This is a genomic window from Tardiphaga sp. 215_C5_N2_1 (assembly GCF_052076055.1).
Lineage (GTDB): Bacteria > Pseudomonadota > Alphaproteobacteria > Rhizobiales > Xanthobacteraceae > Tardiphaga > Tardiphaga robiniae.
This window is the reverse complement of the sequence record NZ_CP197240.1, coordinates 3,577,903-3,635,573: the sequence shown is the minus strand read 5'-3', so window position 1 is coordinate 3,635,573 and position 57,671 is coordinate 3,577,903. Positions and strand designations below refer to the sequence as shown.

Sequence of the window (57,671 nt, the reverse complement as noted above, 5' to 3'; positions counted from 1 at the left end):
CGCCATCCAGTTGACGTTGCCGCGCAGCGTGTTGATTTCGCCGTTATGCGCGACCATGCGGTAGGGATGCGCCAGCGACCAGGTCGGGAAGGTGTTGGTCGAGAAGCGCTGATGCACGAGTGCCAGCGCGCTTTCGAAATCCTCTTCGTGCAGGTCGGCATAGTAGCTGCCGAGCTGGTCGGCGAGGAACATGCCCTTGTAGATGATCGTGCGACACGACATCGAGCACGGATAGTAGCCGGCAAGGCCGCGCTCGCGGCGCTGATAGATAGCCTGCGAGATCGACTTGCGGAGAATGTACAGACGACGTTCGAATTCGTCCTCGTCGGCGATCTTGGCTTTGCCGATGCCGATGAAGACCTGCATGTTGGCAGGCTCGGTCGGCTTCACGCTTTCGCCGAGCGAGGCGTTGTCGGTCGGCACGTCACGCCAGCCGAGCAGCTTCAGGCCTTCGGCCTTGATCTGGTCGCCGATGATGCCCTGAATGACTTTCCGCCACGCGGTATCACGCGGCATGAACAGCGCGCCGATGGCGTATTGGCCAGGCTCCGGCAGGCTGAAGCCGAGTTCCGCCGTCTTGCGGACGAAGAACTTGTGCGGGATCTGCACCAGAATACCGGCGCCGTCGCCAAAGCGCGGATCTGCGCCGGTCGCACCACGGTGCTCGAGGTTGCAGAGGATGCTGATCGCGTCAGACACGATCTGATGCGACTTGCGGCCCTTGATGTTGGCGATGAAGCCGACGCCGCAGGCGTCCTTTTCCTGCGACGGGTCATAGAGGCCCAGCGCCGGCGGACGATAGGTATGCAGTTCCGGTTTGATGGCGGTGTCTTTCACGTTAGCCGATTTGATAGCCGGGGCCGCCGAATGCGTGCCGGTTTCGATCAATTGGCGCTCGTGCTCTGATCCGCTCATCTTCGTCCTCTCAACCCCCGTCGGGGTTCTGCCACCCTTGTCGGCGCACCTTTGACGCTCGCGGAACCCGTTCGGGCTACCGCTCGCGCGTCTTGCGAGCCTCGTTTTCAGAATTCAGACTGGTGGTGCCCATCGTCCCCGGCGGCCACCCCATATCTCGCCTTAAAGGCATTTCGTATCAGCAGGCGTGTTTTTTAGTCGCGACGCCTGCTTATGTTGCAAACCCCGTGCCGGATTTGCCACCAAAAATTGCGACAGTGATGCTGTCCTAACCAGGACTTTGCCAAATTTTTATCTAGCACACAAGCGCGCTTGAGTCCGTCGTCGCATAGCAACAACGCATGCCAAATTGTCCATGTCTCGAAGACACATTCAGCCCGGAGGTGCCGCGTTCCGGTCAAAGGCTGGCCCAAGGGCTGCCGGATTCAGCAGTGAGGTTGCGCAGTGCTCGTTAACGCCTGTGGCAGCGGTGCTGGCAGGCGAGCGAAGCGTGAGGTTCAGGAAGTTGAATACTCTCCGGGCGCGGGGGCGTCGAAGGAGCATGCAATGAAGGTACTTGTGGGATGTCTGGCCTCGGCCGGTCTGTTGCTGGCGAGCGGCGCTGTACAGGCACAGGCGCTGCCGCCGATGCGCGGCGACGTTGCCGCTGTGGCGCAGGTATCCGATGTCGGCGGTCCCTATGCGGCCATGCCGCCCGTGGAATATGCGGAGCCGCGCCCCTATGGCGTGTTGCGCCGCGGTTATGATCTGGCGGTGCTGCCGCTGCGCGAGGTCTATTCGATCCTCCGCGAGGCCGGCTTCTCTGCCCTCGGCATGCCGCAGCAACGCGGCCTCATCTACACGGTTGCGGCGATCGACCTCGACGGCGAGGACGGCCGGTTGGTGATCGATGCGCGCAGCGGACGCATTCTGCGCTTCATTCCGGCCTATCGCATGGGCGACCGGATGAGCGAGGAGATCGACACGCGCTATGGCCCGCAAGGCGCAGTGCCGACCCTGCCGCAATATCGCCGCCCGCCGTTTACGGCCGGAACGGCAACGCCCGCGCCGAAGGTTGCCAGCCGCACGACGAGCGTGCCGCTGCCGAAGCGGCCACCGGTGCGCGCGGTTGCGGCGCCGGCTAAGCCTGTTACGCCAGCCGAGACCAAGCCGGTCACAGTCAAACCACCTGAAACGCCGCCGGCCGCTGCGCCCGTGCAGCAATCGGCCGTAACTGAGCAGAAACCGGCCGAGACGAAGGCGCCGGAAACGACGGGTGCTGCGCCGTCGACCTCTACTGCCTCGAAGCCGGAGGCCGCAGCACCGACGGTTCCGCCTCCCGCGACGGAAGCAAAGCCTACAGAGCCTAGTAAGCCTGCGGACACTCCTCCGCCCGTCCAGGGCATGGAATAGTTAGTGCAGCGCTGCGCACATAATAAAACGCCCCGGATTGCTCCGGGGCGTTTCATTTACAGCTACACTTACTTTACTTCACAAAGTCGCGGTTACGCGGCGACTTTCTCGGCCGAGCCGTCGACCACCTGCGGTGCGCTCACCGCGCTGGTGGAAATCGGAATGCTGCGCGGCTTCTTGGCTTCGGGGATCTCGCGGACAAGGTCCACATGAAGCAGGCCGTTCTCGAGTGAGGCGTTCTTCACCTGCACGAAGTCGGCAAGCTGGAAGGCGCGTTCGAAGGCCCGCGCGGCAATGCCGCGATAGAGCACTTCGGCCTTGCTGCCATTCTCGTTGGCAGCCTTCTCGCCCTTGATCGTCAGCGTGTTTTCCTTCGCGACGATGGCGAGCTCGTTCTGCGCAAAGCCTGAAACGGCAACGCTGATACGGTATTCGTTCTCGCCGGTGCGCTCGATATTGTAGGGCGGATAGCCCGGCGCTGCGTCACCTGTGCTCTGATCGAGCAGATTGAACAGGCGGTCGAAACCGACGGTGGAACGATAAAACGGGGTGAGATCATAGCTACGCATTGGATAGTCCCCCATTGAGCGACTGTTGCAATAACCCGCCCGCCATAGGGGCCGGGCTTTCGTGTCATGCAGCCTAGAGAGGCCTGCATGAAGCTGATATGGGAGGGGGCTGGCGGCTCGCAAGGGGGGCCGAAAGATTCGCGCCGACCTGATCTCCCGCCCTTGAAATCCCGCGTTTTTCGCCTAACCGGTCCCCCGCCATGACGCTCGTCTCCATTCCCGCCAACCCCGTTCCCGAGGGTGCCGTGTCCGGCACCATCAAGACGCCGGACGGCGCTGAGCTACGTTTTGCGCGCTGGGCGCCGACGACCGGGCGCAAGGGCACGGTCTGCGTGTTCAGCGGGCGCGGCGAATATATCGAGAAGTATTTCGAGACCGTGCGCGACCTGCGCGACCGCGGCTTTGCAGTGGCCATGATCGACTGGCGCGGGCAGGGGCATTCGTCGCGGCAGTTGCGCGATAGCCGCAAGGGTTACGTGCGCAGCTTCTCGGATTTCGAGATCGACGTCGAAACTTTCGTGCAGCAGGTGGTGATGCCGGATTGCCCGCCGCCTTACTTCGCGCTGGCGCATTCGATGGGCGGCGCGGTGATGCTGCGTGTGGCGCATTCCGGCAAGCGCTGGTTCGATCGCATGGTGCTGTCGGCGCCGATGATCGATCTGCCGGGCCGTTCGACCTCGCTGCCGGCGCGGTTGTTGTTGCGTGTCATGCGCTGGACCGGGCAGGGCGGCAACTACATTCCCGGCGGCAATGGCGAACTGGTCGGGACCTCGTCATTCCCCAATAACAAGCTGACCAGCGATCCGGTGCGCTATGCGCGCAACGCGGCGATCCTCGAAGAGGATCCGACGCTCGGCATCGGCTCGCCGACGGTGGCCTGGGCCGATACGGCGATCCGTGGGATGCATGGCTTTCGCGAGGCCAGCTATCCCGTGAAGATCCGTCAGCCGATCCTGATGCTGGCGGCCAGCAACGACCAGGTGGTGTCGACGCCGGCCATCGAGGAATTTGCCTATCACCTGCGTGCCGGCTCGCATCTGGTGATCGCCGGCTCCCGTCACGAGATCCTGCAGGAGCAGGATCGCTACCGGCAGCAGTTCTGGGCGGCGTTCGATGCGTTCGTGCCGGGCACGCCTCTGTTCAAGTAACGAAAGCCACTCATGCTCGGTATTCACGGCCTCTGGCTCTTCATCCTCTCCGGCATCCTGCTCAACATCACGCCGGGGCCGGACACGGCCTATATCGTCGGGCGCAGCGTGCAGATGGGCTGGCGTGGCGGTGTCGCGGCGGCGCTGGGGATCAGTGCGGGATGCCTCGTCCATGTGTTCGCCGCGGCGGTCGGATTGTCGGCGCTGCTGGCGGCCTCGTCCTATGCCTTCACAGCGGTGAAATGGATCGGTGCGGCCTATCTGCTTTACACCGGCGTGCAGATGCTGCGTGCGCGGGCATCAACAGTTGCAACGAACGACGCTGCGGAAAAGCCGCTGCTGTCGCTTCGGCAGGTGTTCTGGCAGGGCGCCTTCACCAACGCGCTGAACCCGAAGGTGGCGCTGTTCTTTCTCGCCTTCCTGCCGCAATTCGTCGACGTGGATGCGCCCAGCAAGGCGTTGGCTTTCATCGTACTTGGGCTGATCTTCATCAGCACGGGCACGATCTGGGGGCTCGGCACGGCCATTGTCGCTGCGAAAGCCGCCAGCCGCGTCCGGCAATCCAGTCAGGCAATGGTGTGGATCAACCGCGCCCTCGGCGGCGTCTTCATCTATCTCGGCATCCGCGTGGCGATGCTGGAGACGCGTTAATTACTTCAGAATTTCCCACGTCTCGACGCCGGCCAGATAGACGCCGAGCAGCATCATCGCGATCAGGAACCAGCGGCGGAATTGGTCGGGGTGCATCCGCATACGCACCATCTGGCCGATGAACATGCCGGCAAAGGCCATCACCATGGCAACGAGGCCCGACAGCGCTATGGAGGCATTCAGCAGACCGGCGCTGGAGAGGTTGAAGGCCTGTGCGAGAGTACAGACGGTGAAATAGACACCGAGCGCCTGGATCAGCTCGTCCTTTTCCATGCCAATCGACTGCATGAAGGGCATCGACGGGATCACCTGCACGCCGGTGGCGGCAGCGACGACACCGGTGACAAGGCCGACGACGCCGCCGACCCACCCTTCGTTCTGTTTTGCGACGCTTAGCTGGAATTTCACGAGGCTGATGGCACCATAGATCACCAGCAGGATGCCGAGCACGATGGTGCCGTAGTGCGCATAGGGGCCGGTCATCAGCCCGCCGCTGCTCCAGATACCGAAAGCGGTGCCGAGCATCAGCGGCCACAGCCGGCGGATGATGTCGCGCAAATAGCCGCCGACGAAAGTCTGCCAGATATTGGTGACGATCGCGGGGGCGATGACGATGGCCAGCGCCTGCACCGGCGGCATGGCGACGGCGAGCAGGCCCATCGAAACGGTCGGGAGGCCGAGGCCGATGACCCCTTTGACGAAGCCGGCGAGCGCGAAGACTGCAGCGATCAGAATGAGTGAGGAATCGAACATGATGCAGGCACATTGACCGATCGGCTGCACAGGCACAATCTGGAGGTTACGGAGAAAGCCTTCGTCTTTAACGAAGGCTGGCGCGGAGAACACCATGCATGCCGACCTTGTCGATCTCAGGCTGTTCGTCGCGGTGGCCGAGGCGCGCAGTATCACCGCGGGTGCTGCCGCTGCCAATCTGGCGCTGGCTTCGGCTAGTGCGAGAATCAAGGGGCTGGAGGCGACGATCGGCGTGCCATTGCTGAAACGGGGCCGGCGCGGCGTTACGCTGACGGCGGCTGGCGAGAGCCTGCTCGGCCATGCCCGCATCGTCATGCAGAATGTCGAGACCATGCGCGGCGACATGGCGGCCTATGCCAATGGCATGAAGGCCAGTGTGTCGATGCTGGCCAATACGGTGGGCCTGTCCGAACATCTGCCGAAGGCGCTTGCGAGTTTCCTACGCGAGCACCCCAATGTCAGCCTCGAGGTCGAGGAGCGCGAGAGCGCCGATATCGCCCAGGCGATCGCCGCCGGCATCGCCGATTTCGGCTTCGCTGCCGAGCATACGCTGCCGGACAGTCTGGAACGCTTCACCTTCAACGAAGACCGGCTGATGCTGGTGACGGCGCCGCGCAGCGATCTCGCCGGCCGGCGACATATCGATTTCCATGAGATCATCGACCGCGACTTCATCGGCCTCACCAACGCGACCGCGCTGCAGAACCACATCGGCAAATATGCGGCGAAGCTGGGCGCGCGACTGCGCTACCGAGCGCAGATGCGGGATTTCGATGCGATGTGTCAGATGGCGGCGGCGGGGGTCGGCATTGCGATTGTGCCGGAAGTCGCCGCACGGCGCTGCGCGCGGTCGACGGCGCTGGCGCTGATCCGCATTCGCGATCCCTGGGCGAACCGCAGACTGGCGATCTGCTTTCGCAGCCTGAAGACGTTATCCCGTCCCGCGCAGCAGATGATCGAGCATCTGCGGGCTGCAGCGCGGGCGTAGCAGTGCCCGATCAGGCGTTGAGGATCTTCAGCGCCGCCTCATGCACGCGCGGGTCGCCGGCGGCGACGATGCGGCCACCGTTCTGCGCGGGCTTGCCCTCCCACGTTGTCACCACGCCGCCGGCGCCGGTGATGATCGGGATCAGGGCTGCGATATCGTAGGGCTTCAGCTCGGTCTCGATGACGAGGTCGAGATGACCAGCGGCGAGCATGCAATAGGAATAGCAATCGCCGCCGTAGCGCGTCAGCCGCACGCCTTTTTCGACGTCGTGAAATTTTGCGCGATCGGCGTCGCCCATCAGCCGCGGGCTGGTGGTGAACAGCGTGGCGTCCTTCAGCGATGCGCAGCGGCGCACGGCAAGCTTGCGGGTGGTGTTGTTGGGGCCCTGGTAGCGCGCCGAGCCGCTGTCGCCGCTGAAGCGCTCGCCGATATAGGGCTGGTGCATCATGCCATAGACCGGTGTGCCCCGATGCAGCAGCGCGATCAGCGTGCCCCAGATCGGGAAGCCGGAGATGAAGGATTTGGTGCCGTCGATCGGGTCGAGCACCCAGACATATTCGGCGTCTTCGCGTTCGGTACCGAATTCCTCGCCAACAATGCCGTGCTGGGGGAAGTTGGCCTTGATCAGCCGGCGCATCACCGCTTCGGCAGCGCGGTCGGCTTCCGTGACCGGGTCGAAATCGGTGCTGTTCTTGTTGTCGATACTCAGCGAGGTGCGAAAGAACGGCAGGATGGTCTCGCCCGACGAGGTCGCAAGACGACCAATGAAGGCGTTGAAGTCGATGACCGTCACGGAGAGGTCCTTTGTTGCGGCTGCTGGATGGGGACGTGTCGCTTCCTATACAGCGCAGGGCAACGACTCGCATCTGCGGTGATCGAAATCTCTCTGCGATTCCCCTAAGCCACAGCACTGAATCGGATTGCGATTTCCCTAAGATTCCTGATGTCCGGCATCAGAAATTGGTCAATGAAATGAATATATGATCATTTCTTAAATAGGTCAAAGCTACTGTCATTTCTATATCGCGTTGATTTTGCTTGTAGAAATTATGACGCCTATGCCTGAATGGTGCGATCACCATGCGAAATTTGCATGGAAATTTGCCCGAAAACTCTTGCACTTGGTGCGTCGCGGCTGCATATTGTTGCGGTGCGGTAGCGCTTGCGCTATCGCTGCCCTCCTTGGGCGTTTCCTCCCTAGACTTGGACCGCTTGCTATCGCAAGCGGTCCTTTTTTCTTGTCGGAGGAGTTTTGCATCACGGCGTGCCGACGTGGCTGCCGGCGATTGTCTTTATGTCGCCTGGCCTGTTCGTCGCCTGGCACCCCGACAGCCTCGGGTCCATTGCGACGTCAGTCATCAAGCAAGACTTATTCGGCTGAGAACCTCAAGCCGGTGTCCACGTCGTGGCGGTTACTTCAGCGACCCGTTGATCTCGGTGAACTTGCCGTTGAGGTTGGTGCCGAGGCCGTTGACGACGGCGATGATGGCCAGCGAGATGCCGGCGGCGATTAGCCCGTATTCGATCGCAGTCGCTCCCGATTCGTCCGACCAGAATTTCTTGATCATGTTCTTCATGTTCTCTCCTGCCATTTTACGCGGTTCCAATCCGCGGAACCACGCTGGTGGGGATAACCTAAAGTTGCATTAATCCCGGTGGTAAAACTCTGCCCCATCTCTAAATCCAGCGAAAATTGACAATTTGTCGCACGAAATAAGCGCTGCCGTGACCCGGCGGTCACGGTTCCAAATACCCCACCTGATTGAGTGAAGGTTCGAACCCCGGCGAGCCGTTCGGCCCCAGCCTATTCGGCGGCGGCCTGGAACGGGCCGAGGCTGTCCAGCGGGATCTTCGCCAGCGCATCGGCCAGGACGGTAAAATCGGCAGCAATCTGATCGAAGCGCGCGGTTCGCTCACGGCGGCGTTCGTCCATATAGATCGCCCGGTTCAGCTCGATCTGGATGGCGTGCAGCCCACTGGCCGGGTTGCCGTAATGCTCGGTAATGAAGCCGCCGGCATAGGGCTTGTTACGGCCCAGCGAATAGCCGAGGCCGCCGAATGTGTCTTCGACCACCTCGGCCAGGATAGTGGCGCAGCTGGTGCCATATCGGTCGCCGACGACCACGTCCGGGCGGCGCGGCTCCTCGCGGGAAATTCCGATCGAGGGCATCGAGTGGCAATCCACCAGGATCACCGTGCCGAATGTCTGGTGCGCCTTGTTGATCAGGCGGCGCAGGGCGCGATGGTACGGCTTGTACAACGCCTCGATCCGGGTGAGGGCGTCATCGACGTCCAGCCGCTCGCGGTAGATCTCCTGGCCGTCGCCGACCACCCGGGGAATAGTGCCAAGACCGCCGGCCACCCGCATCGAGCGGGTATTGGCGAAACTAGGCAGGCGGCCGTTGAACATCCGCGGATCGAGCTCATAGGGCTCGCGATTGACGTCCACATAGGAGCGCGGGAAGTGCACCCGGACCACTGGGAAGCCGCGATCGCTCAATCCGGCGATCAATTCGTCCATGAACGAATCTTCCGAGCGGCGCAGTGCCGTTACGTCGATGCGGGAAGCACTGAGGAATTCCGCCGGATAGACCGAGCCGGAATGCGGGGAATTGAAAATGATCGGCGCGCGCCAGTTGGCCGGCTCGACGATCTCGAAGGGAGGCGACAGCTCACCGTCAAACTGGGTCATCGTCGCGCATCGTCCCTGCAGCCGCGTTCTACGGTTTGCCCAGTCTGGCAGAAAACCGGCGCTTTGTGAGGCTGCATTGTCGATAACGGAAACAAGTCTGCCAAGTTAAAAACCTTCCGCAGGCGCGGCGATGGCGAGAAACGCGCTCATTTGTTGTGTTTCACGACGTTCTGGCGCACCATCTTGAGACGCTTATGCACAGTCTGCGCTGATCACCTTCACCCGAAATTTACCAGACCTCGGGCTTAGTGGGCGAACAGGTCCTCTCATTCGGGTTCGACATCCAACCGCCATGCACAAAATCCTTCTCGCAGAAGACGACAACGACATGCGCCGCTTCCTGGTGAAGGCGTTGGAAAACGCCGGTTTTCAGGTGTCGCACCACGATAACGGGATGTCAGCCTATCAGAGACTCCGCGAGGAACCCTTTGAAATGCTTCTAACGGACATCGTGATGCCGGAGATGGACGGGATCGAACTGGCGCGCCGCGCCAGCGAACTCGACCCCGACATCAAGATCATGTTCATCACCGGTTTCGCCGCCGTGGCGCTGAATTCCGACTCGGAAGCGCCGAAAAACGCCAAGGTGCTGTCCAAGCCGGTCCACCTGCGCGAATTGGTCAGCGAAGTGAACAAGATGCTGGCGGCCTGAGGGCAGCCGGCTTTCCTGGATTTCCTTTCTTGGATTTCCTGCAAATCAGGCAAGGATTGGCCCTCAGCCGTCCTTGCTTGTCCGGGTTTGACCCGTTATAGACCCCACACCCGTAACGACCGGTTCTTAGGGCGCGTAGCTCAGCGGGAGAGCACTTCCTTGACATGGAAGGGGTCACAGGTTCGATCCCTGTCGCGCCCACCATCCAAAACTGTCAGCTAATCCTCCGAATACTGCCAGATTGGTGCCTTTTCAGGCGTTCGGAGATGTTTCTTTCCCGAATGCTCCGTCTGGTGACAGTTTTGTTTCGGAACCAGTCGTGTTCACGCCGTGACTCGGCTATAGCTCAATGGTCCAGCACTTTTCGACCGGAAGCTGATGCCAACGAAGACCCGGCCGGTAATCGGCGTGATCGGCAACGCGTATCGCATTGAGAACAGGTTCTCCGTCCAGGCGGTCGGAGAAAACAACCTTCGTGCGGTCGCGGAAGTGGCCAATGCCCTGCCGATGATGTTTGCCGGCACCCCTGACATTACCGATATCGGCCAGGTGCTCGATCTGGTCGATGGCATTCTGCTCACTGGCGCGCGGGCCAATGTCCACCCGACCCGGTTCGGCATGGAAGCCCATGTCCGTCACGAGCCCTATGACAATGGCCGCGATGCAGTGGCTTTGGCCATGATCGAAGCTTGTGTCGCGCGCGGGGTGCCGATCTTCGGTATCTGCCGCGGATTGCAAGAGATGAACGTCGCGTTCGGCGGTTCGCTGCATCCAGAGATCCGCGAAATTCCTGGCCGCATCAATCATCGCATGCCGCGGCTCGAGAGCGGCGAGATCCATCCCGATCCGGCGGTCGTATTTGCCGATCGCCACGACGTGCATCTGACCAGCAACGGCACCTTCGCCAGCCTGCTGGGGCGCGAGACCATCACGGTCAATTCCCTGCATGGTCAGGGCATCGATGTCCCTGGGGAGCGAGTGGTGATCGAGGGTATTGCCGAGGACGGCACGATCGAGGCCATCCGCATTGCCGATGCGCCGAGCTTCGCGCTCGGTGTGCAATGGCACGCCGAATATGATCCGCAGATCAACCCGATCAACCGGACGCTCTTTCAGGCCTTCGGCGAGGCGGTGGCCGCTCGCAGGCAGCGTGGGGCCTTCACGGCTGCGGCCGCGCCGCTATCAGCAGGAATGCGCTGAGCGCGGCTGCGACACAGAGCACAGCACCCGCGACCGTCGCTGCTGCAAAGGCGCTGATCAGCGCCGGCCCCTTTGCTGCCATAACCGATCCGATCAGCGCCGTGACCACAAGACCGCCCGTGCGTGCGACCGCGCTGTTGAGGCCCGATGCAGACCCGGTGTGACGCGCACCGACGGACATCAGCACGGCCGTCGTCAGAGGTGCGACAGCGCCGGCCATGCCGATGGCGATGACGACCATGGCGGGAAAGACGCTGGTCCAGTAGCTGGTGTCGGGACCGATTCGGAGCGCCAGCAGAAAACCCATCGCCACAATCACCGGTCCCAGCGTCAGCATGATCCTAGGGCCGGTTCTGGCTGCGAGCGAGCCAGCAAGCGGTGATGTCAAAGAGATGACAAGCGGCAAGGGCAGCAGCGCGGCACCGGCCTGTGTCGCGGTGTAGCCGGCTGCTTCGATCAGGAGAAAAGGCATCAGGACGAACAGCCCGCCGAGTGCGCCGTACAACAAGAAGGTCAGCAGTGTCAGGCCGACGAAGCTGGCGGACCCGAACAGTGCAAGCGGCATCATCGCGCGTTCGCCTTTGCGGCCTTCGATCCACACAAACACAAGCAAGAGCAGGAGGCCTGCGGCAAGCGCGCCAAGCGTGAAACCCGTCCAATCATGAGACGTAGCTTCGGTCAGACTCCAGGTCGTCAGGCCAAGTCCCGCAGTCGCGAGGATGGCGCCGAGACTATCGAGCGGCTCGTCGCTGTCGTGTCGATCGCGGGGGATGCCTAGCCAGGCAAGCGCCATTGCCGCCAATGCGATCGGCACATTGATGAGAAAGATGAGATGCCAGCTGCCGACGTCGATCAGCCATCCGCCCAACACCGGTCCGAGCGCGCCGGCGGCAGCGCCGCTGGCAGCCCAGATGCCGATAGCGCGGCCCTTGGCTTCGCCGGAAAACGTCTGGCCGAGGATCGCCAGGCTGTTCGGCATCAGCATCGCCGCGCTGACACCCTGCAAAAAACGGGCGGCCAACAGCAAACGCAGGCTGGGCGCCACAGCGCAGGCCAGCGAGGCCAGCGCAAACAGGCCAACGCCCCAGATCAGAAGTCTGCGGCGGCCGAAGCGGTCGCCTGCTGCACCGCCGAGCAAAAGAAGTGCACTGAGCGGCAACAGATAGGCATTGATCACCCATTGCAGGTCGACGGCATCGGCCTGAAAACTCGCTGCAATGGCAGGAAGTCCGACATTCACCACCGATCCGTCGATAAAGGCCAGGCTGGAGGCCAGAATCGTGGTGGCGATTACCAGGCGGGGATGGCTGATATCATCGATCTTTTCCGTGGCGCCGGCGGCGCCTGCGTCACAAAGCGCATGCAGGGCGTTGCTCATGACCGGGTTGTACGGGAACGGGAGTTTAGAACAAACTATTGTCGTCCGATCGGGCAATTCCGTTTTGGCCCCGATTGTGCAAGCATCCCGGGCGGTCGCGCCGGGGCGCTCGGAAAGAGAGTCGTTCGGCGTGAGATCGGACTGTGTTGAGGAGAGGGACTATGAAACGAATTTTTCTGTTGGGGACCATGATCGCCGCGGCGGTCTGCACGACGCAGGCGGGCGCTCAGGAGCTAACCGGCACGCTCAAGAAGATCAAGGACACCGGCGCCATCACCATCGGCTTCCGCGATTCCTCGGTGCCGTTTTCTTATCTCGATGACAACCAGAAGCCCGTCGGTTTCGCCATGGACATCTGCTACAAGATCGTCGATGCGGTGAAGAAGGAGCTGAAGAACGACAAGATCGAGGTCAAGCTCAATCCGGTCACCTCGGCCACCCGTATTCCGCTGATTGCCAACGGCACCGTCGACCTCGAATGCGGCTCGACTACCAACAATGCCGATCGCCAGAAGCAGGTTGCCTTCACCAATACGCACTTCCTGACGGCTAGCCGCTTCGTCTCGAAGAAGGCCGCCAAGCTCGACAAGATCGACGATCTGAAGGGCAAGTCGGTGGTCTCGACCTCCGGCACCACCAACATCAAGCAGCTTACCGAAGCCAATGCCGCGCGTAATCTCGGCATCAACGTCATTCCCGCCAAGGATCACGCCGAGGCATTCCTGATGGTCGAGACCGACCGTGCTGTGGCCTTCGTGATGGATGACATCCTGCTTGCCAGCCTTGCTGCCGGTGCGCGCGATCCGAGCGCCTATGTGATCTCCAAGGACGCGTTCTCGAAAGCTGAGCCCTACGGCATCATGCTCCGCAAGGACGATGCGCCGTTCAAGAAGGTTGTCGATGCGGCCACTGCCGAGCTCTACAAGAGCCCGGAAGGCGCCAAGATCTATGACAAGTGGTTCACGCAGAAGATCCCGCCCAAGGGCCTCAATCTGAACGTTCCGATGGGAGCCGAGCAGAAGAAGGCGTTCGCCAGCCCGTCGGATTCGCCTGATCCTGACGCCTACGCAGCCAACTAACTCTTGCTTACCTCTCCCCGCTTGCGGGGAGAGGTCGTCTTACATGCGCGTAGCGCGTGTAAGACGGGTGAGGGGGAGGCAGCGAGTAAAACACTGGCTCCCCCTCACCCGTCTCGAACGACTCTCGGTCGTTCGATCCACCCTCTGCCTCGCAGGCGGGGCGAGGGAAGAAGCAATGGCCCGGCCATTGCATGGGTTTCTGCCTGAGGTTGCCAGGTTTTCGCGTGGACGGCGCGTGGGGGTGAATGCGTGAACTATAACTGGAATTGGGGAATCTTCTGGGATCAGACGCCTGATGCGACGGGGACCTATTTTGGCTCGCTGATGAGCGGCCTTCAGGTCACGATCCTGCTCGCACTCTGCGCCTGGTTCATCGCGTTCGTGATGGGCTCTCTGATCGGCATCATGCGGACCCTGCCTGCGCGCTGGGCGGTGTTTGTCGGCAATGCCTATATCGAGATGTTCCGCAACATTCCGCTGCTGGTGCAGCTGTTCATCTGGTTCTTCGTCATTCCCGAACTTTTGCCCGGCGATCTCGGCATCTGGATCAAGCAGCTGCGCAACGGGCCGTTCATCGCCGCGATGCTCGGGCTTGGCTTCTATATGTCCTCGCGTGTCGCCGCACAGATCACCGCCGGCATCAATGCACTGCCAAAGGGCCAGCGCATGGCCGGCACGGCCATCGGCCTCACCACCTGGCAGACCTATCGCTACATCCTGCTTCCGCTGGCCTATCGCATCATCTTTCCGCCGCTGACCTCCGAATTTCTCAACACCATCAAGAACACGGCGCCCGCACTCACCATCGGTGTGCTTGAACTGACGGCACGGGCGCGGTCCATGCAGGAATTCTCGTTCCAGGTGTTCGAGGCCTTCTCGGCTGCGGCCGCCATCTACCTCGTTCTCAGCGCCGTCGTGACGATCGGAATGCGCATTCTCGAAAAGCGCCTGGCGATCCCCGGCTTCAACGAGGGGAAATAAGCGATGTTCAGCAATTTCGATTACGACGTCATCTGGCGCAGCCTGCCTTACCTGTTTCAGCAGGGCATGGCGTTCACCCTCACGCTGACGGCCATTGCGACGGTCTTCGGTCTCATCCTCGGCACCTTGATCGCGATGATGCGGCTGTCGTCCAGTGCTGTGCTGTCGGGCTTCGCCGTAAGCTACGTCAATCTGATGCGCTCGCTGCCGCTCGTGCTGGTGATCTTCCTGTTCTACTTCCTGATGCCCTATGTCGGACAGTGGATCATCCGCTCCGATCAGCCGGTACAGGTCGGCGCCTACGCCTCGACTATCGTGACCTTCACGCTGTTCGAGGCTGCCTATTTCTCGGAGATCATGCGTGCCGGCATCCAGTCGGTGCCGCGGGGGCAGGTGATGGCCGGTTATGCCATCGGCCTCAACTATCGCGAGGTGATGCGCCATGTCGTGCTGCCGCAGGCGTTCCGCAACATGCTGCCGGTGATCTTCACGCAGACCATCGTGCTGTTCCAGGACACATCGCTGGTCTACGTGCTGTCGATCACGGATTTCCTGGGCGCCGCGTCCAAGGTTGCGCAGCGCGACGGTCGTCTCACCGAAATGTATCTGTTCGCGGCGCTGGTCTACTTCCTGATCTGCTTCACCGCGTCATTCTTTGTGAAGCGCTTGCAGAAGCGCATCAGCATCATCCGCTAGCCACTTTCGCTTTCAGTCTTTGCCTCCAACTGTCGGTCGCTCATCATGCCCATGATCACCATTGAAAAAGTCAGCAAGTGGTACAACCCGCAGTTCCAGGTGTTGAAGAACTGCACGACGGCCGTTGAGAAAGGCGAGGTGGTCGTCGTCTGCGGTCCCTCGGGATCTGGCAAGTCGACGCTGATCAAGACCGTGAATGCGCTGGAGCCCGTGCAGCAGGGCACCATCATGGTCGATGGACTGAATGTGACGACGATGAAGAAGGACCTGCCGAAGCTGCGCTCACGCGTCGGCATGGTGTTTCAGCACTTCGAACTATTTCCGCATCTGAAGATCGTCGAGAACCTGTGTCTCGGCCAGACCATCGTGCTCGGCCGCTCGGAAGATGCGGCGAAGGCCAAGGCGATGAAGATGCTGGAGCGCGTCGGCCTCACGGCGCATGCGCAAAAATATCCCGGCCAGCTCTCCGGCGGTCAGCAGCAGCGCGTCGCCATTGCGCGCGCACTGGTGATGGATCCGATCTGCATGCTGTTCGACGAACCGACCTCGGCGCTCGATCCCGAAATGATTAATGAAGTGCTCGATGTCATGGTCGAACTCGCCAAGGAAGGCATGACCATGATGGTGGTGACCCACGAAATGGGCTTCGCCAAGAAGGTCGCCAACCGCGTCATCTTCATGGATGCCGGTGAGATCGTCGAAGACGCGCAGAAGGATGACTTTTTCGGTCATCCGCGCAGCGATCGCGCGCAGCACTTCCTGTCGAAGATCCTCGCGCACTGACGCAAGAGCGGGCGCATACAGCATCGCGCAAGTGCCTCAAGTTTATGCAGATTCTTGAATGCTGCATGACGGGGCAATTAACGAATGTGTCAGAAATGGAGTGGTATCCTTCAACCGTGAGGGCGAGGGCCTGTTGGTCCGCTGATTGAACTCCACCGGAGCGATCGGGTCTTTGTCCTCACGGACAATTCCGCGACGCCCCGTTCTCTGCCTCTGCCCAATGCTTCTCTGACCGTCTTCCAACGACCCGAGCCGAGGCTGCGCGAGCCATGCTTGCGCGCGTCCTGACTTGGCCCTTATCCGGAAAGTGCATCGCATGATCAAGATCAACAGTGTCGGCAACAAATTGGGTCTTGCCGGTCTCGTTGGCATCTTGCTCTCGGCGGGCGTTGTCGCAAACCAGATGAGGACCGAGAGCGCGATCTCGGAGGTCAATCGTCTGGCTGATGTGCAGCAGAAAATCGCCGATAGCGCGATGGAGGCCGACGGCCAGATGCGCGCCATGCAGGTGGCCAGTCAAGGCCTGCGTATGGCCATCACGACACCCGAGATTGACAAGAACGCGGCCGAGATCAGGGCCGCCAAGGCTGCGCAGGACCGCATCATCGATGCCGCGTCCGCCCTGGCGACCAGGCAGGAATACAAGGACAATTTCGCGAAGATTAAATCGCTGACGTCAACCTATCTCGCCGCTGCCGACGAGATCGTCGGTCTGCAGAAGAAACTGCTCGAGCTCTATCGCAACCGCAACGTCGCCGTGATCGACTGGAACCGGCATCTCGACCAGCTGCGCCTCACCACTGCCGTGACCGAGGCGACGAACTGGCCTGAAGTCGATGGACAGCTCAAGATCGCGGACAATGCCATCAACGCTGTGCAGGCAGCCGCATGGCGTTATGCGTCGATGAATGAAGTCACGCAGAAGGGCCAGATCATCACCAAGGCCAAGATCCTCACCGATGCGCTGGCCAAGGCCAGCGTGTTCGAAGACAGCGAGCTCGTGCAGGGCGGCCTGATCCAGCTCGGCACCGACATGAAGAAATTCATGACGGCCACCGATGAAGCGATCGGCAGTAACGACCAGAAGACCGATATCGTCCGCACCAAGATCACGCCCGCCGCTGCGGCGGCATCTCAACTGGTCGCGCAATCGGTCTCGTCGGCCAAGGCTGCGGTTGGAGAGGCGCGGGCGCAGGCCGCCGAGGAAATGGCACGCTCCGGCCAGGTTAATCTCGCGCTCGGCCTCGCGGTCGTGCTGGTGCTGATCTGCACCATGGTGTTCTCCTTTGTCGGCGTTGCCCGGCCGATGACGCGCCTGAACGGCGCCATGGGCAAGATGGCGGCCGGCGATCTCGATGTCTTGATCCCCGGCGCCAAGCGCGGCGACGAAATCGGCGATATCGCCAAGACAGTTACGGTCATTCGTGCAAATGCCGAACAGAAGGCGCGCGATGAGGCTGCGGCGCGCCTCGACCAGGACAGTCTGGTTGCGGCGTCGCGCAAGCGCGAAATGGTCGAGCTCGCCGGGACGTTCGAACGCGCCGTCGGCAATATCGTCGACAATGTCTCCTCGGCGTCGAACAGACTCGAGGAGTCCGCGGGCGCGCTGACGGCAACGGCTGAACAGGCCAAGGAGCTGACCGCTGCAGTCGTTGCTGCGTCGGACGAAGCATCCACCAATGTTCAGGCGGTTGCGTCGTCGACCGAAGAGATGTCGTCATCGGTCAACGAGATCAGCCGGCAGGTGCAAGAGTCGGCTGACATCGCCAACTCGGCCGTGGCGCAGGCGCGCAAGACCAATGAGCGTGTGGCCGAGCTGGCCAAGGCTGCGGCCCGGATCGGCGATGTCGTCGAGCTTATCAATACCATTGCCGGCCAGACCAACCTGCTGGCGCTCAACGCCACCATCGAAGCGGCGCGCGCCGGCGATGCGGGCCGCGGCTTTGCGGTGGTTGCGTCCGAGGTGAAGGCGCTGGCCGAACAGACCGCCAAGGCGACGGGCGACATCAGCCACCAGATCAACGGCATCCAGGCGGCGACCCAGGAATCCGTCGGCGCCATCAAGGAGATCGGTGACACCATCGGCCGCATGTCCGAGATCGCCTCGACCATCGCCTCTGCTGTCGAGCAGCAGGGCGCGGCAACCCAGGAAATCTCGCGCAATGTTCAGCAGGCCGCGCAGGGCACGATGCAGGTGACGTCGAACATCACCGACGTACAGCGCGGCGCCAGCGCGACCGGATCAGCTTCGACGCAGGTGCTGTCGGCGGCGCAGTCGCTGTCCGGCGAAAGCGCACGGCTCAAGCTCGAAGTCGGCAAGTTCCTGGACTCCGTCCGGGCCGCATAAATTCATGCTTCTCCCATGATGGGGGAAGCAGCAACGAAGACGGCGCCTGTCGCCGAAGCCAGATCAGATCCCACCTAGGAAGCCAATGATGTCGCTGCTTAATCTCCGTATCCGCGGTCGCCTCTATGGTGGTTTCGGCGCGCTGGTCCTGTTTGGTCTCGCCAGTTCGGGATTTGCCGTCTGGCAGATGACGGAAGTTGGAACGCAGGTCGACTCCCTGAACATTCTTTCGGCCAACACGATCCGGGCCTCGGAGATCGCCTCCGAACTGCACGCGATCCGCGGTGCCGTGTTGCGCTATTCGTTCGATCAGGATGAAGCGGCGCTTGCGGATGCCGACAAGCGTCTCGCCGGCGTCACCGCCAGCCTGGACACGGTGATCAAGACCAGTCGTTCGGAAGAGCGCCGCGCCGCCTACCGCACCATCGAGAAGGACGTCGCCGACGTGAAGGCGCAGCGCCAGGCGCTTGGCGAGGCCATCAAGCAGATGGTCGCCGGCCGGGAAGTGCTGCAGGAAGCCGGCGACAAGCTGTCATCTAGCCTGCGCAAGCTGGTGATCAGCACGCGCAACACCATGTATGGCCAGGGTTCGACCAAGCTCGAATCCGACACGCTGATGGTGCAGATTGCGAATTGGCGCTTCTTCGTCAGCCGCGACGAGAAACATATCGAATCTTTCAAGGATCATGTCCGCATCGCGGAGCAGCAGATCGGCGAAATGGAGAAGATGCAGATGCCGCCGACGCTCAGCGCGTTGTTCGGCACCATCCGCAGCAACCTGAAGAGCTACGCCGCCCAGTTCGAGAAGGCTGCCGCCAGCCTGCAGACGGCAGACGGCATCTTCAACAAGTCGATCAGCCCGACCGTCGTGAAAGCGATCGGCAAGGTCGAGACCATCAAATCCGACATCCAGCAGGTTCAGTCGCAGACCGTCGCCGCAACCAGCAATCGCATGTCGACGACGAGTATGCTGCAGCAGATCGTGGCCGGCGTCGCCACTGTGGTCGGTCTCGCAATCGCCTTCTTGATCGCGCGTGGCATCATCGGTCCGTTGTCGGGCTTGACTGCGGGCATGAAGCGCCTCGCGGACGGCGATTTCAGCGTGGTGCTGCCGGGTCTCGCCCGCAAGGACGAAGTCGGCGACATGGCGCGTGCGGTCGAGACATTCAAGGTGCGGGCCGAGGAAAAGGCGCGCGCCGAGGCCGAAGCCAAGCTGACGCAGGACCAGCAGGCAGCGATTCAGCGCCGCCGGGACATGATCCGTCTCGCGGACGATTTCGAGGGCGCCGTCGGCAGCATCGTCGAGAACGTGTCATCGGCCTCGAGCCAGCTCGAAGAATCGGCGGGCGGACTGACTGCGACCGCCGAGCAATCCCGCCAGCTCACCGCCATCGTGGCCGCAGCCTCCGACGAAGCGTCGACCAATGTGCAGGCGGTGGCGTCATCCACCGAGGAGATGTCGTCCTCGGTCAACGAGATCAGCCGTCAGGTTCAGGAGTCGGCCAATATCGCCAACTCCGCGGTGGCACAGGCCCGCAAGACCAATGATCGCGTGGCTGAGCTTGCCAAGGCCGCCGCGCGGATCGGCGATGTTGTCGAGCTGATCAACACGATTGCCGGCCAGACCAATCTGCTGGCGCTCAATGCCACCATTGAAGCGGCGCGCGCCGGCGATGCCGGTCGCGGCTTCGCGGTCGTTGCATCGGAAGTAAAGGCGCTCGCCGAACAGACGGCCAGGGCAACCGGCGACATCAGTCACCAGATCTCCGGCATCCAGGCCGCGACCGAAGAGTCGGTCGGCGCCATCAAGGAAATCGGCGACACCATCGGCCGCATGTCGGAGATCGCGTCGACCATCGCATCTGCCGTCGAGCAGCAGGGCGCGGCGACGCAGGAGATTTCGCGCAACGTTCAACAGGCGGCGCAAGGTACAATGCAGGTGAGCTCGAACATTCTGGATGTGCAGCGTGGCGCGAGCAACACGGGTTCTGCGTCGTCGCAAGTCTTGTCCGCTGCGCAATCGCTGTCCGGCGAAAGCGCGCGGTTGAAGCGCGAAGTCGGCAAGTTTCTGGACTCCGTTCGCGCGGCATAGGACAAAACGTCACACGATCACGCGCTTTCGCCTGACGAGTAAGATACAACTAGCAAACAGCCTGGATGCGTCATCGCATCCGGGCTGTTTGTTTTGGTGAGTCAAACGATGACACGCGCGACAAAAAAGTCATTCCACTTTAAAGCGTTTGCGCGGCTGAAATTAACCCGAAGTTCTCGCAACCTGACGATGATCGGATTCGAGATTGCCTCTTGCGTTGTGGGCGCGATTCGCGACGTGCAAGGTCGGCTATCAGTGGTTCTCCCAAGAAGGGCACGTCGCATGTCGCTATTCAATCTCCGCATCCGTGGCAGGCTGTATGGGGGCTTCGGTGCGCTCGTCTTGTTCGGGTTGGGCATGGCAGGTTTCGCCGTGTGGAAACTCACGGAAATTCGCGACGACGTCTCGGCGACGAATGCCCAGTCCGCCAATGCGATGCGCTCGATGGAGATTTCGGCGGAACTCCAGGCACTTCGCCGCGCGATGCTGCGCTACACGTTCGATCAGGACGAGGCGTCATTCGCTGAAGCCGAAAAGCTGCTGACTCAGGTCGGTGGTGTGCTGGAAGAGACGATCAAGGCGAGCTCGGAGGAGCGTCGCGGGGTCTATCGCGAGGTCGAAAAGACGATCAATGATTTGAAGAGCAAGCGAGTCGATCTCGGTAACACCGTCAAGGAGATGCTCGCCAGCCGCAAGGCGCTGCTTGCTGAGGGTGAAAAGCTTCAGGCCGATTTGAAGAAGCTCGTGCTCGCGACGCGTAGCTCGCCATTCGCACAAGGGTCGACCACCCTGCAATCCGAAACTCTGTTGGTTCAGATGGCGAACTGGCGGTTCTTTGCAGGTCGCGACCAGGACAATGTGACGTTGTTTGCCAACAGCGTGAAGAACGCGCAGCAACAGATCGCGGAGATGGAAAAATTTGATATGGCACCGAGTCTTTCAGCGCTGTTCGAATCGATCAAGAAAGGCCTGGTCAGCTATTCCAGCGGGTTCGATAAGGCGTCGGCCAGTCTGCTGAAGATGGATCAGCTCTATTACAATACGATCACGCCGATGGTGGTCAGCGCCATCCGCAAGACCGACGGCATCAAGGCCGCGATCCAGCAGGAGGTCGTGAGCGCGACGACAGCCAATGAGCAGCGCATTTCCGGCACGATCACGCTGCAGCAGATCGTGGCCGGCGCGGCGACCATCACCGGTCTGTTGATTGCGTTCCTGATCGCGCGCGGAATCATCCGTCCGCTGTCCGGCCTGACGGCGGGTATGAAGCAGCTCGCTGAGGGCAATTTCGGCGTGCTGCTGCCGGGGCTCGGCCGCAAGGACGAGGTCGGCGACATGGCGCAGGCTGTCGAGACCTTTAAGGTCAAGGCGGAAGAGAAAGCCCAGGCGGAAGCCGAGGCACGGATCACGCAGGATCAGGCGGCGGCCTTGCAACGCAAGCAGGACATGATCCGGCTCGCCGACGATTTCGAAGGTACGGTCGGTGAAATAGTCGAGGCGGTGTCGTCCGCGTCGACCGAATTGGAAGCCTCGGCCAGCACGCTGACGTCGACAGCGGATCGGTCGCAGCAGCTCACCACGGTCGTCGCGACGGCGTCGGAAGAAGCTTCCACCAACGTGCAGTCGGTGGCGTCCGCCACTGAGGAAATGGCGTCGTCCATCACCGAGATCGGCCGTCAGGTCCAGGAATCCGCGCGTATTGCCAATGAGGCCGTGGACCAGGCTCAGAAGACCAATGATCGCGTCGGCGAACTGTCAAAAGCTGCCGGCCGCATTGGCGCGGTGGTCGAGCTGATCAACACCATTGCGGGGCAGACTAACCTGCTGGCGCTCAATGCCACCATCGAGGCGGCACGTGCCGGCGATGCTGGCCGCGGCTTCGCAGTGGTCGCGTCCGAGGTGAAGGCGCTCGCCGAGCAGACCGCCAAGGCCACCGGCGAGATCAGCCAGCAGATCGCGAGCATCCAGACTGCGACCGATGATTCCGTCTCGGCGATCCGCGAGATCGGCACGACCATCGGCAAGATGTCGGAGATCGCGTCCACGATCGCTTCGGCTGTTGAAGAGCAGGGCGCGGCGACGCAGGAGATCTCCCGCAACGTGCAGCAGGCTGCGCAGGGTACGATGCAGGTCTCGTCCAACATCACCGACGTGCAGCGCGGCGCGAGCGAGACCGGCGGTGCGTCGTCTCAGGTGCTGTCCGCAGCGCAGTCGCTCTCGTCAGACAGCAGCCGTCTGAAGACTGAAGTCAGCCGCTTCCTGAACTCGGTTCGAGCGGCCTGAGTTCTCCAACATCGCAATTCACCGGCTTGAGTAACGGTGCGTTCTCCGCGCACTGCCATTCAAGCTGCTATACGCTCCGAGAGAACTCTGGGTCTCGAAATATCCCGTGCAGGGCATCGCATGATGAGATTGCAATTTTAGATCGTTAATTCAGAACCTCTGATGCCTGAACTCGAACTCCATCACTGTCTGAAAAGTCCGAATTGCTCGACGACCATTGCGGTGCCGGCTCAATTTGAGTGATTGCATCATCGGCGCGTTAACGTTTGTGTCAGAAGCGCGGTGGTAGGTTCCTGCCCATGAGCAGGTGATTTGATCGATCATCGAACGTATCGCCCGCTCATATGAGCCGATGACGCTTCTCGTTCAGGATCGGCTCACGCCAAGCTTCGCGTGCCCGTCGGATTGCCGCCGGGCTGCGCCAAAAATGACAACCGCTTAGCATTCGACCATTTCACGCGACGCCGGACTCCGTCCGGCGAAGGACGACCCGACTCATTTTTCTGCCACTTCATTCCCAGGGACTGTCATGGCCTTCATCCAGAATCTGCGCATCGGCACCAAGCTCGCGATTGCGTCCGGGCTCGGCATTATTCTCCTCGGTGTCATGATCTATATGCAGACGATGGGAAGCGCAGGCGTTCGCCAGTCATATCAGACGGCCGGCGTCTATCAGGGTATTGCGCAGAACGCTGCCGAGGCCAAGGCCTCGTTTCGCGGCATGCAGATCGGCGTGCGTGACTTCCTCGGGGCAACGAAAGTGGCCGATGTCCAGAAGGCCGCCGACTATTTCACGGCGCGTACTACCGCTGGCCTTAAATTTTCGGCTCAGATGCTCAAGCTTGCGACCGCACCGGACGAGCGCGAGCGCATCGGCAAATTCCTCGACATGATGACGACCCTCGGTAAGGGCGGCGACAAGATCGGTGTAATCCGCACAGATATCTTGAATCTGCAGGCGACGCGCAACGAAGCTGGCGAATTGTCTGCGGATGCCTCCGCGCGCATCACCACACTGGGCGCGGAGATCGTGAAGCTCCGCACCGACGTGCTGCTACCCATGAGTGCAGAACTCGACAAGCTGGCCGATACGATCGTCAATCTGGCTAAGGAGAAGGTCGAGCAGCAGACGAGCGCTGCGGCGAACGAGGCCGCTGCGACCGAGCGGGACTCGCTAATTCTCGGTGGTGTGGTCGCCCTGATGCTGATCGGAACCTGCGTGTTCTCGGTGTTCACCATCGGGCGTCCGATGCGCGCGCTGAGCCGTTCAATGGAAGAACTCGCCGAGGGCAATTTCGGCGAGGTGTTGCCGGGCTTGGGCCGCAAGGACGAGATCGGCGCCGTCGCTGGCGCCGTGGAGAAGTTCAAGGTCAAGGCACAGGAGCGCGCCCGCGCCGAAGCCGACGCTCAAAAGCAGCAGGAGCAGATCGCCGCCGAGCAGCGCAAGCGCGAGATGATCGCGCTGGCGAACGATTTTGAGAGTGCGGTCGGCGAGATCGTCGAAACAGTGTCGTCGGCATCGACCGAACTCGAAGCGTCGGCGGGCACGCTGACGTCGTCTGCCGAGCGTTCGCAGCATTTGACCACCATGGTGGCGGCCGCTTCGGAAGAGGCTTCGACGAACGTCCAATCCGTGGCATCGGCGACCGAGGAAATGGCGTCATCGGTGAACGAGATCAGCCGCCAGGTTCAGGAATCTGCGCGTATCGCCAGCGAGGCCGTACAGCAGGCCCAGAAGACCAACGACCGTGTCGGCGAGCTATCCAAGGCAGCCAGCCGTATCGGCGACGTGGTCGAGCTGATCAATAGCATCGCGGGGCAGACCAACCTTCTGGCGCTCAATGCGACCATCGAAGCCGCCCGCGCCGGTGAAGCGGGCCGCGGCTTCGCCGTGGTGGCGGCCGAGGTGAAGACGCTCGCAGAGCAGACCGCCAAGGCGACCGGCGAGATCAGCATGCAGATCGGCAGCATCCAGTCCGCCACGGACGAATCGGTCAGTGCCATCCGCGAGATCGGCGTCACCATCGGCCGGATGTCGGAAATTTCGTCCACGATTGCTTCGGCCGTCGAAGAGCAGGGTGCCGCCACCCAGGAGATTTCCCGCAACGTGCAGCAAGCCGCGCATGGCACCCAGCAGGTCTCGTCCAACATTACGGATGTGCAGCGCGGCGCCAGCGAGACCGGATCGGCCTCGTCGCAGGTTCTTTCGGCAGCACAGTCGCTGTCGTCGGACGGCGCGCGGCTAAAGGTCGAAGTCGCGCGGTTCCTCAACTCTGTTCGCGCGGCCTAGGCCATGCGGGATCAGAACTGATCATTCTATCGAGCGATAACAGGACGTCCAGCCATGCTCTCGAACATCTCTATCAAAGCCAAGATCACCATCGTTATCGCTTTTCTGTTAATCGCAATGACGGGGATGGGGGCGCTTGCTGTCAGCAAGATACAGACGATTAACGCCAATGCGTCGGACATTCAGAAAAACTGGCTTCCAAGCGTCCGTGTTCTCGGTGGGCTGCGGGCGACGACCATCGATTATCGCAATCTGGTGCGTGCACACATCCTCGCAGCCAATGCTGACCAGATGCAGAAGACCGAGGCTGGTATCGACACCATCGTCAAGCGGGCCGCCGATGAGCGGACTGCCTATGACAAGTTGATATCGAGCCCCGAAGAGCGCGCAATCTTCAACGACTGGAACAAGGAGTGGGACAACTACGTATCACGCAGTCAGGAAGTCTTCGCACTCGATCGCAAGAATCTCGGCAAAGGCAGTCAGGAAGCCCATGAGCTCAATCTGAATGTGATCAATCCGCTGGGATCCAAAGCCGATTTTGCCCTGCGCAAGGCCATCGAATTCAACGACAAGGGTGCGGCAGCATCGGGACAGAAGGCCGATGAGAGCTATGGTTCGGCGCTGATGACGGTCATCGCGATCATTGCAGCGACCGCGATCATCGGCATCGGTGTCGGCATTTATCTGGTCAAGGACGTGTCGTCGGGTATCGCTTCGATCGTGCAACCGATGCAGGCGCTGAGCGCCGGCGATCTCACGGCGCATGTGGCGCATCAGGGCGAAAAGACCGAGATCGGCGCGATGGCCGACACGCTTCAGGTGTTCAAGCAGGCGTTGATCGACAAACGCGCGGCAGATGAAGCTGCCTCTGCCGACGCCGAAGCCAAGATCGAGCGTGGTCGCCGCGTTGACAACATCACCCGCGAATTCGAATCGATGATTGGCGAGATCGTGGAGACCGTATCGTCGGCATCAACCGAACTCGAGGCCTCCGCAAGCACGCTGACCGCGACGGCCGAACGTTCCCAGGACCTGGCCACCACTGTGGCTGCAGCGTCCGAAGAAGCTTCCACCAACGTCCAGTCGGTGGCATCGGCCACTGAAGAAATGGCCTCGTCGGTCAACGAGATCAGCCGACAGGTGCAGGAGTCGGCGAGCATCGCCAATCAGGCGGTCGACCAGGCGCGGCGTACCAATGATCGCGTCAGTGAACTCGCCAGCGCGGCGTCGCGCATCGGGGACGTCGTCGAGCTCATCAACAATATCGCCGGCCAGACAAACCTGCTGGCGCTCAACGCAACCATCGAGGCGGCGCGTGCTGGTGAAGCGGGCCGGGGCTTCGCGGTCGTGGCTTCCGAAGTAAAGGCATTGGCCGAGCAGACCGCCAAGGCGACCGGCGAGATCTCGACGCAGATTTCCGGTATCCAGGCGGCGACGCAGGAATCGGTCGGCGCCATCAAGGAAATCGGCGACACCATCGGCCGGATGTCCGAGATTGCCTCGACCATCGCATCGGCGGTGGAAGAGCAGGGTGCCGCGACGCAGGAGATTTCGCGTAACGTCCAGCAGGCGGCACAGGGTACCATGCAGGTCTCGTCGAACATCACCGACGTGCAGCGTGGAGCGTCCGAGACCGGCTCTGCTTCGTCGCAGGTGCTTTCGGCCGCGCGGTCGCTGTCATCGGACAGCACACGTCTCAAGAATGAAGTGGGCAAGTTCTTGAACTCGGTGCGCGCTGCCTGACGGGCTTGAACACAAGTGTACAGCGCAAAAAGCCGGCGCGTGAGCGTCGGCTTTCCTGCGCGATAGTGTTGTTATGCGTGTGCGCCACACTCATTCGAGAAGTCATGCACAAGAAGCAGTCATGATGCACCGCTCCTTAACTTTATCCGGACAATCTCGATCACGAGATCGTTGAAAGCTATCGACGCTCGGCCGGCGGCTCCAATGCATGCCGTGTCTTCAAACCCAGAAAATGCCATTCGTGCAGTTGCGCGCCAACGGTCAAAAACCGAGGGACCATCACCTATGTTTGCCAGCCTGTCCGTCCGCACCAAGATCACTCTTGTCGTCTCGTTCCTGCTGCTCGCCATGTCTGCAATGGGCGCGCTGGCCATCAAGCAGATGTACACCATCAACGGAGCGACATCCGACATCGTCACGAGCTGGCTGCCGAGCGTGCGCGCTCTGGGTGAAGTCCGCGCTGCAACGATCAGCTATCGTTCGGTGGTTCGTGGACATCTGCTTGCGACCGACGCCGCAGATACGAAGGTCCAGGACGACACATTGGTGCGTTACGCCGAGATGCTCGACAAGGCGCGCAAGAGCTATGAGCCGATGATTTCGTCGCCCGAGGAGCGCGCGATGTATAGCGAATTCAGCAAGCTCTGGAGCGAATACATAGCGGCGTTGCAGCCGGTTCTTGCGTTGTCGCGCAAGAACGCTCGTGATGAAGCGCGAGATATGAACGTGAAGGTCAACCAGATTGGCTTCAAAGCGGACGAAGCCCTGCAGAAGGATGTCGAGCTCAACAACAAGGGAGCTTTGACAGCCGGAGAACTGGCGACGGACAGCTTTGGGGTCGCCATCAAGATGGTGATCGGTTCGCTCTTGTTTGCGATTGTTGTCGGCATCGGTGCGGCTATCCTGCTGGTGCGCGATGTCTCCGCCGGCATTACGTCGATCGTGTTGCCTATGCAGGCGCTCGGCACGGGTGACCTGACTGCAAATGTTCCGCATCAGGGCGAGAAGACCGAAATCGGTACGATGGCGGATTCGCTTCAGGTGTTCAAACAGGCGCTGATCGACAAGCGCGCGGCGGATGAAGCCGCAGCGGCCGATGCAGAAGCCAAGATCGAGCGCGGCCGCCGCGTCGACAGCATCACCCGCAACTTCGAATCGATGATCGGTGAGATCGTCGAGACGGTGTCGTCGGCATCGACCGAACTGGAAGCCTCGGCAGGTACCCTGACCGCCACGGCGGAGCGTTCGCAGGAATTGACCACGACGGTTGCCGCAGCCTCCGAAGAAGCATCTACCAATGTTCAGTCAGTGGCATCGGCAACCGAGGAAATGGCCTCGTCGGTCAACGAGATCAGCCGACAGGTGCAGGAATCGGCGAGCATCGCCAATCAGGCGGTCGACCAGGCGCGGCGCACCAATGATCGCGTCAGCGAGCTCGCCAGCGCTGCATCGCGCATCGGCGATGTGGTCGAGCTCATCAACAATATCGCCGGCCAGACAAATCTGTTGGCGCTGAATGCCACCATCGAAGCGGCGCGTGCCGGCGAAGCCGGTCGCGGTTTCGCGGTCGTGGCCTCCGAAGTGAAGGCTTTGGCCGAACAGACCGCGAAAGCCACAGGCGAGATCAGCACGCAGATCTCCGGCATCCAGGCGGCGACGCAGGAATCGGTTGGTGCCATCAAGGAGATCGGAGACACGATCGGCCGCATGTCCGAGATCGCCTCGACCATCGCTTCCGCGGTGGAAGAGCAGGGTGCCGCGACGCAGGAGATTTCTCGCAACGTTCAACAGGCAGCGCAGGGCACGATGCAGGTCTCGTCGAATATCGCTGATGTGCAGCGTGGTGCGACGGAAACCGGATCTGCCTCGACTCAGGTTCTCGCTGCAGCGCAATCGCTGTCCTCGGACAGCACGCGGCTGAAGGATGAAGTCAGCAAGTTCCTGAACGCGGTGCGGGCAGCCTGAGTTTCAATACAGCATGATCAAGAAAGCCGGCGCGTGAGCGTCGGCTATTTTGTGGATTGCATGATCTGTCGCAGGCAACGTTATCGCATCGGGATTATGCAATAACGCAGTTCGTGCTGCACTGCTTTTTAACTTTATCTCGCCACTCTCTTTCACGCGGGCTCAGACCGTTCTTTTCAATCTGTGCTCGACTGGTAATTGCTGCCAAACGTCGCGCGAGGCGCGATCATAAAAATCAAGCTCTGCCATTGCTGACCAACGGTAGAATACCGAAGGAATACGGTTTCATGCTCGCCAAGATTTCCATTCGCACCAAGATCACCATTGTCATTTCCTTCTTATTGATTGCCATGGGTGGCATGGGCGTTCTGGCTGTCACCAAGATGCGCGCCATCTACGGCGAAGCGTCGGAAATCCAGAAGAGCTGGCTGCCGAGCGTCCGTTCACTGGGGGAGCTTCGTGCAGGCGTAAATGTCTACCGCAATATCGTGCGCCTCCATATGCTCGCCGCGACACTGGAAGCGAAGGCATCAGCCGAGAAGCGCCTGATCAATACCGACGCGGATAACATGAAGATCCGTGCGACCTATGAGAAGCTGATCACCTCGCCTGAGGAGCGTGCGCTGTATACGCAATGGGCGCAGCAGTGGGATCTCTACATGAATGGTGTCCAGGAAGTTCTGGCGCTTTCGCGCGCCAGCGTCGGCAAGATACCGAACGAACCGCAGGATCTGAACGAGAGCAAGGTGTTGCCGATCGGCAAGAAGGCGGACGACCTGCTCGACAAGGATATCGCGCTGAATAAAGCCGGCGCGGATGCAGCCGGCAAGAGCGCCGAAGGCAACTACGAGACAGCCTTCATGTTGCTTGCGATCATGCTCGGTACATCGGCGATCCTCGGGATCGGCGTCGGCATCTATCTGGTGAAAGACGTGTCGAGTGGCATCGCTTCGATCGTCAAGCCGATGCAGGCACTCGGCGCCGGCGATCTGACGGCTGTCGTGCCCCATCAGGGCATGAAGACCGAGATCGGCACCATGGGTGATACGCTGCAGGTGTTCAAGCAGGCGCTGATCGACAAGCGCACGGCGGATGAAGCTGCAGCGGCCGATGCAGAAGCCAAGATCGAGCGTGGCCGCCGCGTCGACAGCATCACCCGCAACTTCGAATCGATGATCGGCGAGATCGTCGAGACGGTGTCGTCGGCATCGACCGAACTGGAAGCCTCGGCAGGTACGCTGACCGCCACGGCGGAACGTTCGCAGGAATTGACCACGACGGTTGCCGCAGCCTCCGAAGAAGCATCTACCAATGTTCAGTCAGTGGCATCGGCAACCGAGGAAATGGCCTCGTCGGTCAACGAGATCAGCCGTCAGGTTCAGGAGTCGGCTGCAATCGCAGGGCAGGCGGTCGATCAGGCGCGCAAGACCAATGATCGCGTCGGCGAGCTCGCCAGCGCTGCATCGCGCATCGGCGATGTGGTCGAGCTGATCAACAACATCGCAGGCCAGACAAACCTGCTGGCGCTTAACGCCACCATCGAAGCAGCGCGTGCCGGCGAAGCCGGTCGCGGTTTCGCGGTCGTGGCTTCCGAAGTGAAGGCCCTCGCTGAGCAGACTGCCAAGGCGACTGGCGAGATCTCGACGCAGATTTCCGGCATCCAAGCGGCGACGCAGGAATCGGTTGGCGCTATCAAGGAGATTGGCGACACGATCGGCCGCATGTCGGAGATCGCCTCGACCATCGCTTCTGCGGTGGAAGAGCAGGGTGCCGCGACGCAGGAGATTTCCCGCAATGTCCAGCAGGCGGCGCAGGGCACGATGCAGGTCTCGTCGAACATCGTTGATGTGCAGCGTGGTGCGACAGAGACTGGATCTGCCTCGACTCAGGTTCTCGCTGCGGCGCAATCGCTGTCCTCGGACAGTACGCGATTGAAGGATGAAGTCAGCAAGTTCCTGAACGCGGTGCGGGCAGCCTGATGGCTTGTAGGGTGGGCAAAGGCGCTCTTGCGCCGTGCCCACCGCAGCGCTTTCGATGATGGTGGCGGGCACGCTGCGCTTTTGCCCGCCCTGCGGATGTCGAGCGTTCTATCTCGTACTCGCCGACACCAGTCCCGCGATGTCCATATAGGTGCGCACCAGCGGGGCGACGAAACGATGCGCCGATGTCTTGGACACCAGCGTATCGTGCAGGATCAGGTGGTCGATGCCGGTATTGATGAAACACGCCATGGCGTCGCGCGGAGTCTCGACGATCGGCTCGCCCTTCACGTTGAACGACGTGTTGAGCAGCACCGGCACGCCGGTGAGCGCATCGAATTCCTTCAGCAGCCGATAGAGCACCGGATTGGTGTCTTCCGTGACGGTCTGGATGCGCGCCGTTCCATCGATGTGCACAATGGCCGGAATCTTCTCGCGCCATTCGGGGCGCACCGGGGCGGCGATCAGCATAAACGGCGAATCCTGATCGCCTTCGAAAATCTCTCTGGCGCGCTCGGCGAGCACAATCGGCGCGAATGGCCGGAACGGCTGACGATGTTTCACGCGTGAATTAAGGATGTCCTTCATCTCCGGTCGGCGCGGATCGGCGATGATGCTGCGATTGCCGAGCGCGCGGGGGCCGTATTCCGAGCGACCCTGAAACCAGCCGATCACTTTCTGGTCGGCGAGCAGCTTGGCCGTATCGCGGCAGATATTGTCGCTGCGCACCGCGCTGGTCTGTGCCTTGACGAGTGTGCGCTGGGTCGCTGTCTCGACGTCGCGATCGGTGTAAGTCTTTCCCGTGTAGGAATGCGTCATCACATAGGAGCGCGGCTGCTTCTGTACCTCCAGCAGGCCGTAATAGGCGCAGCCGATGGCGATGCCGTTGTCGCCGGCAGCGGGCTGGATCCAGACATTTTCGAAGCCGGCTTCGCGGGCGATGCGGCCATTGGCGACGCAATTGAGCGCGACGCCGCCGGCGATGCAGAGGTTCTTTGCGCCGGTCGTTTCGCGCAGCCAGCGCGCGCGGGCGAGCAGCACCTTCTCGGTGTCGTCCTGCACGCGCCAGGCGAGATCCTCCCAGTGCCGCATGGACGGATGGGTGTCCCACTTGCCGTCGCTGTCGGCGATATAGGGCTGGTTGTATTCGGGGGTCCAGCGCGGCACGCTGAGGACATTGTCGGTGATATCCATCAGCGGCTTGACCTGGTCGCGGCGGCCATAGGGCGCCAGCCCCATCAGCTCGCCGCATTTGTTCCAGTCGCCGAACACATAGGTCGAGGCCCGGCTATAAAGCGCCCCGAGGCCTGGCATGTTGTAGAATTCATCGCTGAGGAAGCCGCGGTCCGGCTCCATCCAGACTTTCTTGAGGCAATCGAGCTGCGTGCCCTTGAACGTGTAGTAGCTCTCGGATTCCCGGGCGAGCTTCGAGCCCGGCTCGTCGCCGGGATAGACCTCCATCACATCGGAGCGATAGCTGCCGACGCCGTCGACGATCATGATTGCTCCCTCCTCGAAGGGGCAGACGGCGAATGCGCTATAGGCGTGCGCCAGATGATGCGAGATCGTTTTGACCTTGCCGGTGCGCGCCCGAAACAGCGGATGGACGCTGGCGTCCTGCCGTTCATATTCGGGCAGGAAGCCCGGCATGTCCTGATAGATCAGGCGGTCTTCCATCTCCGGAACCGGCAGGATGTAGCAATTGCTCACCACCAGGTCGACGTCGCCCAGCGTGATGCCTTCGGCGTCGAGGACGTAGTCGATCACTTCCTTGTAGAACCCCGTCGCGTGTTTCTCGCGGGTAATCCGCTCCTTCTCGATCGCATAGGCCAGCGCGCCGTTGCGCAGCAGGCAGGCGCTGACGTCGTGATCGTAGGTGTTGAGACCGAGGATGTAGCTGGGTTTGGACATGAATCGGCTTCTGACAATTCGCGGGAAGGGACGAATGATGGGATCGAGCTGCTAATGCAGACGCGGCGGGTGGGGCTGACCGCATATTCGCAGTTGCGAGGTGCAGCGATCAGCATAGTGCGAGGCAATATGAAGAGAAGATGAACGCAGGAGGTCAAAAGCGAGGTGACCGCGTGAAGGTGCGCATTCGTTCGTAGTGACAGCGTTGCCGGCAACTTGACCGGCGTTCGAGCTTGACCCTATTGTAAAGTTGTTCGTGCGTGCACGCCTTGTGATGGCCATATTACTATTCTGGTTTCAGCACCTGTGTGAATCAAGAATTGCTCACTGAACGATTCGAGGCCGGAAGCATTCTAAAGCCGTGCTTCTGCAGAATGGGAGTTCCTAAGAATGGCTCAAACCAAAACGACGCGCCACAATATCGTGACCCGCTGCCTGGCAGCGATGGCGCTTGTGTCTGTCTACTGTGTTGGTCTGATCGGCGCATCCACGGTGTTGCTCACCACGAGCAGCACCTCGGCCGAGGCCCGTGGCGGTGGTCGCGGTCGTGGCGGCGGCGGTTGGGGCCGTGGACGCGGTGGCGGCTTCTATCGTGGCGGCGGTCGTGGCTATGGTCGCGGCTATGGCTTCTACGGTGGACCGCGCTTCGTGGCGCCGGGCTGCTATTTCAGCCGTCGCTGGGGCCGGGTGGTCTGCCCGTACTAAGTCATAAGCGCCACGGCGCTGAATGAACGAGATAGAGAGGCGCGCCGGGTAACCGGGGCGCCTTTTGCTTTCCAGGCTCGCCTTTCTCCAGGAAACGGGCCTCTCCTTCGGGAATGATTTGTCGAAAGCTACCCTCCTTGCACAATGCTGAGGTCGCTTTTGGCATGCCATCTTGTGTTTTCTCATCCAAATTCCAATGTCGGCATGGCAAGCTTGCGCGCCCGCGCAAGGCAATTCGGTCCTCCCACCCTGGAACCTTCATGAGTGCCCTGTTCTCTCCCTTCAAGCTGCGCGACCTCACGCTGCCAAACCGCATCGTCATTGCGCCGATGTGCCAGTATTCTGCCGAAGATGGCCGGGCGACCGACTGGCACATGATCCATCTCGGCAATATGGCCCTGTCGGGCGCCGCAATGCTGGTGATCGAAGCGACCGCCGTGGAAGCCATCGGCCGCATCACACCCGGCGATCTCGGCCTCTATAATGACGCGACCGAAGCCGCGTTGAAGCCGGTGCTGGCGGCAATCCGCAAGCATTCGAACATTGCCGTTGGCATGCAGATCGCCCACGCAGGCCGTAAGGCGTCGAGCCACGCCCCATGGGATGGCGGCCAGCAGGTCCCGCTCGACAAAGGCGGCTGGGTCGCCCAGGCGCCCTCGGCCATTCCGCAGAAACCCGGCGAACTGGCGCCGCAGGAGATCGACGTTGCCGGCCTCAAGCGCATCCGCGATGCCTTCGTGGCCACGGCGAAACGCGCCGAGCGGCTCGGCATCGATGCGCTCGAGATCCACGCGGCGCACGGCTATCTGCTGCACGAATTCCTGTCGCCGATTTCCAACCAGCGCACCGACAATTATGGCGGCTCCCTGGAGAACCGGATCCGGTTTCCACTCGAAGTGTTCGACGCGGTACGCGCGGCTTTTCCCGCGCACAAGCCTGTGGGCGTTCGCGTATCGGCCTCGGACTGGGTCGAGGGCGGCTGGGATATCGAGCAGACCATCGTCTTCGCCAGTGAGCTGAAGAAGCGCGGTGTCGACTGGATGGATGTTTCGTCCGGCGGTGTCTCGCCGCAGCAGAAGATCGCGCTCGGGCCGGGTTATCAGGTGCCGTTCGCCGAAGCCGTGAAAGCGGCGACGGGACTGCCGACGATTGCGGTGGGGTTGATCACCGAAGTGCAACAGGCTGAAGACATCGTGGCCTCCGGCAAGGCCGATCTGGTCGCCATCGCACGTGGCATTCTCTACGATCCGCGCTGGCCGTGGCACGCGGCGGCGCAGCTTGGCGGTCAGGTGCAGGCGCCGCCACAATACTGGCGCTCGCAGCCATCGACGCAAAAGGCGCTGTTCGGCGATACGACGTTCGGCGGCCGCTGAGCCACTTCAAGGCACCTCACTTTCAACACCCACACATTGTCCCGCAAGCCCGGTGCGATGTGTGGGTGTTTGGCGTTGCGGCGCGTCCACTCCGCGAATGGCAGCCCTGCGGCAGCATCGTGTTTACATGACAGAATGTCGCACCTACACAGCGCAAAATTCTGCGCTGTAAAATAATCGTGGCATCCGGCGCTGCCCGCCTATCGAGAGGAGCCCCGCCATGGCCCGCCATTTCTTATGGCTTTTGCTGATCCCCTTCGTCGGCCTGCTCTGGGTCCCGTTCTACAATTTTCATGATCCGGTGCTGTTCGGCTTTCCGTTCTTCTACTGGTACCAGCTCGCCTGGGTGCCGATGACCGCCTTTCTGACGTGGCTCGCTTACCGGACCTACCTCAATGAAGACTGAGCTCGATATTCCTGCCGTTGCGGTCTTTCTGTTCTTCTTCGCGCTCGTCACCGTGATGGGCTTCGTCGCCTCGAAGTGGCGCCGCCCGAAAACGCTGGCCAGTCTCGACGAATGGGGCCTTGGTGGCCGCCAGTTCGGCACCTGGATCACCTGGTTTCTGGTCGGCGGCGATTTCTATACCGCCTATACGGTGATCGCCGTGCCGGCACTGGTCTATTCGGTCGGAGCTTATGGCTTTTTCGCGCTGCCTTACACCATCCTGGTCTATCCCATCGTGTTCATGGTGATGCCGAGGCTGTGGCAGGTCGCCAAGGACAACGGCTATGTCACTGCCGCCGACGTTGTGCATGGTCGCTATGGTTCGCGCATGCTGGAAGCAGCAGTCGCCATCACGGGTGTCGTCGCCACCATGCCCTATATCGCGCTGCAGCTGATCGGCATGGCCACCGCGGTGAAGGCGCTCGGTTTCGAAGGCGAATTGCCGCTGATCGCGGCCTTTGTCGTGCTCGCGCTCTACACCTACTCGTCGGGCCTGCGTGCCCCGGCGCTGATCGCCTTCGTCAAGGATATCATGATCTATATCGCCGTCATCGCGGCAGTGTCAGTGATCCCCGGCAAGCTCGGTGGCTATGCCGCAGTGTTCGACGCCGCCGATCAGGCATTCAAGGCCAAGGGCTCCGGCAGCATCCTGCTGCAGCCCAGCCAGTATGTCGCCTATGCCACGCTGGCACTTGGTTCGGCGCTCGCGGCCTTCATGTATCCGCATACGCTGACCGGTATCTTCGCCAGCAAGAGCGCCACGACCATCCGCAAGAACGCCGTACTGTTACCGGCCTATACACTGATGCTCGGCCTGCTGGCGCTGCTCGGCTATATGGGCCACGCCGCCAAGTTGAAGCTCGCCAGCAATAATGACGTGGTACCGGCGCTGTTCCAGACGCTGTTTCCGAGCTGGTTCGCAGGCTTCGCTTTTGCGGCGATTGCCATCGGCGCGCTGGTCCCTGCGGCCGTGATGAGCATTGGTGCGGCCAATCTCTTCACCCGCAATTTCTGGAAGGCCTATGTCAATCCGCAGGTCGATTCAGCGGGCGAAGCAGCCGTTGCCAAGATCGCCTCGCTGGTGGTGAAGGTCGGCGCGCTGCTGGTGATCATCTATCTGCCGACGCAGTTCGCGCTCGACCTGCAGCTTCTCGGAGGCCTGTGGATCCTGCAGACGTTGCCGGCCTTGATCTTCGGCCTGTTCACCCGCTGGTTCACCGCGCCGGCATTGCTGGCCGGATGGGTGGTCGGCCTGTTTGGCGGCACATATCTGGCCTGGACGGACGGCCTCAAGCCGCTGCACTTGCTGTCTATCGGCAGCTTCCAGGCGACGGTCTATGTCGGGCTGATTGCGCTCGTCGTTAATATCGCGGTCGCAATGCTGGTCAATCTCGTGGTGCCGAAGCCGGTGGCAACGGCCGAGGCGGCGGGCACTTAAAGGCCTCGCTGTAAAGCCCGCGCGCGCATTGTTTCCGGGGCGCGCTGGCTTTATTGTCCGCGCGAATGCCCGCCATCCCTGTGCGGGACCGCCGGATGGAGCTTGCCTGAGTGACTGAATCGATGCGCATCGGCACGCGCAAAAGCACCATGGCGCTGGCCCAGACCGAAGAGATCGCGCGCCGGCTGGCGGTGGTCGCGCCGGAACTGGCCGTCGAGATCGTGAAATTCGAGCCGGTCGGCGACCGCGACCAGACCAGCAATCTCCTGAAGCATGGCGGCAAGGGCGGGGCTTTCGTCGGGGAGATTCGCGCGGCCGTGCTCAAGGGCACACTGCATGCGGCGATGCATTCGCTGAAGGACATGCCGGGTAACGAGGACACGCCGGGCCTCGTGATTGGTGCAACGCTGGTGCGCGATCCGCCGACCGATGCGCTGGTGCTGCGCGAAGGCGTCAGCCTCGACGATCTCAAGCGCACGCATGGCAAAGGCTTCAAAATCGGCACCAACGCCGTGCGCCGCGCGGCCTATATTCGGCGGCTGTTTCCCGAGATCGAGGTGATCCACTTTCGCGGCGCTGCCGATACGCGCGTGCGCAAACTCGACAATGGCGAGATGCAGCGGCTGCCTGATGGCGATGAGGTCGGCCCCGCCGACGCGCTGATCATGGCGCGCTCGGGTCTCGAGCGCGTTGGATTGGCGAGCCGCATCGCACGTGATTTCACGCCGCAGGAAATGTTGCCGGCCGTGGGACAGGGCATCGTCGCAGTCGAATGCGCGGCGCATGATTGGGGCACGCGGCGCTATCTATCGCTGATCGACGACCCTGCGGCGCATCTGTCCTGCGATGCCGAGCGCGAGGTGCTTTGGGTGCTGAACGGCCACTGCAATTCGCCGATCGCCGGTTATTCGGTGATCTCAGGGCACGAGATGTCGCTGACCGCATCGGTGTTGGATGAAGCCGGCGGGCAGTTCATTGAGGTAACGCGCATAGGGCCGGCGGATCGTCCGCGCGAGCTTGGGCGGGCTGTCGGGCTGGAGCTGCTCGACAAGGGCGCCGGCGCGCTGATCGAGGCCAATCGGCCGGAGCACTAGGCCGTTCGATACGACACTTTGCCCTCTCCACGTCATGCCCGGGCTTGACCCGGGCACCCATCCTTTGATGTACCACAGTGAAGTTGGATGGCCGGGTCAGGCCCGGCCATGACGGAGTGTGTGGCGACTAGCTCTCCGCCATCCCCACCGACCACAGTGCGAACGCATAGACGATCGCGATCTCATCCAGCCGGTTGAAACGCCCGGACGCGCCACCGTGACCGGCGCCCATATTCGTCCGCAGCAGCACCGGCCCGCCACCCGTCATCGTCGCGCGCAGCCGTGCGATCCATTTCGCCGGCTCCCAATAGGTGACGCGTGGATCGGTGAGGCCACCCATCGCCAGAATCTTCGGATAGGCTTTCGCCGCGACCTGGTCATAGGGCGAGTAGGACAGGATGGTCTTGAAGTCGGCTTCGCTCTCGATCGGGTTGCCCCATTCGGGCCATTCCGGCGGCGTCAGTGGCAGCGTGTCGTCGAGCATGGTGTTGAGCACATCGACGAATGGCACTTCGGCAACGATGCCGGAGAATAGCTCGCCGGAGCGATTGGCGACGGCGCCCATCAGCATGCCGCCGGCGCTGCCGCCATGGCCAACGATGTTTTTCTCGGATGTATATTTCGCTGATATCAGCGCACGCGCAGCGGCCGCGAAATCATCGAATGAGTTCGTCTTCTTGTCGCGCTTGCCGTCGAGATACCAGCCCCAGCCCTTGTCGGCGCCGCCGCGGATATGCGCGATGGCATAGACGAAACCGCGATCGACCAGCGACAGCCGGTTGGCGGAGAACGACGCAGGCATCGCCATGCCGTAGGAACCATAGCCATAGAGCAGCAGCGGCGCCTTGCCGTCCCGTGCCAGGTCCTTGCGATGCAGGATCGACACCGGGACTTCGGCGCCGTCATGGGCCTTGGCCATGATGCGCGTGGTGAGATAGTCAGCGGGGTTGTGGCCGGACGGGATCTCCTGACGCTTGCGCAACGTCCGTTCGCGCGTCGCCATGTCGTAATCATAGACTTCCGACGGCGTCGTCATCGAGGAATAGGCAAAGCGAAGCGTGGTCGTATCGAATTCGTAGCCGCCCATGGTGTCGAGCGAATAGGCGGCTTCGTCGAAGGCGATGGCGTGTTCGTCCTTGGTGGTGAGATCGCGAATCACGATCGACGGCAGCGCATTGGCACGCTCCAGACGGACGAGATGGCCGGCAGTGAGATCCATGTCGAGGACATAGATGCCCTCGCGATATGGGATCAGGTCCGTCCAGTTGCCGCGCGCGGGCGAAGCCAGCGGTGCGGTGACGATCTTGAAGTCGATGGCGCCATCGGCATTGGTCAGGATGAACAGCTCGTCGCCGCGATCGGCCAGCGAATATTGCACGCCGTCTTCGCGCTTCGCCACGAGTCGCGGCGGCGCGTCTGGCGTGGCGAGATCGATCAGTTGCTGCTCGGAGGTCTCATGATCGCCGCCGGCGATGACGCAGAAGCGGCCGCTGGCGCTTTCATGGATATGGGTGAACCAGCCGGAATCCTGCTCCTCGAATATCAGCCTGTCGTCCGCCTGTCTGGTGCCCAGCCTGTGCAGCCAGACCTGCATCGGACGATGATTGTCGTCGAGCTTCACATAGAAGAAGGACTTGCAATCGAGCGTCCACACCACGCCGCCATCGGTCTCCTCGACCACGTCGTCGAGATCACTGCCGGTGGCCCAGTCACGCACGCGGATGGTGAAATATTCCGAGCCCTTGACGTCGGCACTCCAGGCTTCCAGCGCGTGATCAGGTGAATGGCGGGCGCCGCCGAACTTGAAATATTTGTGGTCGGCGGCAAGCCTGTCGCCATCGAGAACGATGGTGGCCTCGCCGCCATCCCGCGGCATGCGGCCGAATAATTCATGCTGGCCGCCCTCGCGGAATTTCCGCAAATAAGCATAAGGGCCATCCGGCGACGGGACGCTGGAATCGTCTTCCTTGATGCGGCCGCGCATTTCCGCAACCAACTTGGTCTGCAGCGCCGCCGTGCCGCCGAGCAGGCTCTCGGTATAGGCGTTCTCGGCCTCCAGATAGGTGCGGATCTCCGGCTCCAGCACGCTGGGATCGCGCAACACCTCTTGCCATTTGGCATCCTTCAGCCAGGCATAGTCATCGGTCACAGTGATGCCGTGGGTCGTGGAGGAATGCGGATGACGCGGCGCAACCGGCGCGGGCATGGAGGATGTCTGCTTTGTCATGAACGCTCTTTTCGCGGAAGCCTGATCGGATATGATTACGGAACACGCGCGCATCGGCGCCTGCCCTGCATATTGGATATTCCATGGATATAGAGATTATCGACCGCCTTGCCATCCGCGATCTGATTGAAAACTGGGTAGTCTGGCGCGATGCCGGCGACTGGGATCGCTTTCGCACTGTCTGGTTTGACGATGGCCGTATGGTGGCCACCTGGACCCAGGGCACGGCCGACGAGTTCATCGCCATGAGCAAGGCTGGCTGGGCCAAGGGCGTCTCGATCATGCATTTCCTCGGCGCGCAATCGATCGATCTCGCTGGCAACCGCGCAATTTCGCAGACCAAGATGACCATTGCCCAGCGCGCGCTGGTGCACGGCGTCAATGTCGACGTGATGCTGACCGGACGCTTCTATGATTTCCTCGAAAAGCGTGACGGCAAATGGGGCATGGTGCTGCGCCAGCCGATTTATGAAAAGGACCGCATGGATCCCGTCGTACCCGGTGCGCCGCTGAAGCTCGATACGGATCTGCTCGCGAGCTTCCCCGAGGGCTATCGCCATCTCGCTTATCTGCAGAGCCAGATCGGTTATCAGATCAAGCCAGACATGCCCGGGCTGCGCGGCGACGCGGTGGAGGCGCTTTATGCCAGTGGGAAGAAATGGCTGAACGGCGAAAAGCTGGATCGGTAGCCGCCTTACCCTCAGCCCTCATTGCGAGGAGCCTCTTGGCGACGAAGCAATCCAGTCTTTCCTTGTCGCTTTCTGGATTGCTTTGTCGCTCCGCTCCTCGCAATGACGTGGATAGTTGATAAAGAACAAAAAAGACTGGGAGAAACAACATGCCCGACTTCATCACCCTCGATGCACTGGTCCGTAACACCGCCGCGTCCAAGCCGACCAAGATCGCCGTGATCGATGCCGATCGCCAGATCGATTACGCCGCCTTCGATGCGCTGATCGACCGTATCGCTGCATCGCTGCAGGCCAGCGGCCTCAAGCCGCGCGATGTGATCTCGATCTGTGCACTCTCCTCCATCGAATATGCTGCGGTCTTCCTCGGTGCACTGCGCGTCGGTGTGGCGGTGGCGCCGCTGGCGCCGTCATCGACACCCGCGGATTTCGCCGCAATGGTGAAAGATGCTGCGGCAAAAATCCTGTTCATGGATGACTCGACGGCGGCCTCCTTTGCGGATGCTGCGATCGATCCGTCGGTCCAGCGCATTGCGCTTGACGGCGGCAAGGCCGGAAAGCCGTTCGCGCAATGGCTCGAGCCGGAAGGTGGGAAGCCAGCGCCAGTGACGATCGATCCGGAATGGGTCTTCAATATCATCTATTCCTCGGGCACGACCGGTACGCCGAAAGGCATCATCCACACCTGCTGGATGCGCTGGCGGCAATATGGCCAGCTCGATCCGCTCGGCTACGGGCCGGATGCGGTCACCGTGCTGTCGACGCCGCTCTATTCCAACACCACGCTGGTCTGTTTCAATCCGACACTCGCCGGTGGCGGCACCCTGGTGCTGATGAAGAAGTTCGATGCGCGCGGCTTCCTTGAACTCAGCGCCAGACATCGTGCGACCCACGCGATGCTGGTGCCGGTGCAGTATCGCCGCATCATGGCGGTGCCGGATTTCGATAGTTTCGATCTGAAGTCTTTCGTGATGAAATTCTCGACCTCGGCGCCATTCGGCGGCGCGCTGAAGGCCGACGTGTTGAAACGCTGGCCGGGCGGGCTGACCGAATATTACGGGATGACCGAGGGTGGCGGCACCTGCGTGTTGCTTGCGCATGAACACCCGACCAAGCTGCACACCGTCGGCCAGCCAGCGCCGGATCATGAGATCCGCCTGATTGACGAGGACGGCAATTTCGTTGCCCAAGGCGAGATTGGCGAAGTGGTCGGGCATTCGCCCGTCATCATGCAGGGCTATCTCAACCAGCCCGGCAAGACCGCCGAGACGTTCTGGCACGACGCTTCCGGAAAGCGCTATGTCCGCACCGGCGATGTCGGGCGCTTTGACGAAGACGGCTTTCTGCAGCTGATGGACCGCAAGAAGGACATGATCATTTCCGGCGGTTTCAACATCTATCCGAGCGATCTCGAAGCCGTGCTGACGAAACACGACGACGTGCTCGAAGCCGCTGTCGTGGCCATGCCGTCGGAAGAGTGGGGTGAGACACCGGTCGCCTTCGTGGTGATGAAGGCGGGTGCCTCAGTCGATGCGCCGGGCCTGAAGGCCTGGACGAATGAGCGTGTCGGCAAGTTCCAGCGACTCAACGATGTCGTGCTGGTCGATGTGTTGCCGCGCAGCGCTATCGGCAAGGTGCTGAAGCGCGAGTTGCGAGACCGCAAGCTGGCGGCGGATTTGTCGGTTTAGAGCACTGGCCTATCAGGTGTCGTCCCCGCGGAGGCGGGGACCCATACACGCCGAAGAGTTGGAAAAGACGCTGTGCCTATAACTCTGCCGCTTGAAGCATGCTGACCGTGGTTATGGGTCCCCGCCTTCGCGGGGACGACAGCAGAGTTAATAATGCGGCGGAGGTTCGTTCCGCGGCGCGCCGCTGTTGCTTTCGGCCTCCTGCAGCCGCTCGCCGAGCGTGGCGACCTGCCGCGTCAGCATGTCGATCTGTTTCCACTGAGCGGTGATCGTCGCATTCAGCGTCTCGATCGTGTCGTCCTGATAGGCGACGCGAGTTTCGAGTGCGTCGATACGTTCGCGTAAGCCTGTCAGGTCTTTTGCGGTCTCACTCATCGGATGCGCTCTCCCGCAGCATCGCAAAATCTTCCGAATTGATCGGCAAGTCAGGCTTGACCGACTGGCTCTCGACAAGGCCATGACCGAGCGCGACGCGCTGGTCGAACACGAAACATTCTCCGCGCCAGCGGCTCTCGGCCTCGGGGATCTCCTCGAGATATTTCAGGATGCCGCCCTTGAGATGATAGACGTCGGCGAAACCGCGCGAGAGCAGATAAGAACTCGCCTTCTCGCAGCGGATGCCCCCGGTGCAGAACATCGCGATTTTCGTGTGCTTGGCGGGATCCAGCGTACGCGCCACGAAATCCTTGAACTGGCCGAAGCTTGCGATCTCCGGATCGACCGCGCCCTCGAACGTGCCCATCGCCACTTCGAACGCGTTGCGCGTATCGAGCACCAGCGTGTTCTCGTTGGCGATGAGATCGTTCCAGTCGGCGGCGTCGACATAGGTGCCAACCGTCTTGGTCGGATCGGTCTGGGGATCGCCGAGGGTGACGATCTCCTTTTTCAACCGCACCTTCATGTGCAGGAACGGCATCAGGCTGGCGCGGGAGAATTTCAGCTCGAGATGGTTCAGCCGGTCGCTGAACATCACGCCGGTCTCAAGTTCGCGCACCAGTGCGTCGATGGCGGCGTCGGTCCCGGCCACGGTGCCGTTGATGCCTTCCTCGGCGAGCAGGATCGAGCCTTTGATGCCGAGATTGGCGCAATAGGCGCGCAGCGGCTCGCGCAATTGCCGAAAATCCGGCAGCGCAGCGAATTGATAGAGGGCGGCGACCTTGAACATAGCGGGGGTTTACCAGCCGGACCAGCGAGGGGGAAGTCCGGGAACTGGCCGAAATATCGTTGCCATCAGGGCTTTGGGTCGGATGCTCCCCTGCGCAGGTATTGACCTATGTCATACCCGGCGCAACCAGCGCAACGCGTGGTGCCAGAACGCAAAAAAGCCGGCCCCTTACGGGACCGGCTTCTTTTGCAGCGTCACCTGCGACCAACGGAGGAGTCAAAACTCCGCCGGTTGGAATTGGTTAAAGTTTGCGGTTCGCGAAATCCGACGCCGTGTCGGCAGCGTCCTTGGCAGCCTGCTTGGCATCGCCGACGGCCTTCTGCGCGTGGCCCTTGCCTTCCTGGATCAGGCCTTCGCCCTGCAGGCGGTCCGAACCGACGGCTTCACCGACGCCCTGCTTGGCCTTGCCGATGGCTTCGTTCGCGGCTCCCTTGATCTTGTCTGCGGTGGCACCCATGGGATACTCCTGTCATGTTGCAGACGCAGTTCCGAGACCATTCTCGATACGCGCTGCTTGAGCTTCGCAGAGACAATTGCCAGCTCAATTGAATGTTCCTCACTCCCGGGGGCGTGATGCCGCATGCGGTGGCAGCATTTCTTCGGAACCCAAGAAGGCATTGAAATGTCCGGTCACGGCCACGATCACACTCATCCGCACGATCACGCGCATGATCATTCTCACGACCATGATCCGGATCGCTGGAAGCACGACGGCATTCGCGTCATACCGGCTGACAACCTCGATACCAACGTGCCCTCGACGAAAGGTATGGACCGCGCGGCCGCGATCAATTTCGCGCGCGTCGGTGCGCAGAAGCTCTGGGCCGGCACCGTGTCGATCCAGCCGGATGCCAAGACCGGAGCGCATCACCACGGCCATCTCGAAAGCGTCATCTATGTGGTGAAGGGCAAGGCGCGGATGCGCTGGGGCGATCGCCTGCAGTTTACCGCGGAGGCCGGTCCTGGCGATTTCATCTTCGTGCCGCCTTACGTGCCGCATCAGGAGATCAATGCCAGCGCTGACGAAGTGCTGGAATGCGTGCTGGTGCGCAGCGACGGCGAAGCGGTCGCCATTAATATCGACATCGAGCCGGTGGAGAAGCCGGAGACGGTGTTGTGGGTCGATCCCACGCATCCCGATGGCGCGGTGAAGAAGTAAGCATCAAGGTGAGGCCCTCGCCCGAGACCGGGCGAGGGCTTCTTGCTATTTGATCTCCGGCAATCCCGGCGAAAACGCCAGCGCGCTCTCGATCCACTTCGCAACACGCAGCGTGCGCAAGTCGTTCAGATAGGTGCCGACCACCTGCAGGCCGAGTGGCAGATGGTTCTTGCCGAACCCGGCCGGCAGCGACAGCGCGGGCACGCCGATCAGGGTCCATGGCGCGCAATATTCGGCGTCGCCGGTATAGCTCAGCCCTTCCGGTGCTTCGCCATAGGCCGGCAGCGTCAGCACCGCATCGTAATTCGTCATCTGCGCGGTGAAATCCGCACGCAGCTTCATCTGCAACGCCTTGGCCTTGAGATAGGCTGCCGCGCTGATGGCGCTGCCGGTTTCCACCAGTTTCTTCAGGTGATCGCTGGTCTTGTCAGGGTAGCGTGCGACGAGATCGCCAAAGATCACCGCCCCTTCGGCGGCCAGAATGATGTTGATCGCGTCCCAGTTGCTGCGATCCAGTTCGGGCAGTTCAAGTTCCTCGATCGACGCGCCGGCGCTGCGCAGTCGCGCGACAGAGGCCTCGAACACCTGTTGCTGTTCGCTCTCGGCCTTGGCGAATTTGGCAAAGCGCACCACTGCGAGACGTGGTGACGGCAGCGGCGGTACACCGCGCTCGACGGAGATTTCGAAACCCGGCACCGGCGCGCCATGCGGATCGCTGTCGCTGGTGCCTGCGATCAGTGACAGCGCATAGGCGACGTCATCGACCTTGCGCGCGAAGAAGCCGATGTGGTCGAGCGACTGGCTGAGGTGGTGCGCGCCGCTGCGGGGGATAGCGCCGAAGCTCGGCTTGAAGCCGACGACGCCATTGAAGGCGGCGGGGCGGACGATGGAGCCCAGCGTCTGCGTGCCCAGCGCCAGGGGCACGATACCGGCGGCAACAGAGGCTGCGGAGCCGGAGGACGAACCGCCCGGCGTGTGCTTGCTGTTCCAGGGATTGGTGGTCGGGCCAGGATGGCGCCAGGCGAATTCGGTGGAGACCGTCTTGCCGAAGATGGTGGCGCCGAGATTGCGCAACCGTTCAACCACCCAGGCATCGGCCGATGGCACGTGATCGGCATAGACGGCCGAGCCGTTGGTTGTCGGCATGTCGGTGGTGGCGATGATGTCCTTGATGGCGACGGGGATGCCGGAGAGCGGCCCCGGCTTGCGCACAGTGTCGGTGGGGAGGACCTCAAAGGCCTTCAGTATGGGTTCGGCAGCCTTGGCCTGTGCGAGCCGCTCCGATGCGTAGTGATCTGCCGCAGATGTGTTGCCCTTGAACAGCCGCAGCAGGTCCAGAACCCCCGCGCCAGATGTTGCAGTGCGCGCGGTTGCATTCGTCATGTCGTGTCGTCCTGAACGTTTCTTCTGGGATCAAGAGAGGCGCGCAGCCGCGAGGCTGCGCGCCTTCGATATTACTTCATCGCCAGTGCGGGCTCGATATATTTCTTCACGACAAACTTGTCATAGTCGGGCTGGGCCGCGAGATTGCCGAGCGCGATCTGGGTGTCCATGGAGATCTTCAGCGATGGCGCAGAAATATCGACGCTGTCCGGATAGACGCCGTCGGCCAGCATACGCTTGACGGCAGACTCGATCACCGCGGGATCCAGCGTTGGAAATTCCTTCTGCGCAATGGCCACGGTCCTGGCAGGATCTTTCTTCATGAACCGCATCGCCATTTCCATACCGTTGGTGACGCGCTGCGCCAGATCCGGATTGACGTCGTTGCGTGCGGTCACCGACGAAAATGCATAGGCGCCGTAGCTCTTCGGGAAGCCGTAGACCACCTTCATTCCCTTGGCGACAACCTGATCGAGGCCGGGTTCATACATCACGGCGACGTCAGCCTGCTTGGCGAGGAACGGACCCGGTTCGCTGCCGATCGCGACGGGGATCATCTCCACATCGGTCTTGCCGTCCATGCCGTTCTCTTTCAGTAGCTTCAGGAACAGCGAGGTGCTGGTGGTCGGCATGGTGCCAACGACCACCTTCTGGCCCTTCAGGCTCTTGACGTCAGTGAATTTGAAATCCGGCGCGGTGGCGATCCACACCGCGGCGCCGTTAACGACGTTGGCGATGACGCCGACCGGCGCGCCCTTGGAGGCCGCAATGGCGGTCCATTCCGGGCCATGGATCGAGAATTGTGCGCTGCCGGAGATCACTGCCGAGAGTGCGACTGTGGGCGAGCCCGCGGTTTCCTTGGTGAGGTCGAGGCCCTGCGCGGTGAAGAAGCCCTCATTGATGGCGACATAGAGCGGCAGGTACAGCATCGACTGGAAGGCCTGCGACAACACCACCTTCTTGTTCTGCGCCATCGCTGGCGTGGCGAGTAAGACTCCAGCCAGCGCGACTGCGCCGGTGATACGCTTCAACAACGACATAGAACGTCTCCGTTATGGTGGAAGAGAGGGGTTAAACCTGGACCTGATGCGAGGTGGTCGCCTGCTTCCACGGCAGCGAGGTGCGCTCGATGATGTCGATGACGTAATAGAGCACGAAGCCGAGGATCATCAGCGTGAACAACCCGACCCAGACCGAGTTGAGGTCGTACAGGCTGGAGGCGAGGAAGATCATGTGGCCGAGGCCGCGCTGCGACGAGATGAACTCGCCGACAACGGCGCCGACCAGGCCGAAGCCGATATTGATGCGGAAGGTGGCGATAATCGACGGCAGTGTGGATGGCACTACAGCCTTCCAGAACACCTGATGCTTGTCGGCGCCCATGGAGATCATCAGCGACTGCAGATCGACGTCGGCATCCTTGGCCGCCTGATAAGCGGCGATCAGCGCTACCAGTGCAGTGAGTGAAACAGCGAGTGCGACCTTCGATATCAGGCCGGTGCCGAACCACAGCACCACGATGGGCGCGAGCGCGATCTTCGGCACGGAATTGATGGCAACGATGAAAGGCTCGACCAGCTTCGCGACGAACACCGAATACCACAGCGCCAGACCGAACAGCGATCCGAAGATGGTGCCGATGATGAAGCCCAAAATGGCCTCGAACAGCGTGTACCAGGAATCCGACAGCAGTTCGCCGCTCAGGACCAGCTTGTAGAACGTGGCGAAGATGCCAGATGGCGACCCCATCAAGAATGCCGAGATATAGCCGGCATGGACGCCGAGCTCCCATAGCGCGAAGAACACTGCGACGGCGAGCAATTGCAGCACGGCGCGGCCGAGCGTGGTGTCGAAGGTCGATCGCTTCTTGCGGGACTTGCGCGGTGCGGTCTTCTTGCGCGTGGATGTGCCGGACATCACGAGGCTCATGACGTTGTCTCCGTCTGGATATCGAGTTCGGCGCAAAGCGTCTTGAAATAGGTCGAGAATTTCACGTCGTTGCGCGCGGTGATGGGTGAGGTTGCCTCGATGTCGATCTCATGCACGACCTTCACCCGTGCCGGGCGGCCGGACAGCACGACGACGCGCTTCGACAGCGCGACCGCTTCGTCGATGTCATGGGTCACGAGGATGACCGTCTTGTTGAATTTCTGGACTGCATCCTTCAGCACGCCTTCGAGATACAGCCGCGTCTGATAATCCAGCGCCGAGAATGGCTCGTCGAGCAGCAGGATGTCGGGATCCATGATCAGCGTGCGGATCAGCGCCACACGCTGGCGCATGCCACCGGACAGGGTCTTGGGATAGGCATTCTCGAAGCCGGCGAGGCCGAACTGCTTGAGATACTCGCGCGCTTTCTCCTCGGCCTCCTTCTGGTCGACGCCGCGAGTCTCCAGCCCGAGCAGCACATTGCCCATCACCGTGCGCCACGGAAACAGCAGGTCTTTCTGCATCATGTAGCCGACGCGGCCGCGCAGACTTTCGATCTCCTTGCCGCGATAGGTGATAGTGCCGCCATCGGGCTCCAGCAGGCCTGCGATGATGTTGAAGATGGTCGTCTTGCCGCAGCCGCTGGGGCCAATAATGCTGACGAAATCGCGTTCGTTGATGGTGAAAGAGAGATCGTCGAGCACATTGACGTCGCCGCCCTTGCCGGCAAACGACTTGCTGATGTTCTGGACGGTGAGTTGAACTTGTTTCGGTGGCATGATGCGGTTTCCTGGGTACCGCACATACGCAAGCTGCGTGCCATCTTGGGCGCGAAAAAGCCTCAAGCAATCGCGCAGGTTTTCTGCTGAGTGCTTGAGGCTTGAAGTGTTTTGCTCCGGCTTTGGGCAGGCTGGATTTATTCTCGGCGATAAATTGAGCAGGTGTGGCGAAGTGTATTTTTGGCGAACACTTTAGGCGACCTTGCGCTCCGTTCTCTCGTTCGTCATGGCCGGGCTTGTCCCGGCCATCCACGTCTTGCTCGCCTCGGCCAAGACGTGGATACGCGGGACAAGCCCGCGCATGACAGCTGATAGGTCCGAGATCAGCCAGTCACCGCCATCACTGCTTCCTTGATCTTCGCCAGCGCGTAATTGCCCACCATGGCGGCGTCCACATGCGGCAGGTTCGGGATCTCGTCGGCGGCGACCACGCAATCGACGATGGCGGGTCCGTCACAGGCCAGCGCGTCGGCGATAGCCTTTTTGAGATCGCCCGGCGCTTTGGCTGTGAAGCCCTGAGCGCCGCAGGCGCGGGCCAGCGCGGCGAAATCCGGATTGGGGAATTCGATGGCCTCGCGGAACGGCGCCAGGCCAATGCTTTCGGCTTCCAGCGTGATCAGGCCCAGGGCGGAGTTGTTATAGACGATGACCTTGATGGGCAGCTTGTGCTGCACAGCCGTCATGAATTCGCCCATCAGCATGTTGAAGCCGCCGTCGCCGGTGAGCACGATCACCTGCTTGCTGCGATCGAGGATCTGCACGCCGTTGCCCTGGCCGACGGACGTGCCGACCGCGGCATTGTTGAACGAGCCGATGATGCGCTGGGTGCCGTTCTGGCGGATCCAGTTCGCCGACCACAGGGTGTTCAATCCGGTGTCGAACACGAAGATTGCATCGGGCCGTGCCAGATCGCTGGCGATGCGCGCGACGGCCTGCGGGTGGATCCTGTTCTTGCTGCGCGCAGGATCGGCCTGCTTGTCGAGCATCTCATCCCACTTCTTGCGGGCGTGACTGGTCGTCTCGAAGAACTGGCCGTCGGTCTTGGTCTGCACCCTGTCCAGCAGCATCTTCAACGCGGGGCGTGCCGAGCCGATGACGCCGAGGCTCGTCGGCGTGCGCCTGCCGAGTGCTTCGGCGCGCACATCGATCTGGATGACATTGCCCTTGCGCGGCAGGAAGTTGGAATAGGGATAGTCGGTGCCCACCATGACGAGCAGGTCGCAATCATGCACGGCATTGTAGACGGCCTTGGTGCCGATCATGCCGAGCCCGCCCATCCATCTGATGTCATCGAACGCCATGATCTCCTTGCCGCGCACCGAATGCACCAGTGGCGCCTTCAGCTTATCGCTGAGTGCACGCAGGAGTTCGGCGCTGCCGATGGCGCCATGGCCGCACATGATGACAACGCTGCTGGCTTCGTCGATGCGGCGGGCGGCTTCCTGTATGGCGGCATCATTCGGGAGGATCTCGCCGCGTGGCACCAGCGTGGCAAGGCTCGCTGTCGCCCCTTCGGCTTTCGACGACAGCACGTCGACAGGCAGCGTCAGATGCGCGACGCCAGGCCCTGCATAGGCGGTGGAGATGGCCTGATGGATCACGCCGGGCGCCTGCGCGGCGGTGGTGATGGTCTGGGTGTAGAGTGCGACGTCGCGAAACAGCAGGTCCGGCTCGGTGGTCTGGAAAAAGTCGACGCCTTTTGCTGCTCGCGCCATTTCGCCCGAGAGTGCCAGCACCGGGGCGTGATCGCGCGCCGCTTCATAGAGACCGGCGACGAGATGCGTGCTGCCGGGCCCGGTGGAGCCGGCGCAAACGCCGAGCTTGCCGGTGAGCTTGGCCTGGCCTGCGGCGGCCAGCGCCGCGCCTTCCTCGTGCCGTACCCCGACCCATTCGATCTTGCTGCGCCGGACCGAGTCCGCCAAAGGATTAAGCGAGTCGGCGATCAGGCCGAAAATCTGCTGTACGCCAATCGTCTCAAGAACATGGACAATCTCATCCGCGACAGTTTTCGACATTGGGGGCTCCGATTTCTAGAATTGGCTCTCCGCCGGGAGGCGGGCTGATGCAGCAATGCGGTCGGTCCAATTGTGATTGGAGCCGAATGGTCGCACTGCAGCAATAGCTGAACCGCGAAACGGTTTCATGATGGTCAATTATGTTTGCGCAATGCTTGGAGAAATGCGCGATGTGTTGAACGTTTGTTACGTGTATCGGAAGATCGGATCGTCATAGGCGATGGCCGGAAATACGTCCTTGTCGCTCCAGTAGTCCTGGTTGTGCTGCCACTTCTGCTTGTCGCCGCGTTTCGGCAACAGGTGCATGCCGCGCATGATGTAGCCCGGGTTGAAGTCCTCGGGGTCGATCCATGACAGCAGCGGCATGTCGCGATCTTCGGGCCGCAACTGCGGCGTGATCGTCGTGACGCTGGTTGTCTCCATATGCTTCAGCAGCCCGCAGACGAAGTCGGCCACGAGATCGACGCGCAATGTCCAGCTGGCACGGAGATAGCCGAAGATCCACACCATGTTCGGCACGCCGGTGAACATCATGCCGCGATAGGTCACAGTGTCGGAGAAGTTCAGCGGCGCGTCATCGATGGAGAAGGCGATATCGCCGAGCATATTGAGATTGAAGCCGGTGGCGGTAACGACCACGTCGGCGTCGATCGTCTTGCCGGATTTCAGCGTGATGCCGTGTTCGGTGAAGGTCTCGATCTCATCGGTGACCACTGTCGCCTTGCCGGCCTTGATGCTCTGGAACAGGTCGCCATCCGGAATGAAGGCGATACGCTGTCGCCATGGTCGGTAGCGCGGCGTGAAATGTGTGGCGACGTCGTAGTCCTTGCCGAGATAGGCCTGCACGCCCTTCAGCAATTCCTCTTTCACCACCTCCGGCTCGCTGTTGGTCCGCTTGGTGAAGGTGTGCTGATCGAACAGGATCTTGCGGCGGACGATCTCATGGACCCATTCTTCGTCGACATCCAGCTCGCGCAGCGTCTCTGCCAGAGCGTTGGCATTGCGGCCGGTGATGAAGAAAGTCGGCGAGCGCTGCAGCATGGTGACTTCAGCGCATTTGTCGGCAATGGCCGGCACCAGAGTCGCTGCAGTCGCACCGGAGCCGATCACCACGACTTTCTTGCCGGTGACGTCGAGATCCTCCGGCCACGTCTGTGGATGCACCATGCGGCCCTTGAACCGGTCCATGCCCGGCCATTGCGGCGTGTAACCCTGATTGTGGTTGTAATAGCCCTGACACATCCAGAGAAAGCGCGTGGTGAAGAACAGCGTCTCGCCGGTGTCGTGACGAATGACGGTGAGCATCCAGAGCTTGTCGTCATTCGACCAGTTGGCGGACAGGATCTTGTGATTGTAGCGGATATGCGTGTCGAGGCCGTTCTCGGCGATCACATCGCCCATATAGCGCAGGATCTCCGCGGCGGTGGCGATGGGTGCCGAGGTCCATGGTTTGAAGCGATAGCCGAAGGTGTGCAGGTCACTGTCGGAGCGGATGCCAGGATAACGATGGGTATTCCACGTGCCGCCGAAACTGCCCTGCGTTTCCAGAATCAGAAAACGCGTATCGGGATTTTGCTTCGTCAGATGATAGGCGGCGCCGATGCCGGAGATGCCGGCGCCGACGACTATGACATCGACATGTTCGGCTGCGTTTTCGACGGACGAATCTGTGGTGATCTTTCCCTGGACGTTCATGGGCTCCCGATCTTTTTTTGGCTCTCGCGCTTGGTGCGCGGATGCTTTTATGCGGCGATCCCCGGTTTAAGGCCGGGGATCGCCGCGGTCGGTATCATTGACGATCGCAGGGAATGTGCAAGTGGGAATTGCGCTGGAGAGGCGTCAGCTTTCTGCTGCAGGGGCCGCAGCGGGTGACTGTGTGCGTCTAGAGAACAGGATACGCTGATACAGCCAGCCAATAGCCACCAGCACGAGGCCGAGGCACATGAAGGACAGTGCACGGTAGACGCCCGTCAGCGACGACATATCGACCAGGAACGCCTTGAGGATCGTCAATGCGATGACCACGGCGGAGGCGAGCCGCGCGCGCTGCGAGTTGAACAGGATGCCGATGCCGAGCAGCACGACGCCAAAGCCCAGCCACGCGATCGACAGCGTATATTGCTCGGCATCGGTGATCGAGGCGTTGTAGAAAATCGGGCCATGATAGATGCGGCGGATTTCCAGCGTCACATACATCAGGGCTAGCACCAGCGCGCCACCGGCGATGGTGTTGCCGTAGGCCGGCTTGCGACGGCCGGCGACGGCATAGGACAGCAGCAGAGCGAGCACCGCGGGGAGGGCATAGCCGAGCAGCAGCAGGTTGATGACCATGCCGCCCACATCGATGTGCCAGATGCCGGGATTGGTGAGGAACAGTAACCCGCCGAGACTTGCGACGCCGGCGAACAATGTCAGCAGCCCGGCACTGACGCTGTGAACGATGCTGCGGCTCCGCTCCCACAGGCGTTCCAGTCCGATTGCCATGGCCAACGCGACGCAGATCTGCAGCGCGACCTCGGTGAGGCTTGAGGAGGACCGATAGACATCGCCGCCATTTACGAAGTGGCGGATCTCCATAAAGGCCAGCAGCACCGTGAACAGGATCGCTGCGGACTCCACCATGCGCAGCGGTGCATCATCGCCGCGCCGGCGCATCAGGATGCTGGCGGCCCAGAACGAAGTAGCGGGCACGCCGTAACCCCATAGCAGCCAGTTGAAGATCGGCGTGGTGCCGACGAGATCTCCGACCACGCGCGGCTCCCATCCCATGCGGGCGACGACAATGCCGGCGAGGATGGCTGCGAGCCAGCGCAGGAACGGGATCGGCCGCTGCATGGAGATCCAGGCTGTGCCCAGCGCCATCAGCGACAGTGCGATGGTGAGCCAGCCTTTCTCCAGTGCAAAGGTCAGCCCCAGCGCCAGCGCACCGAGCGTACCGGTGGCGAACAGCGCCGTGGAGATCGCGAGGCCCGGACGTGGCTCGCGCTTGCCGAGCAGTTCGGTGGCGGCCGCGAAGGCTGCGCCGATGATCACGGCGAGAATGGCGAAGGGGATCGAGCGATCGAGATGCGCGATGCGGGCATAGAGCGCGATCAGCAGCGCCAGCGGCGTGAATACCGCTGCGCCCGACCAGATCACCGGAATAACGGCGCTAACGGATCGGCCCTGTGCGAGGAAGCCGAGCACGCCGAAGCCGAGGGCGAAAACCGCCGCGGAGGCGAGATGCAACGACACCGAGCTTTCCACCGGGCTGGCGCCGATGCCCGCCAGTGGCCCGCCGGGCAGCACCAGCATGTCGAGATTGCCCTGGATGGCCCATTCCAGGAAGACCACGGCGACGACGCCTGCGGCCACGGCAACCGCCGCGGTGGCGGCCTGAGCGTACCAGGCGACGAACAGCGTGCCGGCGACGATCAGCGCGAAGGTCACCATGGCGATGTCGGCATGGAAGCTGGAGAGCACCACCAGCGTCGCGCTGAGCAGGCTTGCACTGAGCGCGCCCGACGAGATGCCTTCGATGCGGCCTTCTTCGGCCGGCGGACCATACAGGAAGCCGCAGACGACCAGCAGTGAGGCCAAGATGAAGCCGGCCAGGACATGGAACGCATGGAGCGCGAGTGCCGGTGTGCCGGCGTCGAGGCCCGGCAGGGTCCACAGCGTCGCGAAGACGATGGTGGTCAGCGCCAACCAGCGCCACAGCCGGATACGCGCGAGAGCGAAGGCGGCCGCCATGACGATGGCGAGATAGATATACAGCGCCCAGTAATCCGGTTTGCCGGACGACACCAGCACCGGCGTGACGAAAGCGGCGGCGATGCCGAGGCCGGCAAGGGCCGGGCCGTGCAGCAATGCCGCGGCCATGGTGCACATGGCGACGATGCCGAGCAGGGCGAAGGCCGTGCCGGGGACGAGGAAGTCGTACAGCGCATAGGCGGCGTAGACGGTGGCAAAGGCGACGGCAGTGCCGGCCGCTGTGAGGATCGCCGGAATATTGGCGATGGGCAGCGGTGCAATCGCAGACAGGCTTTCCTTGCGGCGCGCAAATTCGCCGACGGCAAGCAGTGCCAGGGCGAACAGGCCGCCGAGCAGCACGCGCACTTCGGGGCCGAGCAGGCCGGCCTCGATGGAATAGCGCACCATGAAGAAGCCGCCGAGCGCCAGCGTGAGGCCGCCGACCCAGACCACCCAGCGCGTGCCGATGCGTTCCTCGAAGCCGGGGCCAGCCGCAGGGGCTTCCACAGGCGCGGCGGGTTCGGGCGTAGTATGAGCAGGGACATCCGGCTGGATCGAGGGGGCAGCTTCGCGGGTCACCTCGGTTGGAGTCTCGGATACGGCAGGGGCGGATGCAATGTTCGGCGTGGTCGGTGTGAGGTCTGGCCTTGCGACGGCGGCCGGCATTGCCGCGACGCGCGGCAGCGCCTCATAGGCATCGAATCGGGCGCGCAGCACCTTCACTTCATTGCGCGCCTTGCGCGCGAAGATGAAGGCAACGATGGCAATCACTAGCGTGACGAAACCGAAATCATCGAACATCGACTATCAAACCTTCAGGAAGCAGGGCACACGCCAATCATGCCCCGGAACGGCGCCCGGGGACATGGCCATCGGTATGTGTTGTCGTGGAGAACTTTAGTTCACGCGCCGCGCGTAATTGCTGGAATTAATCCAGATCGAGGCGAAACGGCTTGCCGATCACGGTCAGATTGCCGGGGCCCATCTCGTCGAGCGCGCGGACCATGCGGCCGCCGCGGCCCAGCGCCTTGTCGGCGAGAGTCACGAGCAGGCGGTTGGGGGAGGCGATCGGCGAGGCGGCGCGGATTCGCAGCGCGATGTCGCGCTCGTCGCGGTCCGGATTGAGCATGCAGGCGGCGGCAAAGGCGCTGGCGGTGGAACGCGAGATGCCGGCATAGCAATGGATCACCAGCGGCGAGGCGCGATCCCAGCCGCGGACGAAGTCCAGCACCTGCGTGATGTGACCTTCGTTGGGCGCGACAAAGCCGTCCATCACCTCGGTGATGTCGTCGACCTGCACCCTGAGATGATTGGCCTCGCTGATCGACGGCGGCCGCTGCACCTGCGCGACATTGGCCATGATGGTGAGCACGTGGCTCGCGGCCGTGTCCTTCACGGTGGGATGCAGATCGGCGAGCGAGCAGACGTGGATCATCGGGGAACCTTTTGTTGAGCGTCGTTATAACGCTCCGTTCTCTCCACGTCATGCCCGGGCATGACGGAGTTTAAATTACGCCAGCAGCGCCTCAAACCTTGCCAGAAACCGCTTCTCAGCCTTCCCCGCCGACCACGGCGTCAGGTAATCTTCCACCATAGCTTCCGAGAGGCCGGGATCCTTGCCGAACAGACGCTTTGCCTCGGCCTCCTTAAATCCCGCAAGCCGGGTTGCTTCCAGATAGGCGGCGCCCATATCGGCGGCCTTGATCTGTTTGGTGATCCCGGGCTCCAGCGCTGGCGGCAGGCCGAAGCGGATGTGGATGGCGCCGAGCAGGCGATTCTCGATCACCTTGTAATCGCCGCCGATCACCGCCTTGAACGGCGAGATCATGTCGCCGATGACATATTCCGGCGCGTCATGCAGCAGGGCTGCGAGCCGCACGCGCTCGTCGGCGCGCGGCATCTGCTCGCGCAACACGGCTTCAACCAGCAGCGTGTGCTGTGCTACCGAGAAAATATGCGCGCCGTGGGTCTGCCCGTTCCAGCGCGCGACGCGCGCGAGCCCGTGGGCAATATCGGCAATTTCGATATCCAGCGGCGAGGGATCGAGCAGATCAAGCCGCCGGCCCGACAGCATGCGTTGCCAGGCGCGGGTGGCGACGTCGCGGGAAAATCTTTGGTCGAATTTCGATTTGGCCATCGGTTCTTGGTCTTGAGTTTCTTGTTACTACTTCGCCTTGAGGCGCGGCTTGCGCTTCAGGCCCATGCAGGCCTCGTGGCAAAAGCAGGTCACGAGATGGTCGTTGACCATGCCTGTGGCCTCCATAAAGGCATAGACGATGGTCGGGCCGACGAATTTGAAGCCGCGCCCCTGCAGGTCTTTCGAGATCTTGGCCGATAGCGGTGTCGAGGCCGGCACGCTGCCATGGGTCTTGAAATTGTTGACCAGCGGCTTGCCGTCGACGAAGTCCCACAGATATTTCGAGAAGCCGGCGCCTTCTTCCATGATTTTCAGATAGCCCTTGGCGCTGAGGATCGCGCCTTCGATCTTGGCGCGGTTGCGCACGATGCCGGCATCGTTCATCAGCGCATGAACTTTCTTCTCGCTGTAGCGCGCGATTTTTTCCGGCTGAAAGTCATCGAATGCTTTGCGGAAATTGTCGCGCTTGCGCAGGATGGTGATCCAGGAGAGGCCGGCCTGGAAGCCATCGAGGATCAGCTTCTCGTAGAGCGCGCGGTCGTCATATTCCGGGACGCCCCATTCGGTGTCGTGATAGGCGACATAGAATGGATCTTCACCCGGCCACGGGCAGCGCGTCTTGCCGTCGTCATGCGTGATCGCGGGTTTGCTCATGCCGAGATCTTTTTCATGCGGGGGTCTTCTTCGTGGCCAGTGCGCGTACGGCAGCGGCGTCGGCGAGATGAATGGCGATGTCGCCGGCCAGGAAAGCGGCATCGGCATCGAGAGCATCACTGGCGCGGTCGGTGCGGATCATGGCGAGGCCACGGCCATCGGCAGACGAGCCCATGGTGCCGATCGGCTTGTCCGCGGCGCGGATTTCGGTGCCGGCGGCCGGCGCCGCGCCATCCAGCGTGACGCCGACAATGCGCGTGCGCGCGGTGCCGCGATGCTGCATGCGGGAGACGACCTCCTGGCCGATGTAACAGCCCTTGTCGAAATCGACGCCGGCGAGCTTGTCCATATTGGCTTCGTGCGGGAACGCATCGCCATAGGCGAAATCAGCTCCGCCGCGTGGCACGCCGAGCCTGATGCGGTGCGCTTCATAGGCTGATGCATCGACCAGTTCGGCACCGACCAGCGCGGCCGTCTTCGGGACGAGATCGGGCGGCACGAGGATGCGATAGCCAAGCTCCGCATTGCGCGGATCGGCGAAGGTCAGGTCCGGCTTCATGCCGGGCTCG

Annotated in this window: 48 protein-coding genes and 1 tRNA gene (2 of these 49 only partly in view); 26 read left to right on the top strand and 23 right to left on the bottom strand. The window is 61.7% G+C overall.

The features are described from left to right. Positions 1-915, bottom strand: the start of a protein-coding gene (gene gltB / locus AB7828_RS17300; RefSeq protein ID WP_441230718.1) for a glutamate synthase large subunit. 3,843 nt of this gene lie to the left of the window's left edge; only the first 915 of its 4,758 coding nucleotides appear in the window; it begins with the start codon at positions 913-915; the stop codon falls past the left edge of the window. A 546-nt stretch (positions 916-1,461) separates the two neighbouring features. Here gltB and AB7828_RS17295 point away from each other — a divergent pair. After that, on the top strand, positions 1,462-2,307 hold the full coding sequence (locus AB7828_RS17295; RefSeq protein ID WP_441230717.1) for a hypothetical protein: 846 nt from the start codon (positions 1,462-1,464) through the stop codon (positions 2,305-2,307). A gap of 92 nt (positions 2,308-2,399) precedes the next feature. Here the strand turns inward: AB7828_RS17295 and AB7828_RS17290 are convergent, their stop codons facing one another. Then, positions 2,400-2,876, bottom strand: coding sequence for an Hsp20 family protein (locus AB7828_RS17290; protein ID WP_170849586.1), 477 nt, complete (start codon positions 2,874-2,876; stop codon positions 2,400-2,402). A gap of 200 nt (positions 2,877-3,076) precedes the next feature. On the opposite strand from AB7828_RS17290, the gene AB7828_RS17285 reads away from it, so the two are divergent. Next, positions 3,077-4,024, top strand: a complete 948-nt coding sequence (locus AB7828_RS17285; protein ID WP_093757193.1) for an alpha/beta fold hydrolase — start codon at positions 3,077-3,079, stop codon at positions 4,022-4,024. A gap of 12 nt (positions 4,025-4,036) precedes the next feature. Beyond that, the gene (locus tag AB7828_RS17280; RefSeq protein ID WP_441230716.1) at positions 4,037-4,675 is read left to right on the top strand and encodes a LysE family translocator; all 639 of its coding nucleotides are present in this window, start codon (positions 4,037-4,039) and stop codon (positions 4,673-4,675) included. On the opposite strand, the gene AB7828_RS17275 is transcribed toward AB7828_RS17280, so the two are convergent. Further along, on the bottom strand, positions 4,676-5,428 hold the full coding sequence (locus tag AB7828_RS17275) for a sulfite exporter TauE/SafE family protein (RefSeq protein ID WP_441230715.1): 753 nt from the start codon (positions 5,426-5,428) through the stop codon (positions 4,676-4,678). 94 nt (positions 5,429-5,522) lie between these two features. Here AB7828_RS17275 and AB7828_RS17270 point away from each other — a divergent pair, with 94 nt between their 5' ends. Beyond that, on the top strand, positions 5,523-6,416 hold the full coding sequence (locus AB7828_RS17270) for a LysR substrate-binding domain-containing protein (RefSeq protein WP_120287186.1): 894 nt from the start codon (positions 5,523-5,525) through the stop codon (positions 6,414-6,416). Between the two features lie 10 nt (positions 6,417-6,426). On the opposite strand, the gene hisN is transcribed toward AB7828_RS17270, so the two are convergent. The 3 genes from hisN to AB7828_RS17255 form a co-directional block, all read right to left on the bottom strand. Further along, entirely contained in the window at positions 6,427-7,209 is a 783-nt protein-coding gene (hisN, locus tag AB7828_RS17265; protein ID WP_120287185.1) for a histidinol-phosphatase, read from the bottom strand. A 619-nt stretch (positions 7,210-7,828) separates the two neighbouring features. After that, positions 7,829-7,993: a Flp family type IVb pilin gene (locus tag AB7828_RS17260; RefSeq protein WP_175367776.1), complete on the bottom strand. Its 165-nt coding sequence runs from the start codon at positions 7,991-7,993 to the stop codon at positions 7,829-7,831. A gap of 227 nt (positions 7,994-8,220) precedes the next feature. After that, complete coding sequence (locus AB7828_RS17255; RefSeq protein ID WP_120287184.1) at positions 8,221-9,108, bottom strand: N-formylglutamate amidohydrolase; 888 nt, start codon at positions 9,106-9,108, stop codon at positions 8,221-8,223. Positions 9,109-9,400: 292 nt separating this feature from the next. Between AB7828_RS17255 and cpdR the strand changes: the two genes are divergently transcribed. The 3 genes from cpdR (at position 9,401) to AB7828_RS17240 (ending at position 10,960) form a co-directional block, all read left to right on the top strand. Next, a complete protein-coding gene (gene cpdR / locus AB7828_RS17250; RefSeq protein WP_015669438.1) occupies positions 9,401-9,760 on the top strand; it encodes a cell cycle two-component system response regulator CpdR in 360 nt (119 codons plus the stop codon). Between the two features lie 129 nt (positions 9,761-9,889). After that, positions 9,890-9,964 (top strand) — tRNA-Val (locus tag AB7828_RS17245). A 174-nt stretch (positions 9,965-10,138) separates the two neighbouring features. Beyond that, on the top strand, positions 10,139-10,960 hold the full coding sequence (locus AB7828_RS17240) for a gamma-glutamyl-gamma-aminobutyrate hydrolase family protein (RefSeq protein WP_441230714.1): 822 nt from the start codon (positions 10,139-10,141) through the stop codon (positions 10,958-10,960). Here AB7828_RS17240 and AB7828_RS17235 read toward each other — a convergent pair. Beyond that, entirely contained in the window at positions 10,920-12,338 is a 1,419-nt protein-coding gene (locus AB7828_RS17235) for a DHA2 family efflux MFS transporter permease subunit (RefSeq protein WP_441230713.1), read from the bottom strand. The genes AB7828_RS17240 and AB7828_RS17235 overlap by 41 nt on opposite strands. 161 nt (positions 12,339-12,499) lie before the next feature. On the opposite strand from AB7828_RS17235, the gene AB7828_RS17230 reads away from it, so the two are divergent. The 11 genes from AB7828_RS17230 to AB7828_RS17180 all read left to right on the top strand — a co-directional run bounded on the left by AB7828_RS17230 (position 12,500) and on the right by AB7828_RS17180 (position 30,579). Continuing rightward, a complete protein-coding gene (locus AB7828_RS17230; protein ID WP_441230712.1) occupies positions 12,500-13,417 on the top strand; it encodes an amino acid ABC transporter substrate-binding protein in 918 nt (305 codons plus the stop codon). Positions 13,418-13,666: 249 nt separating this feature from the next. After that, positions 13,667-14,398, top strand: coding sequence for an amino acid ABC transporter permease (locus tag AB7828_RS17225; RefSeq protein WP_089265827.1), 732 nt, complete (start codon positions 13,667-13,669; stop codon positions 14,396-14,398). Between the two features lie 3 nt (positions 14,399-14,401). After that, positions 14,402-15,094, top strand: coding sequence for an amino acid ABC transporter permease (locus AB7828_RS17220; RefSeq protein WP_068728918.1), 693 nt, complete (start codon positions 14,402-14,404; stop codon positions 15,092-15,094). A gap of 51 nt (positions 15,095-15,145) precedes the next feature. Further along, the gene (locus AB7828_RS17215; protein ID WP_089265828.1) at positions 15,146-15,877 is read left to right on the top strand and encodes an amino acid ABC transporter ATP-binding protein; all 732 of its coding nucleotides are present in this window, start codon (positions 15,146-15,148) and stop codon (positions 15,875-15,877) included. Positions 15,878-16,193: 316 nt separating this feature from the next. Further along, positions 16,194-18,224, top strand: coding sequence for a methyl-accepting chemotaxis protein (locus AB7828_RS17210; protein ID WP_441230711.1), 2,031 nt, complete (start codon positions 16,194-16,196; stop codon positions 18,222-18,224). Between the two features lie 88 nt (positions 18,225-18,312). Then, positions 18,313-20,316: a methyl-accepting chemotaxis protein gene (locus AB7828_RS17205; protein WP_439065067.1), complete on the top strand. Its 2,004-nt coding sequence runs from the start codon at positions 18,313-18,315 to the stop codon at positions 20,314-20,316. 282 nt (positions 20,317-20,598) lie between these two features. Next, entirely contained in the window at positions 20,599-22,599 is a 2,001-nt protein-coding gene (locus AB7828_RS17200) for a methyl-accepting chemotaxis protein (RefSeq protein WP_441230710.1), read from the top strand. Between the two features lie 529 nt (positions 22,600-23,128). Further along, entirely contained in the window at positions 23,129-24,889 is a 1,761-nt protein-coding gene (locus AB7828_RS17195; protein WP_441230709.1) for a methyl-accepting chemotaxis protein, read from the top strand. Positions 24,890-24,943: 54 nt separating this feature from the next. Beyond that, on the top strand, positions 24,944-26,635 hold the full coding sequence (locus tag AB7828_RS17190) for a methyl-accepting chemotaxis protein (protein WP_441230708.1): 1,692 nt from the start codon (positions 24,944-24,946) through the stop codon (positions 26,633-26,635). Positions 26,636-26,920: 285 nt separating this feature from the next. Beyond that, positions 26,921-28,600 (top strand): methyl-accepting chemotaxis protein, encoded by a 1,680-nt coding sequence (locus AB7828_RS17185; RefSeq protein ID WP_441230707.1) that lies wholly within the window; start codon positions 26,921-26,923, stop codon positions 28,598-28,600. A 287-nt stretch (positions 28,601-28,887) separates the two neighbouring features. Continuing rightward, positions 28,888-30,579, top strand: a complete 1,692-nt coding sequence (locus tag AB7828_RS17180) for a methyl-accepting chemotaxis protein (RefSeq protein ID WP_441230706.1) — start codon at positions 28,888-28,890, stop codon at positions 30,577-30,579. A 108-nt stretch (positions 30,580-30,687) separates the two neighbouring features. Here the strand turns inward: AB7828_RS17180 and AB7828_RS17175 are convergent, their stop codons facing one another. Beyond that, on the bottom strand, positions 30,688-32,490 hold the full coding sequence (locus tag AB7828_RS17175; protein ID WP_439083995.1) for a carbamoyltransferase family protein: 1,803 nt from the start codon (positions 32,488-32,490) through the stop codon (positions 30,688-30,690). A 390-nt stretch (positions 32,491-32,880) separates the two neighbouring features. Here AB7828_RS17175 and AB7828_RS17170 point away from each other — a divergent pair, with 390 nt between their 5' ends. The 5 genes from AB7828_RS17170 (at position 32,881) to hemC (ending at position 37,545) form a co-directional block, all read left to right on the top strand. Further along, positions 32,881-33,195 (top strand): hypothetical protein, encoded by a 315-nt coding sequence (locus AB7828_RS17170; RefSeq protein ID WP_089265834.1) that lies wholly within the window; start codon positions 32,881-32,883, stop codon positions 33,193-33,195. 260 nt (positions 33,196-33,455) lie between these two features. After that, positions 33,456-34,568 carry an NADH:flavin oxidoreductase/NADH oxidase gene (locus tag AB7828_RS17165; protein ID WP_439065060.1) on the top strand — a complete coding sequence of 371 codons (1,113 nt, stop codon included), beginning with the start codon at positions 33,456-33,458 and terminating at the stop codon, positions 34,566-34,568. A gap of 220 nt (positions 34,569-34,788) precedes the next feature. Further along, positions 34,789-34,974: a DUF3311 domain-containing protein gene (locus AB7828_RS17160; RefSeq protein ID WP_441230705.1), complete on the top strand. Its 186-nt coding sequence runs from the start codon at positions 34,789-34,791 to the stop codon at positions 34,972-34,974. Beyond that, positions 34,964-36,451 (top strand): monocarboxylate uptake permease MctP, encoded by a 1,488-nt coding sequence (gene mctP / locus AB7828_RS17155; RefSeq protein WP_441230704.1) that lies wholly within the window; start codon positions 34,964-34,966, stop codon positions 36,449-36,451. The genes AB7828_RS17160 and mctP overlap by 11 nt, the downstream gene beginning before the upstream one ends. Positions 36,452-36,561: 110 nt before the next feature. Next, positions 36,562-37,545, top strand: a complete 984-nt coding sequence (hemC, locus tag AB7828_RS17150) for a hydroxymethylbilane synthase (RefSeq protein WP_441230703.1) — start codon at positions 36,562-36,564, stop codon at positions 37,543-37,545. A 127-nt stretch (positions 37,546-37,672) separates the two neighbouring features. On the opposite strand, the gene AB7828_RS17145 is transcribed toward hemC, so the two are convergent. Then, the gene (locus AB7828_RS17145) at positions 37,673-39,772 is read right to left on the bottom strand and encodes a S9 family peptidase (RefSeq protein WP_441230702.1); all 2,100 of its coding nucleotides are present in this window, start codon (positions 39,770-39,772) and stop codon (positions 37,673-37,675) included. 83 nt (positions 39,773-39,855) lie between these two features. On the opposite strand from AB7828_RS17145, the gene AB7828_RS17140 reads away from it, so the two are divergent. Next, on the top strand, positions 39,856-40,461 hold the full coding sequence (locus tag AB7828_RS17140; protein WP_439074754.1) for a nuclear transport factor 2 family protein: 606 nt from the start codon (positions 39,856-39,858) through the stop codon (positions 40,459-40,461). 149 nt (positions 40,462-40,610) lie between these two features. Beyond that, positions 40,611-42,149, top strand: coding sequence for a class I adenylate-forming enzyme family protein (locus tag AB7828_RS17135; protein WP_441230701.1), 1,539 nt, complete (start codon positions 40,611-40,613; stop codon positions 42,147-42,149). A gap of 147 nt (positions 42,150-42,296) precedes the next feature. Here AB7828_RS17135 and AB7828_RS17130 read toward each other — a convergent pair whose 3' ends face one another. From AB7828_RS17130 to AB7828_RS17120, 3 genes are all read right to left on the bottom strand, one after another. Then, positions 42,297-42,524 (bottom strand): SlyX family protein, encoded by a 228-nt coding sequence (locus AB7828_RS17130; protein ID WP_068728893.1) that lies wholly within the window; start codon positions 42,522-42,524, stop codon positions 42,297-42,299. Next, the gene (gene trhO / locus AB7828_RS17125; protein ID WP_441230700.1) at positions 42,517-43,314 is read right to left on the bottom strand and encodes an oxygen-dependent tRNA uridine(34) hydroxylase TrhO; all 798 of its coding nucleotides are present in this window, start codon (positions 43,312-43,314) and stop codon (positions 42,517-42,519) included. The genes AB7828_RS17130 and trhO overlap by 8 nt, the downstream gene beginning before the upstream one ends. A 241-nt stretch (positions 43,315-43,555) precedes the next feature. Then, positions 43,556-43,771: a CsbD family protein gene (locus AB7828_RS17120; RefSeq protein WP_441230699.1), complete on the bottom strand. Its 216-nt coding sequence runs from the start codon at positions 43,769-43,771 to the stop codon at positions 43,556-43,558. Between the two features lie 165 nt (positions 43,772-43,936). Here AB7828_RS17120 and AB7828_RS17115 point away from each other — a divergent pair, with 165 nt between their 5' ends. Then, entirely contained in the window at positions 43,937-44,473 is a 537-nt protein-coding gene (locus tag AB7828_RS17115; protein ID WP_089266238.1) for a cupin domain-containing protein, read from the top strand. Positions 44,474-44,518: 45 nt separating this feature from the next. Here the strand turns inward: AB7828_RS17115 and AB7828_RS17110 are convergent, their stop codons facing one another. The 11 genes from AB7828_RS17110 to ygfZ form a co-directional block, all read right to left on the bottom strand. Beyond that, on the bottom strand, positions 44,519-45,856 hold the full coding sequence (locus AB7828_RS17110; RefSeq protein WP_231079189.1) for an amidase: 1,338 nt from the start codon (positions 45,854-45,856) through the stop codon (positions 44,519-44,521). 71 nt (positions 45,857-45,927) lie between these two features. Next, positions 45,928-46,896, bottom strand: a complete 969-nt coding sequence (locus AB7828_RS17105) for an ABC transporter substrate-binding protein (RefSeq protein ID WP_441230698.1) — start codon at positions 46,894-46,896, stop codon at positions 45,928-45,930. A 31-nt stretch (positions 46,897-46,927) separates the two neighbouring features. Then, entirely contained in the window at positions 46,928-47,785 is an 858-nt protein-coding gene (locus AB7828_RS17100) for an ABC transporter permease (protein WP_441230697.1), read from the bottom strand. Continuing rightward, entirely contained in the window at positions 47,782-48,564 is a 783-nt protein-coding gene (locus tag AB7828_RS17095; RefSeq protein WP_089265846.1) for an ABC transporter ATP-binding protein, read from the bottom strand. Before AB7828_RS17095 ends, AB7828_RS17100 begins: the two co-directional genes overlap by 4 nt. A 323-nt stretch (positions 48,565-48,887) precedes the next feature. Further along, positions 48,888-50,579, bottom strand: coding sequence for a thiamine pyrophosphate-dependent enzyme (locus AB7828_RS17090; RefSeq protein WP_441230696.1), 1,692 nt, complete (start codon positions 50,577-50,579; stop codon positions 48,888-48,890). Between the two features lie 186 nt (positions 50,580-50,765). Then, entirely contained in the window at positions 50,766-52,274 is a 1,509-nt protein-coding gene (locus AB7828_RS17085; protein WP_441230695.1) for a flavin-containing monooxygenase, read from the bottom strand. A gap of 144 nt (positions 52,275-52,418) precedes the next feature. Next, positions 52,419-55,112, bottom strand: a complete 2,694-nt coding sequence (locus AB7828_RS17080) for a DUF2339 domain-containing protein (RefSeq protein WP_441230694.1) — start codon at positions 55,110-55,112, stop codon at positions 52,419-52,421. A gap of 127 nt (positions 55,113-55,239) precedes the next feature. Continuing rightward, positions 55,240-55,746, bottom strand: coding sequence for a tyrosine phosphatase family protein (locus AB7828_RS17075; RefSeq protein WP_231079197.1), 507 nt, complete (start codon positions 55,744-55,746; stop codon positions 55,240-55,242). 75 nt (positions 55,747-55,821) lie between these two features. Then, positions 55,822-56,448, bottom strand: coding sequence for a YfbR-like 5'-deoxynucleotidase (locus AB7828_RS17070; protein WP_439065046.1), 627 nt, complete (start codon positions 56,446-56,448; stop codon positions 55,822-55,824). Positions 56,449-56,475: 27 nt separating this feature from the next. Beyond that, on the bottom strand, positions 56,476-57,102 hold the full coding sequence (locus AB7828_RS17065) for a DNA-3-methyladenine glycosylase I (protein ID WP_441230693.1): 627 nt from the start codon (positions 57,100-57,102) through the stop codon (positions 56,476-56,478). A 13-nt stretch (positions 57,103-57,115) separates the two neighbouring features. Beyond that, a protein-coding gene (gene ygfZ, locus AB7828_RS17060) for a CAF17-like 4Fe-4S cluster assembly/insertion protein YgfZ (RefSeq protein ID WP_441230692.1) crosses the window boundary here: on the bottom strand, positions 57,116-57,671 show its 3' portion. 329 nt of this gene lie beyond the right edge of the window; 556 of the gene's 885 nt are visible here — the last part of the coding sequence; its start codon lies beyond the right edge, outside the window; the stop codon is at positions 57,116-57,118.

Excerpts from the sequence above, each read along its gene's own strand:
- AB7828_RS17295 (WP_441230717.1), top strand. The coding sequence starts at position 1,462 with ATGAAGGTACTTGTGGGATGTCTGGCCTCGGCCGGTCTGTTGCTGGCG.
- AB7828_RS17290 (WP_170849586.1), bottom strand. The coding sequence starts at position 2,876 with ATGCGTAGCTATGATCTCACCCCGTTTTATCGTTCCACCGTCGGTTTC.
- AB7828_RS17285 (WP_093757193.1), top strand. The coding sequence starts at position 3,077 with ATGACGCTCGTCTCCATTCCCGCCAACCCCGTTCCCGAGGGTGCCGTG.
- AB7828_RS17280 (WP_441230716.1), top strand. The coding sequence starts at position 4,037 with ATGCTCGGTATTCACGGCCTCTGGCTCTTCATCCTCTCCGGCATCCTG.
- AB7828_RS17275 (WP_441230715.1), bottom strand. The coding sequence starts at position 5,428 with ATGTTCGATTCCTCACTCATTCTGATCGCTGCAGTCTTCGCGCTCGCC.
- AB7828_RS17270 (WP_120287186.1), top strand. The coding sequence starts at position 5,523 with ATGCATGCCGACCTTGTCGATCTCAGGCTGTTCGTCGCGGTGGCCGAG.
- AB7828_RS17260 (WP_175367776.1), bottom strand. The coding sequence starts at position 7,993 with ATGAAGAACATGATCAAGAAATTCTGGTCGGACGAATCGGGAGCGACT.
- AB7828_RS17255 (WP_120287184.1), bottom strand. The coding sequence starts at position 9,108 with ATGACCCAGTTTGACGGTGAGCTGTCGCCTCCCTTCGAGATCGTCGAG.
- cpdR (WP_015669438.1), top strand. The coding sequence starts at position 9,401 with ATGCACAAAATCCTTCTCGCAGAAGACGACAACGACATGCGCCGCTTC.
- AB7828_RS17240 (WP_441230714.1), top strand. The coding sequence starts at position 10,139 with ATGCCAACGAAGACCCGGCCGGTAATCGGCGTGATCGGCAACGCGTAT.
- AB7828_RS17235 (WP_441230713.1), bottom strand. The coding sequence starts at position 12,338 with ATGAGCAACGCCCTGCATGCGCTTTGTGACGCAGGCGCCGCCGGCGCC.
- AB7828_RS17230 (WP_441230712.1), top strand. The coding sequence starts at position 12,500 with ATGAAACGAATTTTTCTGTTGGGGACCATGATCGCCGCGGCGGTCTGC.
- AB7828_RS17220 (WP_068728918.1), top strand. The coding sequence starts at position 14,402 with ATGTTCAGCAATTTCGATTACGACGTCATCTGGCGCAGCCTGCCTTAC.
- AB7828_RS17215 (WP_089265828.1), top strand. The coding sequence starts at position 15,146 with ATGATCACCATTGAAAAAGTCAGCAAGTGGTACAACCCGCAGTTCCAG.
- AB7828_RS17210 (WP_441230711.1), top strand. The coding sequence starts at position 16,194 with ATGATCAAGATCAACAGTGTCGGCAACAAATTGGGTCTTGCCGGTCTC.
- AB7828_RS17205 (WP_439065067.1), top strand. The coding sequence starts at position 18,313 with ATGTCGCTGCTTAATCTCCGTATCCGCGGTCGCCTCTATGGTGGTTTC.
- AB7828_RS17200 (WP_441230710.1), top strand. The coding sequence starts at position 20,599 with ATGTCGCTATTCAATCTCCGCATCCGTGGCAGGCTGTATGGGGGCTTC.
- AB7828_RS17195 (WP_441230709.1), top strand. The coding sequence starts at position 23,129 with ATGGCCTTCATCCAGAATCTGCGCATCGGCACCAAGCTCGCGATTGCG.
- AB7828_RS17190 (WP_441230708.1), top strand. The coding sequence starts at position 24,944 with ATGCTCTCGAACATCTCTATCAAAGCCAAGATCACCATCGTTATCGCT.
- AB7828_RS17185 (WP_441230707.1), top strand. The coding sequence starts at position 26,921 with ATGTTTGCCAGCCTGTCCGTCCGCACCAAGATCACTCTTGTCGTCTCG.
- AB7828_RS17180 (WP_441230706.1), top strand. The coding sequence starts at position 28,888 with ATGCTCGCCAAGATTTCCATTCGCACCAAGATCACCATTGTCATTTCC.
- AB7828_RS17175 (WP_439083995.1), bottom strand. The coding sequence starts at position 32,490 with ATGTCCAAACCCAGCTACATCCTCGGTCTCAACACCTACGATCACGAC.
- AB7828_RS17170 (WP_089265834.1), top strand. The coding sequence starts at position 32,881 with ATGGCTCAAACCAAAACGACGCGCCACAATATCGTGACCCGCTGCCTG.
- AB7828_RS17165 (WP_439065060.1), top strand. The coding sequence starts at position 33,456 with ATGAGTGCCCTGTTCTCTCCCTTCAAGCTGCGCGACCTCACGCTGCCA.
- AB7828_RS17160 (WP_441230705.1), top strand. The coding sequence starts at position 34,789 with ATGGCCCGCCATTTCTTATGGCTTTTGCTGATCCCCTTCGTCGGCCTG.
- mctP (WP_441230704.1), top strand. The coding sequence starts at position 34,964 with ATGAAGACTGAGCTCGATATTCCTGCCGTTGCGGTCTTTCTGTTCTTC.
- AB7828_RS17145 (WP_441230702.1), bottom strand. The coding sequence starts at position 39,772 with ATGACAAAGCAGACATCCTCCATGCCCGCGCCGGTTGCGCCGCGTCAT.
- AB7828_RS17140 (WP_439074754.1), top strand. The coding sequence starts at position 39,856 with ATGGATATAGAGATTATCGACCGCCTTGCCATCCGCGATCTGATTGAA.
- AB7828_RS17135 (WP_441230701.1), top strand. The coding sequence starts at position 40,611 with ATGCCCGACTTCATCACCCTCGATGCACTGGTCCGTAACACCGCCGCG.
- AB7828_RS17130 (WP_068728893.1), bottom strand. The coding sequence starts at position 42,524 with ATGAGTGAGACCGCAAAAGACCTGACAGGCTTACGCGAACGTATCGAC.
- trhO (WP_441230700.1), bottom strand. The coding sequence starts at position 43,314 with ATGTTCAAGGTCGCCGCCCTCTATCAATTCGCTGCGCTGCCGGATTTT.
- AB7828_RS17120 (WP_441230699.1), bottom strand. The coding sequence starts at position 43,771 with ATGGGTGCCACCGCAGACAAGATCAAGGGAGCCGCGAACGAAGCCATC.
- AB7828_RS17115 (WP_089266238.1), top strand. The coding sequence starts at position 43,937 with ATGTCCGGTCACGGCCACGATCACACTCATCCGCACGATCACGCGCAT.
- AB7828_RS17110 (WP_231079189.1), bottom strand. The coding sequence starts at position 45,856 with ATGACGAATGCAACCGCGCGCACTGCAACATCTGGCGCGGGGGTTCTG.
- AB7828_RS17105 (WP_441230698.1), bottom strand. The coding sequence starts at position 46,896 with ATGTCGTTGTTGAAGCGTATCACCGGCGCAGTCGCGCTGGCTGGAGTC.
- AB7828_RS17100 (WP_441230697.1), bottom strand. The coding sequence starts at position 47,785 with ATGAGCCTCGTGATGTCCGGCACATCCACGCGCAAGAAGACCGCACCG.
- AB7828_RS17095 (WP_089265846.1), bottom strand. The coding sequence starts at position 48,564 with ATGCCACCGAAACAAGTTCAACTCACCGTCCAGAACATCAGCAAGTCG.
- AB7828_RS17090 (WP_441230696.1), bottom strand. The coding sequence starts at position 50,579 with ATGTCGAAAACTGTCGCGGATGAGATTGTCCATGTTCTTGAGACGATT.
- AB7828_RS17085 (WP_441230695.1), bottom strand. The coding sequence starts at position 52,274 with ATGAACGTCCAGGGAAAGATCACCACAGATTCGTCCGTCGAAAACGCA.
- AB7828_RS17080 (WP_441230694.1), bottom strand. The coding sequence starts at position 55,112 with ATGTTCGATGATTTCGGTTTCGTCACGCTAGTGATTGCCATCGTTGCC.
- AB7828_RS17075 (WP_231079197.1), bottom strand. The coding sequence starts at position 55,746 with ATGATCCACGTCTGCTCGCTCGCCGATCTGCATCCCACCGTGAAGGAC.
- AB7828_RS17070 (WP_439065046.1), bottom strand. The coding sequence starts at position 56,448 with ATGGCCAAATCGAAATTCGACCAAAGATTTTCCCGCGACGTCGCCACC.
- AB7828_RS17065 (WP_441230693.1), bottom strand. The coding sequence starts at position 57,102 with ATGAGCAAACCCGCGATCACGCATGACGACGGCAAGACGCGCTGCCCG.